Source organism: Phytomonospora sp. NPDC050363 (assembly GCF_040655735.1).
Classification (GTDB): Bacteria; Actinomycetota; Actinomycetes; order Mycobacteriales; family Micromonosporaceae; genus Phytomonospora.
Window position 1 is genome coordinate 110,888 of the sequence record NZ_JBFAKK010000004.1, and the last position, 56,090, is coordinate 166,977.

Genomic DNA, 56,090 nt, shown 5'->3' on the forward strand with positions numbered 1-56,090 from the left:
GCCACGGCCTCGGCGGCGCCCGGAGCGGGCACCGAGAGCACGCCCGCGGCGGGAGCGGCGACTCCGAGGGCCTTCGCCGCCTCGCCCGACCGGGCGGGGACCTCGGCGCGCAGGGCCTCGTCGGCTACGGCGATGTCGAGCGCGGCGTGCGCGCCGGCGGCCACGGCCGGTGGGAGAGCGGTGTCGAAGATGAAGGTGCGCCCGGTGTCGACGAGGTGCCGGCGCAGCGCCGCCGGCCCCACCACGACGCCCCCGGCGGCGCCCAGCGCCTTCGACAGGGTCGCGGTGACCGCCAGTCCCGGCGCGCCGGTCAGCCCGGCGGCGGCGACACCGCCCGCGCCGCCCGGCCCGATCACGCCCAGAGCGTGTGCCTCGTCGACGAGCAGGACCGCGCCGTGCGCGCTGGTCACCTCGTGCAGCGCGGCCAGCGGCGCGAGGTCGCCGTCGACGGAGTAGACCGACTCCACCAGCACCACCGCGTGCCGGCCGCAGGCCGCTCGCAGCATCGCGTCGAGGGTGTCCACGTCCGAATGCGGCAGCACCTCGGGCACCAGCCCGGCGAGGCCGCAACCATCCACAAGGGACGCGTGCGCGTGCTCGTCGCGGATCAGCGTCGTGCCCGTGCGGCACAGTGCCCGCACCGCCCCGAGATTGGCCAGATAGCCCGAGGAGTACACCAGACCACGCCCGCCGGGACCGCCCAGCAGCGCGCCCAGCCGCACCTCCAGGGCCTCGTGCGCCTCGGTGGAACCGCGGACCAGCCGCGAGCCCGTCGCCCCGAGCCCGTAGGCGTCGAGCGCCGCGCGAGCCGCGTCGAGCACCACCGGATGCCGCGAAAGGCCGAGATAGTCGTTGCCCGCCAGGTCCACGAGTCCGTCGGCGGGCGATCGCGGCACCAGCGTCCGAGTGAGCCCCGCCTTGGCGCGCAGGCCGGCCTTGCGGTCGAGGACGTCCCACCACGAACTCACGCGTAGACCTCGGCGATGGCCTCGTCGAGGGCGCCGACCAGCAGCTCGGCCTCCTCGTCGCGCAGTGCCAGCGGCGGCATCAGCACCACCGAGTTGCCCAGCGGCCGCAACCACACACCGCGCTTCTTCGCCGCGCGGCACACCGCGACACCGGCACGCTCGCCCTTGTCGGCGACGTCGACGGCGGCCATCACGCCGAGGCGGCGGATGTCGGTGACGGCCTCGCGCTCGGCCAGCGGCGCCAGCAGCACGCCGAGCCGGTCGCCGAGCTTCTCGGCGTGTTCGACGAGCGAGCGCTCCCTCATCAGCCGCAGGTTGGCCAGCGCGGCGGCCGCGCACAGCGGGTTGGCGGTGTAGGTGTGCCCGTGGAAGAAGGTGCGGGCCTCGGCGGGCGCGCCGAGGAAGGCCTCGTAGACCTCGTCGGTGGTCAGCACCGCCGAGAGGGGCAGGTAGCCGGCGGTGAGGCCCTTGGCGGCGATGAGCAGGTCGGGGACGATCCCGGCGTGCTCGCTGGCCCACATGCGCCCGGTGCGGCCGACGCCGACGGCGACCTCGTCGCAGATGAGCAGGGCGCCGTGCCGGTCGGCGATGCGGCGGGCCGCGGCGAGGTAGGCGGCGTCGTAGGTGAGGATGCCCGCGGCGGCCTGCACCATCGGTTCCAGGATGATCGCGCAGACCTCTTCGCCGTGCTCGGCCATGACCTTCTCCAGGCCCGCGGCCGCCTCGGCGGCGGCTTCGGCCTCGCCGGTGGCGCGACGGTCGAAGTCGGCGGGGGAGGGAGCCTCGACGGTCTTGAGCAGCAGCGGTTTGTAGGTGGCGTGGAACAGGTCGATGCCGCCGACGCTGACCGAGCCGAGCGTGTCGCCGTGATAGGCCTGGGCGAGGCGCACGAACAGGGGTTTGGCGCGGCCGGTCTGCACGGAGTACTGGTAGGCCATCTTGAGCGCGGCCTCGACCGCCGAGGAGCCGTCGCCGGCGTAGAAGACCTTGCCGAGGGCGCGGTCGCCGCGGGGCGCGGTGGCCAGCAGCTCCTCGGCGAGTTCGATGCCCGGGCGGTGCGTCGCGCCGAGGAAGGTGGCGTGGTCGAGGCGGCCGAGCTGGTCGCGGATCGCGGCGTCGATGGCCGGTTCGCGGTGGCCGAAGGTGGTGACCCACAGGGAGGAGACGCCGTCGAGGTACTTGTTGCCGTCGATGTCGTAGAGCCAGGGACCCTCGGCGCGTTCGACGACGGTGGGTTCGTCGTCGAGCCAGCGGCTGTGCTGGGTGAACGGGTGCCAGACGGCGGCGGCGTCGCGGGCGAGCCAGGCGCTGCTCTCGGTCTTCGGCACTTCGAGCCCTCCTTTTGTAGGTTTCATACGACCTTGTTTGGAGGGTACGACAGGCGGTGCGTCAGTCCACTCGCGGATGCCTGATGCCGGGGTGGTCCGGCGGCAGTGAGCGGCGCAGCACCCACCAGCTGACCGCCAGGCACGCCGCGATCAGGGGCCAGGTCATCACCACGCGGGCGGCGGTCAGCCAGGCGACCTGGCCGGCCCACCATAGGGGCAGGAAGACCGCCAGGCGCAGCACGTACTGGAAGACCCAGACGACACTGGCGCGGCTGTAGGCGCGCAGAAGGTCGGGGTCGCGACGCCAGCGGGTCTTCTGTCCCAGGGCCGCGCCGACGATCAGGCCGAGGAAGGGCCGGCGCACCACGATGGAGATGAGCCAGGCGAGGACGCTGGCGCCGTTGCTGAGGATCTGCAGGAGGAAGAAGTCCTCGGCGCGGCCGGTGTAGATCGCGATGAGTCCGGCGACGCACACGCCGAGTAGTCCGATGAGGACCGCGCGGGGGCGCGTGCCCCGTCGCCATCGCCATGCGGCGACAATGGCACCCACGACGAGTGCGGAGACGACCCCGATCCCGATCGAGTGGCCGGAGACGAGCCATCCCACTCCGAAGGCCGCAGGCGGTAGCGTGGCGTCAACCGCGCCGCGGCGCCCACCCAGTAGCGCGGTGAGAGAGTCCGGCCGTTCGAGGTCGTGGGCACTCACCCGCACACCGTCCAAGGTCGTCGAAGTGGCAGATCGCGTAGGTCGAAACGAGAATTGAGGTTAGGCAAGCCTAAAGGTTCACCCCGGTCGCGGCCAGTGTCCGGGGCCACTGTGAAGATCGACAAGAAGATGGCAGGATGCGCAGATGCTCGGTACCAAGCGCCTGACCGACCAGCAGCTGGACGATCTGATCGCCCGGCTCGGTCGTGTTGACTTCGGACGCTGGCGCGAGGGCGATCTGGTGCGGGCGATGGAGTTCCTCGGCTGGGAACTCCACCGAGGCCAGGCCGGGGAGGAGGGCCTCGGGGCGTTGCGCGCCGAGACCGGCTACACCACCGGCGCGGCCTTCGCGGACATGGTTCCGTCGTCGGCGAACATCAACACCGACGCGGAGTACTACGCGATCGAGCTGATGGTGCTGAAGTCCGCCGAGCGCGGCAAAGCCGGGGAAGAACACCGGATGATCGTATTCCGTGAGGTTCTGCGCCGGATCTTGAGAGTCCTCGGGCAGCCCGACATCCGCGGCGGCGACGGCGGCCCCTGGGTCCGCTGGCGCGACCCGGTCGCCACGCTCGAACTGCATCTGCGCCGCTTCTACGGCGGAGTGAGCCTGCGGATCCTGGCGACCGAGGCGATGGAGGCCCTCGAAGGGCGCAACATCGTGCACGGCGACACCTCCGGCTGGCGGGCCTACAGCCGCGACGACACCGAGCTTCCCGGCGAGCCGGTCGTCAAGGACATCGCCGAGTTCGCCGACCGCCTCACCGGCTGCATCAACGACATGGCCGGCGACATGCCGATCATGGACACCGCGGCGACGCTGATCCTGCGGACCAACGACTGGTCGGGCCGCTTCGTGCAGACCGTCGTGGACGGCTCCATCCGGGTCGAGGCCTCCGACGCGGTCCGCGACCCTTATCGCGGCGGGCTCGGACGTCTGGCCGACCTGGGCTTTCGGCCCCCCGGCGGCGGTGTGCCGACCTGGTCGAGGACCTTCGAGCACGGCAACCGCGCCGACTCGGCCGCCGCGGCGCACATGCTCGTCGAAGGCCTCAAGCTCTTCGGGATCGACGACCTCTTCGACATCCAGTACGACGGCTTCACCGCCGACGGCGAGCGCCTCTACCTGCCGGTGCTGGGCATCGCGGGGCGCTCGGCCTTCTAGTCGGGCGAGTGCGGGGTCGGCCGGTCTCAGGGCATCCGGCCGGCGGCCCACAGATCTCCGACGATTCCCACCGCGCCGATGCTAGCCGGGCATGGAGAACCGGGCGGCCCGAAGGCGCGCCCGGTTCGAGTCCACGGTGGACGGCGGGATCAGTAGTCGATGCCCTGCTCGTCGAACTTGTCCTTGCAGCCCTCGTTGTAGAAGACCTCGACCGTCTCGCCTGGTTTGAGCATCGTGCCCGCGGCGGGCTCCTGGGTGTAGGAGGTGCACTTGGTTCCGTCGCCGCCGTCGCCGAGCTTGACCTTGAATGCGAGGCCGCGCTTCTCGACCCAGGCGCGGGCGTCGGGCACGTTCATGTCGGAGCCGGGGGGAGAGACCGGGGGCACCTCGGCCGTCGCCTCGTCGTCGCCGCCCTCGTCGCCCCCGTCATCGGAGGGCTCGCCCCCGGAGTCGGGGTTGTCGCTGTGCTCAGGGTCGGTGCTCTCGTCGCCGGTGTTGTCGTCACCCTCGTTCGAGCCGTCGCCGGTGTTGTCGCCACCGCTGTTGTCGGTCTCGCTGGTGCCGGGGTCTCCGCCCAGGTTCCCGGAGGTGTCGCCGCCGGTCCCGTCATTGTCGCCGCCCAGGTTCGACAGCAGCACGGCACCCAGTACGACGACCACGACCGCGGCCGCGACCGCCAGGAAGATCGGCGTCTTGCTCTTGCCCGATCCGGAACCGGCGACGCGCGCCGGCGGGGGAGCGGCGGGCGGCGAAGCCGCGGCGGCCCGCAGCGCGGCCTTGGCCTCTTTCGGCGTGCGGACCGGAACGGCCGCGGCGCCGGCGATCTTGGTCGTCTTCGCGGCGGGCGCGGCGGTCTTGGGCATGACCCTGGTCAGCGGCGCGTCGGTCAGCGGCGTGATCGCCGCCATCGACGCGGTGGTCTCACCCTTGGGGATGAGGCCGTTGAGGGCCTTGGCGAAGGTGAGGCAGTCGGGGTAGCGGTCCTCGGGCTTCTTGCGCAGCGAGCGCAGTACCGCCGCCGCGAGCGCGGGCGGGGTGCTCTCGGGCAGGTCGGGCACCGGGTCGCGCAGCTGCTTGATGGCCACCGACATGGGCGTGGTGCCGTCGAAGGGCAGCTCGCCGACGATGCAGCGGTAGGTGACGATGCCGAGCGAGTACTGGTCGCTGGCCGGGACCGGCCGCTCGCCGGAGACCTGCTCGGGGGCCATGTAGTAGGCCGTGCCGATGACGGTGCCGTCGGCGGTGAGCGTCATCGACATGTCGGTGCGGGCGATGCCGAAGTCGGTGAGGACGACCGTGCCGTCCTCCTTGACGATCAGGTTGTCGGGTTTGATGTCGCGGTGCACGATCCCCCGTTTGTGCACCGCGTTGAGCGCCTGGGCGGCCTGGACGACGATGCCGGCGGTCCGCTCGACCGTCATCGTCTCCTTCTCGTCGCGCAGGATGTCCCCGAGCGAGCGGCCGGGCACGAACTCCATGACGAGGAAGGCGCTGCCCTCGCTCTGCCCGAAGTCGTAGATGTCGACGACGTTGGCGTGGTGGATCTGGGCGAGCGTGCGCGCCTCGGCCTCGAAGCGGGCCTGCTGTTCTGAGTTGTCGCGCAGATTGGCGTGCAGCATCTTCACGGCCACGGTGCGGTGCAGCGTCAGGTCTTCACCGCGCCACACCTCTCCCATGCCGCCGGCGCCGATGCGCTCATCGAGTCGGTAGCGGCCGTTGATGGTCTTCGTCATCGGCGTGTTTTCTCCCCCAAGCCGTCGGTCGTGAACTCGCCACACGATAGACGCTTGCGGTACGTGAAGGCGTTGTCTACCTTGCGGGGCAAACGGTCCCGGGTGGGGGGACCGTCAGGTCTGTCAGATACCCGTTGACGGCATCGGCGATGCACGGCGTCTTGGGATAGGCGGTGTGCCCTTCGCCTTCCCAGGTCAGCACCTCACCGGTGCCCAGCTGGGCGGCGAGTTTGGCGGTGTTGGCGTAAGGCGTCGCGGGGTCGCCTTTCGTACCAACCACGACGATTGTAGGCCCGCCGGTCGAGGCGCCCGTCGGATAGGGGTCGCGTGGCGCCTGCCACAGCGCGCAGGCCAGCAGAGTGGTGGCCAGCGGGGCGCCGAACATCGGGTATGAGGCCCGCCACGTGGTCTGCAGGCCCCGGACCGACTCGGCGGTCTCGACGGTGGCGTCGTCGGAGCAGTTGACCGCGTTGAAGGCGTCGGTGGAGTTGTCGTACTCCCCGCTGGGGGAGCGTCCGACGTAGCCGTCGGCGATCTGGAAGACCAGGGAGGGGTCGCCGGCGGCGGCTTCGGACAGGCCCGCCGAGAGATAGGGCCAGGCGCTCTCGTCGTAGAGGGCGGCGATGACCGCGGTCAGGATCCAGCCGGAGGTGGCCTGGCGGCCGTTGGACACCGCCGGGCTGGTCGTGGCCTTGGCTAGCAGGTCCATGACGTACTTGCGCGGGTTCGGGCCCAGCTCGCAGGTCGAGCCGCGCTCGGTGCACCAGGCGGCGAAGTTGTCGAAGGCCAACTCGAAGGCGGCGGCCTGGCCCTCGCTGGTGGCCACGTCGTCGAGGCCGGGGTCGACGGCGCCGTCGAGGACGGCCGCGCGGAGCTTGGCGCCGTTCTGCTGGGCGTAGATCGAGCCGAGCAGGGTGCCGTAGGAGTAGCCGAGGTATGTCAGCTTCTCGTCACCGACGGCGGCGCGGATCGCGTCGATGTCGTGGGCGGCCTGGACGCTGGCGTAGCGCGCGAGGCCGTCGCCGTAGGCGGTGTAGCAGTCGCTGACGGCCTGGTTCTGGAGCGCGACCAGCGCGTTGAAGTCGGCGTCGGACACCGGGTCGGGCGCGAAGCCGTTGATGGCGTCCTTGTCGGCGTCGGAGATGCAGTCGACGGGCGTGGAGCGCCCGACGCCGCGCGGGTCGAAGCCGACGATGTCGAAGCGGGAGAGGATCTCGGTCGGCAGCGTATCGGCGAGGTAGGCGGCGAAGTCGACGCCGGAGCCGCCGGGCCCGCCGGGGTTGATGACCAGTGAGCCGATCCGCTCGGTCTGGCGGTCGTTGCGGGCGCGCAGGAGCGCGATCTCCATCTTCTCGCCGTTGTCGGGGGCGTTCCAGTCGGCGGGAACCGTGATCATGGCGCATTCCAGCGTGGTGCCCCGTACGCGGTCGACGTCCTCGCACTCGCCCCAGTCGGCGCCGGCGGCCGGTGGCCGGAGTTCGGCGGTCTGCCCGGCGCAGGCGGTCGCCAGAAGGAGTACACCGATCGAGAGTGCCGTGATCCGGCGAACGCGTCCCCATTGCATCGCCCTACCCAACCACAGTGGAGTGAGCGTCGGCCCGGCGACTCGCGGCGGGGGAGTTGCACCGGAGATCATGGACATGTAATGTCTAGAACTATGAAGATGAACGAGGGCGTCGAGTGGGCGCTGCACAGCTGCGTCAATCTCACCTGGGTCGACCCCGACCGCGCGGTGACCGCCGCGCGGCTCGCCGCCTTCTACGACCTCCCCGCCGCCTACCTGAACAAGCAGCTCCAGGCACTCGCCCGGGCGGGGATCCTCACGTCGATCTCGGGGCCGCGCGGCGGCTTCCGGCTGGCCCGCCCGCCCGAGCGGATCAGCCTCATGGACGTCGTCACCGCGATCGAAGGTCCCGAGGACGCCTTCCGCTGCACGCAGATCCTGCGGAAAGGGCCCGGGGGAGACCCGGATGTGGACTACCGGTCCGTCTGTCTGGTCTCGCAGGCGATGGGACGCGCGGATCTGGCCTGGCGCCGGGAACTGGCCGGCCAGACCATCGCCGACGTGAAGGCCTCGGTCGAGGCCGCCTATCCCGACGCGCCCGAGCGCACCCGCAAGAGGCTCACCGAATAAGCGAAGGGCTGGAATCCGGCCCTTTCCCTCGCTTAGATTCTGGACATTCCAGATCCTGATTACACAGTTTGGAACAGACATGGCGACCATCACCCGCCCCATGGCGATCGCACCGGCGGCCGTCCGCCCACGCGCCGCCCGCGCCACCGTCCCCGCCGTCTGGCTCGTCGTCCTCTCGGCACCGCTCGCCCTGAGCGCCAACAGCCCCGCCATGATCCTGCCGACCCTCGCCGCCGACCTCTCCGTGTCCCTGTCCACCGTCTCCTGGCTCGTGTCGGCCTTCGGCTGGGCCATGGCCCTGGGCACCCCGCTCATGGGCGGCCTCGTCCGCCGTCGCGGCATCCGCGCGGTCCTGCTCACCGGCAGCGGTCTCACCGCCGCGGGCACCGTTCTGGCCGCACTCTCCCCGTGGCTCCCGCTCCTGCTCGCCGGACGCGCCCTCCAGGCCCTCGGCGGCTCGGCGCTGGTCGCCGTCGCCATGAACCTCGCTGGCGGCTCCCCGCGCCGAATGGGCCTCATCGCCGCGGGCTTCGGCGTCCTCGGCGCGACCGGCCCCCTCGTCGGCGCGACCCTCACCTCCGCGGCGTCCTGGCACGTCGCCTTCGCCGTCCAGGCCGTCACCCTCCTGGCCGTCCCCGCCGTCCTGCGCCGCGACCTCCCCTCGGTCGCCGACCCCGGCAGCCGTTTCGACGCCACCGGCGCGGCGCTGCTGGCCGTGCTGGTCACCGCCCTGGTCGCCGTCCCGCACTACCCCCTCGCCGGCGCCGTCGGCGTCCTGCTGGCCGCCGTCCCGCTCGAACTGCGCATCCGCGCCAACCCCGAGGGCTTCGTCCCGGCCGCGCTACTGCGCACCCCCGCGTTCCTCGTCAGCAGCGGCCTGACCCTGCTGCTGTCCACCTCCTACTTCGCGATGCTGTTCGCCGTCCCCAGGCTCCTCGGCGCCGCCACCACCTGGTCGACCGGCGCGATCGGCGCCGGCCAGATGGCCGCGATGATCACCGGCTCGGCACTCGTCTTCGGCTTCGCCGCGATCTCCCCGCGCCTGCCCCACCGGCTCATCGCGCCCCTCCTCGTCGGCATCGGCACCCTCGCCCTGGCCCTGGCCCTCGTCACGCCCTGGGCGCCACTGCTGCTGGCCGTCTCCACCCTGTCCCTGCTCGCCAGTTCCGGAGGACAGGCCGTCCTCGGCGTCCGCGCCATGCGAGCCGCCCCCGAGGGCCAGCGGCCCGTCGCGATCGGGCTGTTCAACCTCGCCTTCCAGCTCGGGGGAGCCTTCGGGCCCACCCTCGTCGTACTGCTCGCCGTCTGAACACATCGCAAAAGGAGAAGACCATGACCCGCCGCCTGCCCACCTTCGCCGAGCACGCCGCCAAGGGCTACCGCGCCATGCTCGACATCGGCGCCTACCTCGGCGCCAGCGAACTGCCGCACCGGATCCTCGAACTCGTCAAACTCCGCGTCAGCCAGATCAACGGCTGCGGCTTCTGCGTCGACATGCACAGCCACGAGGCTGCCGCCGCGGGTGAGACCGCCACCCGGCTCTACGCGGTCGCCGCCTGGCGCGACACGCCCTTCTTCACCGAGGACGAACGGGCCGCGCTCGCCTTCGCCGAGGCCGCGACCCGCATCGCCGACGGCGGCCACGTCGGCGACGAGGTGTGGGCCGAGGCCGAGAGGCACTTCGACGAGGGACAACTGGCCGCGCTCGTCATGTCCGTGTCGACCATCAACGCCTGGAACCGGATCAACGTGGCGCTGGCGAACCCCGCGCCCACCAGGTGAGTGGGAGGCGTCACGCGACCGACGCTTGACGCCTATATTCAGGACGCGTAATATCCAGGATAGAAGCTATCGAGAATTAGGAGCCCGCGATGACCGACATCACCCTCTCCCGCGCCACCGAGGCCGAGACCCTCACCAGCGACCCGGCCGCGATCATCACCCTGCTCGCCGACTCCGGCACCACCGGCGGCGCCATCACCGCCAACCGCTCGAAGTTCACCGAGGGATCCTTCGGCGCGCCGCCCCACTTCCACGCCCGCGCCACCGAGGCCTTCTTCGTCCTCGGCGGGCGGCTTCAGGTGCTCACCGGCGAGGAGATCGTCACCCTCTCCGCCGGCGACTTCCTGGTCGTGCCGCCCGAAACGCCGCACGCCTTCGCACCCGCCCCGGGACACGAGGCCGACGTCCTCGTCGTCTTCACCCCCGGCAACGACCGCTTCGACTACTACCGGCTTCTCGACCGCCTCGCCCGCAAGGAGGCCACCTACCAGGACCTCAGGGACTCCCAGGAGCGTTTCGACAACCACTACACCGAGAGCGCGGTCTGGAGCGGCCGCAAAGGCTGAGCCCGATCACCTCGCGCGAACGGAAAAAGGGCGGCACCGAAAGGTGCCGCCCTCCTTCATGCCCGAGGTAAACGAGCCGCCGCGCGCAGACCGCGCTGAAGCAGCCGCTGATCGCCCAGCAGCGCCCGCAGGCGCTTCTCCAGGCCGGCGATCGGCGTGAGGTTCTGCGGCGCCCTGGGATCCTTGTACGGCGTGGAGGCCAGCCGGGGCAGAACGCGCGAGGAGCTGTCGGCGAGCTTCGTCACCTGATCGAGGGTCAGGTCGACCGAGGCCTCCAGCCGGACCAGGCCGGCGGCCGGCACGTCGGCGCCCGGCAGTCGCAGATACCAGCTGTAGCGCTCCCACGACGTGTCCAGCGCGAACACCGGCGTGCGCTGCCCGGCGGCCAGCGAGTTGACCACCCGGATCAGCTCCGGCGCGAGGTACTGCACCCGGTGGGACTTGATGTAGCCGAGCGCGCGCGGCACGTGGGCCCGGCCGTGCAGCGGCCCGTCGACGATGAGCAGCTCGTCCTCACCGGCGCCGGCCTCGTCGGTCACCGAGATCTCCAGCCCCCGCAGGTGGGTCTGCACGGCGTTGACCAGGTCGCCGGTCTCCGCCTCTCCGACCCGGTGGGCGGTGTAGACGGCCGTGGGGTGAGCACGCAGCGAAGGCGCGTCCTTGGTGGACGTGAACAGCCCGTGCATCACCCTGCTGGCCACGACCTTCGCCCCGCCGGCCGGCGAGCAGCGCACGACCCCGGCGGCGTAGGACGCGCAGATGCCCGGCCTCGCCTCGCCGTTGTCGTCGGGTGTCAGCCACAGGTGCGCGTCGAGGCGGCGGACGCCGTCGACGAGCAGGACCGACGTGGGAACGGTCGTGTCGACCGGATCGCGCGGACCCCACTCGGCGAGCGGGACCTCGATCCCGGCGTCGACCTTGGCCTTCGACTGCTGGACGCCGTCGGGGGACACGTAGGCGGGATCCCACGCGTCGACCTGGATGTGCATAAGCCGCCCTCAAAGTCTCGTCGCACGACAACGGTGCCGCCGCGAGCCGGTGCGCGCACCCGCTACGTCACCACCTTCTCGACCCTCGCGCCCGCCGCGTCCTTGGTGACCTCGAAGCGAATCGGGATCCGGTCGGCGAGCGCGGGCACGTGCGTGACGACGCCGACCATCCGGTCGCCCTTGACGGCCAGCGCCTCAAGAGTCGTCGCCACAGTGTCCAATGTGGACGCGTCCAGGGTACCGAAGCCCTCGTCGAGCATGATCGACTCAAGGTGGGCCGTACCCGCCGACATCCCCGCGAGCTGCCGCGACAGCGCGAGCGCCAGCGCCAGCGAGGCAGCGAAGGTCTCCCCGCCCGACAGCGTGTACGCCGGCCGCTTCTGCCCGGCGTCATGGTGGTCGACCACGTAGAACTGGTCGCCCTCGTACTCCAGGTCGTACTGCCCGCCGCTGAGGTCGCGCAGGATCGCCGTGGCGTCCTCCAGGAGGATGTCCAGCGCCGCGCGCGTCAGCCAGGCGAGGAAGTTGCGCGCGTTGAGGTGCCGCGCCAGCTGCTCGGCGACCAGCGCCTCGCCCTGCTTCTCCTCCCGGTCCAGCCTCAGCTGCCCGGCCTGCTCGCGCTGCTTGACCAGCTGCTTGTAGTCGTGCTCGGCCTGCGACAGCGCCCGGGCGGCCTCGGTCAGGTAGTCCGAACCGTCCGCGCTCGACGGCACCGGCCGGTCGGCCTCGGCCAGCAGCGACAGCAACTCGTCATCGACGGCCGCCGCGTTCGCCCGGGCCTTCTCGACCTCCGCCCTGGCCTCGCCGTGCAGGCTCAGGGCCTCCGTCAGGCGCTCGCCGACCCAGCCCGCGAGGTCGTCCCAGGCGGCGCGCAGGTCGCGGCGGTCCGCCGGTGGTGGGCCGAGCCGGGCGAGCCGGTCGCGGGCGGTGTCGAAGGTCAGCCACTCCTTGGCGACCCGCTGCCGTACCGCGTCCAGGCGGGACTCGGCCTTGCGGTGCTGTTCGCGGGCGGCGGCGAGGGCGCGGCCCGCCTCGGTCAGCGCCAGGCGCTGCCGCTCGGCCTCCTCGATCGCGGCGATGGTCTCGGCGCGGCCGGGCACGCCTTCGAGGCGCTTGGCGGTGGCGGCATGCTCGGTGACCAGCTCTTCGAGCAGGGAGATCCCGTTCTGGAGCTGCGTCTCGGCCTTGGTGAGCAGGGTGGCCGCCGCGGTGTGCTCGTGTCGGGCGAGCTCGTGCGCCTTGCCCGCCAGCTCCAGGGCTTTCGCGGGCAGGGGCGCGGGCAGCTCGTCGACGCGCCGGTCGCAGACCGGGCACGGCTCGCCGGCCACGAGGTGCGGGCGCAGCGCGGCGGCGACGTCGGTGGTCCTGGCGGCCTCCAGCGCGGCCTCGGCGTGCTTCGCCGCGTCGGCCGCCGTCTCGGCGGCCTTCCTCGCGGCCCCGGCGGCGGTCTCCATCTCGGCGACCTTGCGGCGGCCCTTCTCGATCCGGGCGGTCTTGGCCTCGTGCTCGTCGTAGGCGTTCAGCAGGGCCTGGAAGCGCGCCGGATCGCTCTCGCCGAGCGTGGTCCGCAGCCGTCCCTCGGCGTCCTCGGCGGCGTCGCGGGCGGCGCCCGCCTCGGCCACCGCCGTCTCGGCCTCGGCGACGGCCTGCGTGGTGCTCTCCAGGTCCACCGGAGGGCTCACCGCGCGCAGCACGGCCAGGTGCTCCTCGACGTCGCCGAGGGTCTTTCGGGCGACCTCCACGGCCGCGCGGGCCTCGCGCAGTTCGGGGACGCGTTCCTTGAGCCGCGACTCCAGCCGCCGGGTGCGCTCGATCTGGTCGGAGGCGGCGGCGATCTCCTCCTCGCCGACGGCGCCGAGCTCGGCGAGCTGCCGGTCGAGCTGATCAAGGCCGCCCTTGGCGGCGCTGGCGCGGGTGTTGGCCTGCTGGCCGATCTTCTTGTACACGTCCAGGCCGAGCAGGTTCTCCAGGATCTTCTGGCGCTCGGCGTTCTTGGCGCGCAGGAACTCCGCGAAGGCGCCCTGCGGCAGGACGACGCACTTGGTGAACTGGTCGTAGGGCAGGCCGATGACCTGCTCGACGCGCGCGGCCATCTCCGATGGCGAACCGGCCAGGACCTGGCCGAGCTTGGCGGCGTCGACCTCGTCGATCTTCGAGACGTCGACGCCCTCGGGGATGCGTTCGAGGCCCGCGCTGAAGGTCGACACGTCCCCTTTGGAGTTGCGGCGGACGACACGGGTGGCCACATAGCGCTTGCCGCCGGCGGCGAAGATCAGCCGGACCCGGGCCTCACCGGTCGAGGGCGCCAGGGCGTCGCGCACGCCGGTGCCGTTCCAGCGCGGGACCTTGCCGTAGAGGGCGAAGCAGATCGCGTCGAGGACGGTCGACTTGCCCGCGCCGGTCGGGCCGACCAGGGCGAAGAAGTCGGTGTCGGTGAAGTCGAGGGTCGTCTGCTTGCGGAACGCGGCGAAGCCGATCACGTCGAGCCGAAGCGGCCTCATGAGCTGGCCTCGTCGTACAGCTTGTCGAACAACTCGGCCACCTTCTCGTCCTCGTACCCGTTGTCGGTCAGGTAGTCCCCGAACAGTTCGCGCGGGGACCGCCCGGCCCGTCTCGCCACGGACTTGCCCGCGCCCCCGTCGAGCATGCTCGGATCGATGCGGACCTCGACGGCGTTGGGGAACAGCTCCTGGACCTCCTCGCGCAGGCCCGCGCGCGGCTTCTCCTTGATGTAGACGCGCAGCAGTGCGTCGGCGTCGATGCGGCCGTCGGCCTTTTCCTTCTTGAGGCCTTCGAGTTCGCCCCGGTAGGTGCGCAGCTTGGCGGCGCTCTTCAGCGGCACGTGCCGCACCACCGCAGGGGTGGAGACGGTCACGTCGATCATGAGCACGCCCGGCACGGCGTCCTCCTCGCCGAAGTCGACGATGATCGGCCCGCCCGAGTAGCGGATCGGGCACGGCCCGTCGATGCGCTGTCGCTTGTGGATGTGCCCGAGAGCGACGTAGTGCGTCGTCGGCGGGAAGATCGTCGCCGGGATGTTGTAGGAGGCCACCGTGTGCGCCTCGCGCTCGGTGCGGCCCAGTTTCGACCCGTAGACGGTCAGGTGCCCGGTGACCAGGTTGACCGCGTTCTTGTCGAAACCGCCGGTGAGCGCGGCGAAGAGGCGGCGGACGTGGTCGGCATAACTCTGGTCGGCCTCGGCGGCGGTCAGCTCGAACATCTCCGTGGCGCGCACGGCGTAGCGCTGGGAGATGAAGGGCAGGGCGGCGCAACGCCAGGCCTCGCCCTCGCGGGTGGTGCCGCCGACCAGGTGGTCCTTGGCGGTGCCGATCTTGCCGCGCACGATGATCCCGGCGGCCTCGGCCCAGGTGCGCAGGGCGTCGATGGCCGGGCCGTTGTCGTGGTTGCCGGCGATGGCGATCACGTCGGCGCCGGTCCCGCGCAGTGCGCTGAGGCTGTCGTAGAGCAGGGCTTCGGCCTGGGCCGACGGCGCGGAGGTCTCGAAGAGGTCGCCGGCCACGATCACCAGGTCGGGCTTGTCCCGCTCGGCGATCTCGACCATCTCCCTCATCACGGCCCGCTGCTCGGGCAGTCGCGACTGTCCCTTGAGGACCTTGCCAAGATGCCAGTCCGAGGTGTGCAGAATGCGCACTTTAGGTAGACCTCACCGTCTCGATGCCGTTGTTCGCTTGGGTATTACCGCACTGTCCGCGCCGCTCGCACCGCCCCTGCTCCCAGCACTGTACGGGCTGTGACCGCGCAGGCGCGCGGGCCTCACGCGGGGGTGAACTCGACCCTTCTGCGCTCGGTGTCGGCGACCGTCAGCCGGACTCTCAGCCGCTCGCCGAGGGGCAGGCCCTCGCCGGCGCAGCGCGCGATCACGGCGGGCTCGGCGATCTGCACGCGACCGGCGGGCTTGCGGTCCTCGACGTCGATCACCACCGAGTCGAACTCCTCACCGATCCGGGGCGACAGCACGGTCGCCTCGACCAGGTCCACCGCGGCGCGCTCGACGCTCCCGGCCCGCCGTCCGGAGACCGCCATCTCCCGCGGCAGCGCCTCCAGCGCCTCGCGCACCCACGCGGGGACCTCCCGCCCGGCGCTCAGCGCAAGGCAGACCTCGGTGGTGTAGCGGTCGACGAGACGGCGCAGGGGTGCGGTGACGTGCGCGTACGGCGCGGCGACCGCCGAGTGCGTGCTCAGCTCCGGGCGCGTGCCGTCGAAGGCCTCGTAGCCCGAGCCGCGCAGCAGCATCATCGACTCCTGCAAGAAGGCGGCGTGCTTGGTCCGGGACGGGTCGAGACCGGCGACGACCTCGCCGTAGCGGGCGCCTTTCGGCCACGGCACGTCCAGGCCGAGCGCGACCCGGCGCACCTTCGCCAGGTCCTGTTCGGACGGCTGCGGCAGAACCCGCAGGACGCCGACGCCGCCGTCGAGCATCATCCGTGCCGCCGCGATACCGGTGAGCAGGGAGATCTGGGCGTTCCAGCCCTCGGCCGGCATCGGGAAGCGGAACTCCAGGCGAAAGCCGCCGTTCTCGCCGACGACCTCCTGCTCGGCGGTAGGGATGCTCACGCCGCCGCGGGCGCGTTCGAGCACCTGCCGCAGGGGGCCGACCTCGGACAGCAGCACGAAGGTGTCCTCGGCGGTGCCGGCGTCGAGGGCCTCCTGGACCGCGCGGTACTCGTGGCGTCCCCGGCTGCGGACCAGCGCGCGGGAGACTTCGGCGGAGGCGATCTCACCGGTGGCGTCGAGGTCGATCCGCCACAGCGCGGCCGGGCGGGTCTCGCCCGGCAGCAGGCTGGCCGCGCCCTCGGACAGCGCGCGCGGATGCAGCGGGACGTTGCCGTCGGGCAGGTAGACGCTCTCGCCGCGCAGGTGCACCTCGGCGTCGAGCGCACCGCCGGGAGTGACGAAGGAGCCGACGTCGGCGATGGCGTACCAGACCCGGAAGCCCTCGCCGGCCCGCTCGATGTGCATGGCCTGGTCGAGGTCCATGGACCCTGGCGGATCGACCGTCAGCAGCGGGATGTCGGTGCGGTCGGGATGGTCCGGGAGCGGCCGGGCCGCGGCCTGGCGGGCCTCGGTCTCGGCGGCCTCGGTGAACTCCACCGGAAGCCGCATTTCGGCGCGGATGCGGGCGAAGCCCTCGGTGAGGTCGGGCTGGACGGCATCGGCGACCTGGAGGATGCGGCGAGGCATACCGACGAGACTAGGCGCTGGGTATGACGGAAACGCGCAAGCGCGCGAAACGGCGGATCCGCGCGGTCACTTCCTTCGGCGCGGGCGCTTTTCGGCGGCTCGGCGAGCGGCCGGTGCGGCGGCCTCGGTCGCGGGCGTGTTCTCCTTGGCGCCCTTGCGATCCCGGGCCCGGCCGCGGAGCCTGACGGGGATGAGGACGGTGGCCAGGAGCACCGCGAAGATTGCGATCACGCTGAACGTGCGGGCCGACTGCACCGGGTGGCCCACGGGGTAGACGCGGCCGTACTTCTCGTCGGCCTTGCGGTCCTCATCGGTACGGCGCTCGACGGCGACCTCGCCCGACAGCGCGGACATGGAGTACACCGCCACGTCCTCCCGCCACGGTTCACCGGTGACCTTGTCGGTCCAGGTCACCTCGGCCCGGCACTCGTAGGGGGCGCCGAACCAGGACGGCGCGCAGTTCTCCACGCGCGCCGTCCCGGTCAGGATGGCCCAGCCGCTCGCCGAGCCGAGGCGTTCGAGGCCGGACAGCGCGACACCGCCCACGGCGAGTGCCGCCGCGGTCCAGACGACGAAGATCGCCGGGGACACCCACTTCTTCGCCGTCGTGCGTCCGGGTTCGGCCATGCCTACTCGTCCTTGCCGCCGTTGATGTTCTCCTCGCCTTCCTTGTACGCCTTCGCGCTCTCCTTGCCGGTCTTCTGCGCGTAGGAGTCGTTGAGGGCGCCCGGGGCGTCGCCGAACTTGCTGTTGAAGTCGCCGATCGGCTCGGTGAACTTCTTCAGCGAGGAGCTGTTCACCAGGTCCTGGATCCCCTTGATCTTCAGCCTCTGCGGGCTGGTCTTGACCGCGCGGTCGGCCCAGTTGTGCATGGCCTGCGAGCGGTCGCCGAGCGTCTTGGCGACCTTCTTGCCGGTCTCGCCGAGCTTCTCGAACTTCGCCACGAAGCGCTTGATGATCGTCAGCAGCTTCGCCATGCGCTTGGTCAGGTTGCTCGCGGTGATCGTGAGGTCGACGCCGAGGCTGGTGAAGAACGCCGCCATGGAACCGCCGAGGGTGGGCCCGGCGGCGGCCGCGGCGACGATCGCCTGGGTGATGATGCGGCTGACGAAGGAGGCGATCATGTCGAACACGATCGCGCGTTCGGTCGCCACGACCATCCCGGCGATGGCCACGCCCTGACCGACGTCGTCGGAGTGCGACGCCATGGCCCGCAGGCCGGCGATGTAGTCGCGCGCGTTGGACCGGTAGCCCTCGGCGGCCTCGCCGGCCCAGGTCGAGATCCCGCCGAGGGCGGTCTCGTAGTTCTGGGCGGTGGTGCTCATCTGCTTGGCGATGTTGCCCCAGGTCTGCGACACGGCGGTGATGGCGGCGGGGTCGCCGGTCAGCATTTCGAGGGGCTCGCGGATCCAGGCGATGTGCTCCATGAGCCAGCCGACGCCGGCCTTGACGATCTCGCCGAGGGGGTTGAGCGCCATGCCCAGCAGGTCGAGGCCGACCGACAGGCCGTCGACGGCGAGGGTGACCCAGTCGGTCTTGCCGTCCTGGCCGATGTCCTTCCAGGCGCTGTAGCCGCTGTCGAGCAGCCCGGCGCCGGCGGTTCCCGAGGGGCCCTTGTTCTCCGCGATCAGTGGGTTCGTCACTTGAAGATCCCCGCCCCGTTCACGTCGTCCCACATCTGCGTGATGGCCGTCTCGGTGGCCATGTAGCACTCGTTGTTGGCCTCGACGCTCTTGTGGAAGGCCGCGGCGAGCTCGGCGGCCTGCTTCATCATCTCGCCGGTGTCGCCGACGCACATCTCCAGGATGGGCGGGACCAGGCCTTGCAGGAACAGGCCGTAGGCCTCGAACCCGCCGAAGCCGACCTGCTCGGCGGCGTCCTTGCAGCGCTCGACCTCGGACTTGAGCGAGCTCAACGGCGTCAGGTGGGCGCTGAGCTCCTCGGGTGACACTTCGAAACTCATGACCGGTACCGTCCCTGTCCGTACGGGTCGTAGCCGTACCCTCCGGGGGAGCCGCGGCCGTCGTCCGGCTCGTCCTCCTCGATGTCGGGCATCGTGCTCTTGAGGAAGTTCATGGCGTCGGTGTCCTCACCGACCACGTTCGACATGATGTCGAGCATCTTCGCCGAGGCCTCGCGCGTCGCCGTCCGATAGGCCTCCATGAGCGCCGCCGTCAGCTGCGCGGGGGCTGCTCCCTGCGTGCGCGGCGAGAACCACGCGGACATGAGGACGCCGGAGGGGTTCACCGTCACGGTGACCAGCCCTGCCCGGTCGCTCGCCTCGACGTTGGCGCGCGCGAGTTCGGCCGTGGCCTCCTCGCTGCTGGCGCGAAGCGCGGCGATCCGCTGATCCTGCTGCCGGAGCCACTCGTCGGGGTCGAGCAGCTTGCGGTTGAGCCCCTCGATGGGGTCGGTCATCGTCTCTCCTCCCAGGTACTGCCAGCGGCACAGTAACCCCGGAGCGCAAACCCCGACGGTGCCCGCGAGGTCCGTGACGGACGCGCGGGCCCACCGGTCAGAACGGGATGTCGTCGTCCTCGTCGGTCAGGGCGAAGGGATCGACCTGACCGGTCGCCGAGCGCAGTGTCGAGGTCGGCGGCTCCCCGGCCTCCTGCGGACGGGTCGCCCAGGCGGGGAAGGGGAACTCGACGACGAGCGGGACCGGAAGTTCCGGCTGCGCGACGAACATCGTGCCGGGCTTGGCCATGAGCACGCGCTGACGCTGCGAACTGGGCAGGAAGCCGTACTCCGGCCGGCCGGCCTCGGCCGGGTCGAGGCGGCCCACGACGCGGATCGCGCTGTTGGCGGCGATGCGGCGCTCGACCTCGCTGGCGGTCTGCTGCGCGCCGACCAGGATGACGCCGAGGGAGCGGCCGCGCTCGGCGATGTCGAGGAGGATCTCCTTGATGGGGCTCGTACCGTCCCGGGGCGCGTACTTGTTGAGCTCGTCGAGGACGACGAACTGGAGCGGGCGGGCGCTGCCGGCCTTCTCCTTGCGCTCGAACTCCGTGCGCAGGACGACGCCGACGACGAAACGCTGCGCGCGGTCGGGAAGGTTGTGCAGGTCGACGACGGTGACCTGGGCGCCGTCCTCGGTGGACACGCCGTGCGCCCGGCGCGGCGGGAGATCCCCGCGGACGAGGCGGCCGATGTCGCGCTTGGAGTTGATCATCCGGCGGATGAAGGCGTTGACGGTGCCCATGCCCATCGCGCTACCGGCCCACTGGCCGCGCGTGTCCTCGTCGCCGAGGCGCTCGACGAGCAGGTCGACGAGGTCGCCGTAGGAGCGCAGGAGCACACCGTCGACCACGGCCGCGCCGTCGTCCTTCGGCTCCGCCTCGCGGGCCAGGCGGGCCGCGACCTGACCGACGACCATCGTGTACTGCTGGCGCTCGTCGTCGCCGTCGGCGAAGACGTAAGGGAGCAGCCGCTGCTGGCAGAACTCCGCGACCGTCCAGTAGAAGGACTCCACGCCCGTGGTGCGGCAGGCCACGTCCGGTGTGCCGTTGCGGTCGCCCTCGCGCGGGGGAGCGAAGACCGTCACCGAGGCGAACGGCCCGGCGGTGAGGCCGAGCCGCTGGTACTGGGTGCGCAGCTTGTCGTCGAGGTGCTTGTTGGGGTGGTCGAGCAGGAGAAGGTCCTCGCCCTTGACGTTGAAGATGAGGACCTTGGTGTTGACCGCCTCGGCGCCGAGGGCGTCGGAGTGCAGCAGCGAGTAGAGCAGCCAGGTCGCGAAGCTCGTCTTGGTGGCCACGCCGGAGATGCCCGAGATGGACACGTGCGCGCCGCGGCTGCCGTCGAGGAAGTCGGCGTTGAGGTAGACCGGTTCGCCGTCGCGGCCCAGGCCCAGCGGCACCATCCTGACCATGCGGTCGAAGTAGAGCGCCGCCGAGCGCGCCTCACCGGTGGCGCGGTAGACCGCGTCGCCGGGACGCGGCGGCACGAACACCTCCGGCTCGACACGGGTCACGGTGATCTCGGCGGCCTCCTGCACCTGCGCGGGCAGCATGCCCTCGCTGATCAGGAAGACGTCGGAGTCGAACTGGGCGCCCTCATGGCGGGCCCGCACCGAGGTGACCACCCCCGAGACGGTGACCGGGTCGCGGCCGGGCACCTCGCGCGAGGTCGTCACGACGTCATCGAGTTGCAGGTACTCGCCCTCGGTCACGGCCACCCAGAACGACAGGGGGGTCGCGTCCTCGGTGCCGAGCACCCGCCCGACGGGCCTCGCGTCCAGCTCAGTCACGGAGGTCATCCTCTCACCCGGCTGTGACAGCGCGCACGTAGCGCAGGATCAGGTTGCCGTCGGCGTGGAAAGCGTGGGCGAGACGCAGCGAGCGGACCGGGGAGGCCGGGCCCGCGGTGATGCGGCCGGCACCCGCTCCCGCCAGCAGCGGGGCGAGCGTGAGGCACAGTTCGTCGAGGGAATCGGCGGCGGTCAGCTCGCCGAGGATGTGCGGCCCGCCCTCGCACAGCATCTGGTTCAGGCCGCGCTCGGACAGTTCCCGCCTCATGGTGGCGAAGTCCACAGTCGACTCTCCGCAGTCGACGATCTCGGCCACCTCCGACAGGGCCCCGCGCCGCTCCGAGGGAGCGTTGGCGCTGGTGAAGACCAACGGCCGCACGGGCGCGCGGGTGAACAGGGGAGAGGCCGGGTCGAGGTCGAGGGCGGCGCTGACGACGGCCATCACCGGCTGCTCGGCCAGATCGTGATCGCGGCGCCACGCGACGCGCTTCTCGTCGAGGCGCAGGTCCTCGTACCCCTCCGCGCGGACCGTCCCGGCGCCGACGACGAGCACGTCGCAGAGCATGCGCAGGATCTTGAACACGCGCTTGTCGGCGCCGCTCGACAGGCCGGCCGACTCGCCCTCGACCGTCACCGCGCCGTCGGCGCTGGTGACGAAGTTGACCCGCAGGTGCGGCAGGTTCCGGTCGGGCTGCTCGTAGTGCGCGATGAGCTCTTCGTCGGACAGCTCGATGGGGGCGTCGGCGGGCCACAGGCGCGAGATCATGTCGACACCGTAGCCGGTGCGCTGATCGTCACGAGGCGGTCGCCGCGACGCAGCGGGCCGGACACGTCGCAGTGCAGGCGCTGCCCGTCGCGGACGACGACGACCACGAGGTCGGCCAGTTCGCGCGGTCCCTTGCCGACCTCGGTGGGGGCGACCACGCGCTCGGCGAGGTCGAGGCCGCGCCCCTGGGTCAGGAGGTCCTCGATGACCTCGCAGACGTCGGGGGTGACCGTCGAGAGGCCGAGCAGGCGCCCGGAGGCGTCGGAGGAGGTGATGACCGAGTCGGCGCCGCTCTGGCTGAGCAGGGGGGCGTTCTCCGACTCGCGGACGGCGGCCACGATCGTCGCGCGCGGATTGGCCTTGCGCGCGGTGAGGGTCACCAGCACCGAAGTGTCGTCGCGGTCGGCGGCGACGATGATCCGCCGCGCCTCGCCGACCTCGGCTCGCGCCAGGACCGAGGAGCGCGTCGCGTCGCCCTGTACGGCGACGTAGCCGTCGGAGGTCGCCTCCTCGACGTGTTCGTGGCTGCGGTCGACGATGACGATCTGCTCGGCGGGGATGTCGGAGGCGCGCAGTGTCGCCACGGCGCTGCGGCCCTTGGTGCCGTAGCCGATCACGACGGTGTGGTCTCGCAAAGCCCTGCTCCAGCGTTTCTCGCGCCACACGTCGCGCGTGCGGCGGGTCAGCACCTCGACGGTCGTGCCGACGAGGACGACGAGGAAGATCACGCGCAAGGGCGTGATCACGACGATGTTGAAGAACCGCGACCTGTCGTCGATCGGGACCACGTCGCCGTAGCCCGTGGTCGACAGCGTGACGGTCGCGTAGTAGATCGCGTCGAGGACGGAGACGGACCCGTCGGCGGAGTCGCGGTAACCTCCCCGGTCGATGATGACCAGGAAACAAGCGAGGGCGAGGCAGGCGACGGCGGCGGCGAGTCGCACCAGGATCGCCCTCGGCGCCGACAGCCGCGTTCTCGGGTGATGCACGGGGGAGCGGTGGTCGGAGGGCACGGGGGTAATTTAGCGCACCGGCCGCCTCGCCCCCGCCATCTCCACCCCCGCCCACCACCCCCTCCGTCCACTTCGGACCGCCGTTTCCCTCGCACCCCGCCCGGTCAGCCCCGCGGCTCCCCGTCCGCGCCCGGCCGCCGCGCCGTCTCCCCAGGAACGCCCACACCCGCAGAAAACAACCCCTTGCCAACCCGCAGCGCGTACGCGATCCTGTCCAGCGTGATCCTTACGCCGCAGCAGTTGTCGATTCAGCTGTACACGATGCGCTCGCTCGCCGAGAACGACCCGGCGGCCGTGCTCGCCAAGCTCTCCGAGCTGGGCTATCGCTCGGTCGAGATGGCCGGCACCTACGGGCGCACGGCCGGCGAGTTCCGCCGTCTCCTCGACGACGCGGGCCTGCAGGCCACGTCCAGTCACGTGAAGCTGGACGACGCCATCGTGGACACGATCAACGACGCGCTGACCCTCGGCCACTCCTTCATCGTGGTGCCGTGGGCGCAGTTCGACACCGCCGACGAGTGGCGCCGCTTCGCCGACGAGCTGACCGCCGCGGCGGTCCTGGCCCAGCAGGCGGGCATCAGCCTCGGCTACCACAACCACGCCCACGAGTTCACCCAGACGATCGACGGCGTGCGCCCCTACGAGCTGATCACGGCCAACACCGACCCGCACCTGGTCCACCTGGAGGTCGACCTCTACTGGGCGGTCCACGCCGGCGTCGACCCGCGCGACATCCTCGCCGCCAACCCCGGCCGGGTCCGCCAGGTGCACGTCAAGGACCGCACGATCGACGGCGCGATGGCCGACCCGGGCGAGGGCGTCATCGACTTCACCGACCTGATCCCGACCGCCGCCCGCTCGGGCGTCATCGAGTTCATCGTCGAGCGCGACGACGCCCACGACCCCTACGGCACCGCCGAGACGGGCCTGGCCTTCCTCCGCCGCTTCTGCTGAACAGCGCCCGAACCCGCCCCCCCGAACCCGCCTAAACCCGCCGCAACGCCACGCCGCCGCCGCGCTGCTCCCAGCGGCGGCCCTCGGCGAGGTGCTCGACGAGCGCGCGCTGGAGGCCGTTGTCGCGCGGCAGCGTCGCCAGGTCGACCTTCTCGGGCGAGGGCACGACGGTCTTGAACACGAAGCGCAGGATGTCGAGGGTGCCGTGCAGTCCGGCGTCCTTCTTGGCCGGCATCAGCTCGAAGCGCCGGCCGAAGGCCACGATGTTCGACGACGCGGGCAGGCGCTCGCCCAGCTGCGGGTCGAGCAGCCACGACAGGCACGTCGCGCGCGTCGCGGCGTGCTCGGGGAAGTGCTTCGGGTAGAACTCCGCCGCCCACGCGAAGGACGCGTCGCACGCCTCGGGGCTCATCGGCCCGCCCGTCTCCGGGATGTGCACGCCGAGCACCGGCGCGCCCTCTGAGAGGTGCATGTCGAACTGGAGCCTGCCGAGCCGGTAGATCGAGCCGCGGAAGTGCAGCGTGAACCAGAACGAGACGTCCAGGCCGGCCTCGCCGTAGATCTGCCGGTTGATGCGCAGTTTCTCCCCGACGTCGGCGAAGGTCGCCCAGGAGATCTCCTCCGGCACCCCGCGCTCGGCGTGCCACGCGAGGGTCGAGGGCAGGTGCGCGAGGAACGCGTAGAGATAGGTGAGGCGCGCGCGGGGGTCGCGCTGGTCGGCGAGCGACGGCCAGGAGAGCATGCCGTGCCCGCCCATGTCGGAGCGCAGGTGCTGAACACAGCGCTCCAGGACCCACCACATGGCCGGGTCGGCCTCGGGGTCGGGCCGGGCGGCGACGGCGTCGGCGACGTCGATCTCGTCGGCGCCCATCCGGTGCAGGATCCGGATCACCTCCGCCCGGTCGGGCAGCGTCACCTTCTCGGCGGGCGCCCCTAGCCCGTCCCAGGTGTCCAAGATCTCTCGCGCGGCGTCCGGCCACCCCAGGCGCTCGCGCACTTCCCGCACGTCAATCACCGCGCTATCTCACCCGACGGCGACCGGCTCCGTCAACTCTCAGGCGCGCGGCCTAGAATCCGCGTGTGTCCCGGTTCCTGACCCGCCGCTGGTTGCTCGTCCACGCCGCCCTCATCGTGGTGTGCGCGGCCTTCGCCTGGCTGGCGTGGTGGCAGATCGGGCGGGCCGCCGGAGGAAACGCCCTGAGCTGGGCCTACGCCTTCGAATGGCCGCTGTTCGGGCTGTGCGCGATCGCCCTGTGGATTCGCGAGATCCGCGAGGAGCTGCGCAAGAACGGACCGCTGGAAAGGGTCGGGGAGGCTCCCATGGAGGCCCCTGACTTCGCCGACGTGACGAAGACCGCTGCGGCGGCCACCGGCGAGCCCGACGACGAGCTGTCGGCGTACAACGACTATCTGGCCTGGATGAACCAGAACCCGGACAAACGAGCCAGCGAATACCCAGGGAGACAGACCACATGAAGGCCGCCCTCACCCGCTACCGCGTGATGTCCTACATCGTCGGCACCCTGCTGATCGCCTTGTTCTTCGTGGCGATGCCGCTGAAGTACATGGGCGCCAACGACTCGCTCGTCGCGATCATCGGGCCGGTCCACGGCTTCCTGTACGTCTTCTACCTGATCGCCGCCTTCGACGTGGCGCGCCGCGCGGGCTGGCCGCTGAAGCAGACGCTGCTGGTGCTCATCGCCGGCACGATCCCGGTCGTCTCCTTCGTCGCCGAGCGCTGGGTCCACCGCCAGGTGACCCCGAAACTCGCCGCCGAGACCGCCTGATCCGGCGCCCTCGCGACCAGCGGTGGTCGCGCTCCCATCGGGTGCGATTTAGCCCGAATCTCTTGTTTACTTGGCGGACAAGTCTCCGCTAGGCTGCCGACAATCACGGGTCTGTCCATTGTGGTTGGAGGCGCTCATGGCCGAGGTAGGCATCCGTAACGTGCACAATGCCGGGTCGTCGGGTGTACGCGCCGAGGGCGACGCCGACGACTTCAAGAGCGTCCGGCGCTCCTTCGACACCTTCTGCGACGAGGCCGGCAGCGCGGCCGCGGAAGGCCCGATGGTCCGCGGCATCCAGAGCTTCCAGGAGAAGAACGCCAAGTCCCTGGAGTCGATCGCCACGCACGGACGCTCGGTGGGCACCAACATCAGCGGCGGGGCGGGCAAGGTCACCCGGTACGACACCGACACCGCCGACGGCTACTTCCTGATCACGCCCGAGCTCGGCGACGCGCGCTACCACCAGCTTCGGAAAATCAACCGCTAGGAGGCCGCTGTGGCATGGGACGCCAGCCCCTGGGAGACCAAGGCCAAGGAAGACGTGATCCGGGCGCAGTCGGAGCAGTTCCACGGTCTCGCCGGCCGCATCACCGGCCGGGGTACGAACCTGAAGGGCACCATCGACAAGGGCGCGATGGAGTACAGCTCACTGGTCGCCGACCCGATCGAGTCGGTCAACGGCGACAACATGAAGGTCTGGCAGGAGGGGACGCAGGCCTCCTTCTTCGGTGGGACCGTGCTGGGCGCCTGGGCCACCGAGATCGGGACCCTCAAGGACGGCCTCGAAGCCCTGGAGAATCGCTACAAGAGCGAACTCAACAGGATCTACGCGATCGGCACGGGAAGCCCGACCGCCGGAGACGCCAACACCGGGCGCCTCGCGCAGCAGGAGGAACTCGAGCGCGAGCTGACCCGCGAGGCGACCCGCCTGAAGGCGACCTTCGACGCCGACACCGAGAAGCGCGGCGGCCAGATGGCCAACGGCGCCACGCCCGCCGTCCTCAAGGAGCTGGTCACCGAGGGTGACATGGGCTGGGCGGCGTGGAACCTGTGGGGCGCCAAGGCCCCGGTTCCGCTGGGCGCCAAGGACGGCGACGCCATCGCCAAGATGCTCGCCAAGCTCAAGAACGGTGAGAGGCTCACCAACGCCGACCGGGAGCTGCTCATCCAGCTCAACGCCCTCGTCGGGCACGCCGCGTGGCTCCAGAAGAACGGCGGCGATCTGACCAAGGGGGAGCTGGGCTACCTCAAGGCCCTCTACGGCGGTCTCGACGGCAAGCGCGAGTTCGTCGATCCGACGTCTCCGAGGAACGTCGCCACCGGTCTGCTGTTCAGCGTCGACGAGTTCCTCACCAAGGGGAACTACTCCGAGTCCGACGCCGACCTGATCCGCGGCGGCCTGGGCGGCGGCCTCCTCGCGCTCAGCGACGAGGGCATCGGCGGCGGGTTCGAGATGCTCCCGAAGGACATCCAGGACATCGTCAACAAGGAGATCGACAGCGACATCCAGGACAACCGCAACCACACTCCCACGGAGTGGGAGGAGACCTGGGGAAAGCTGGCGCCGTTGTTGGGCGCCGCTCCGCTGGCCGTCAAGGGCGGGATGGAGTTCTCGGCCAAGACGACCATCCGGATGGCCGAGTACACGCGCTACGTCGGCGGCGAGAAGATCGTCGGCCAGATGCAGGATCTGCTCAAGGTCAGCACCCGCAACTGGGAGGCAAACCGGCAGGTCCTCACCGGCGGCTACCAGAACGAGAAGTACGGCGCCGACACACCGGAGTTCGTGCTGCGCGAGTTGTTCGGCCGCGACGACTGGACCGACAAGGGCGAGGCCGCGGCGAGCCTCATCGACTGGATTCCCGAAGCCGCCAAGAGCGGCGACAGCTACGACCGGCATCTCGCGGGCTACTCGGCCGCGGCCCTCATCGACATCACGACCAACACCCAGAAGAGCGAGCACTGGGACGAGACGGCCTTCCAGTTCTTCACCGACGCGGGCGGTGAGATGGGCGATGACAAGCTCGCTCCCGTCGGCCAGCGCAACCCGCTGATCGCGCAGGCGATGGGCGACGTCGCGGGCACCTACCTCGACTCGTGGGGAGAGCTCGACCCCGGCAAGGAACTGACCACCGAATGGTCGCAAGGGCACCTGTCGGTCGACCACAGCGACCGCTCGCGCTTCTTCCAGCTCGTCGCCGGCGACCCCGTGGCGCGTGGCAAGCTCGGCGACGACATCCTCGCCCAGCTGGCGGTCAACGCCGAGGACATGGTGCGGGCGGGCGAGGGGGCCGAGGCCGACGGTCTGCGCGGGCAGCTTCGCGACGCCAACGGCATGCTCCTGGGCTACTACAACCACGCCGTCGAGAACAACATGTTCGACCAGGTCGCCGGTGTCGAGAAGGGCCAGCAGGACGAGTACGCGGAGAAGGCGGCGGCCCACGCCCGCAACGACGCGATCGCGGCGGGGCTCCTCGGTGGCGCCGGCACAGCGGTCAACAGCGGCATCGGTGTCTACAACGACTACCACCCCGCGCCCGGAACGCCCGCCGTCCGTACCCCGTGGGGATACGTGTGGCGCGTCGTCCCGAGCCTCGCGCAGACCGCGCTCGGGTTCCCGGTCTCCGAGATCAACCAGGCGCCGGACGCCTACGACCCCAACGACGTCGCCTACAAGAACGTCGAGTCGATCAACTACAAGCAGATGTCGATGCTGACCAACCAGGCCATGGTCAACGCGGCCCTGGACACCGGAAAGATCGACATGGCCGACCTGCCGGAGGGTCTGCGCAGTGAGGGCAACTCGGTGCGCTCCTTCGACCGCGACGACATGCTCAACGCCTCGGCCGTCAACGGCCAGCTCGAAGGCGTGCTGAAGAGGGCCGGCTACGACTGGGTCGGTGACGCGCACAGCAACACCTACCAGACCTACGACGACCTCTTCGACGACCGCGAGAGCTACGAGGACTACCTCCAGCACCGCAACGATCCCGAAGTCGGCAAGGACAAGGACTGACCCTTGCGTGCTCGGCGGCCCCGGACCCGTCGGTCCGGGGCCGCCTCGCGTTCCTGGCTACTCCAGTCCCCACGCCCTGATCGTCGTGGCGGTCACCGAGGCCCCGTTCGCGTCGGTCGCCGACACCCTCGTCGACACGAAGTCCGCCCCCGCCGGGTGGTTCAGCGACGCCGTGGCGTGGTCGCCGACCCTGCTGACCGTCACCGTCTTCCACGTCGCGCCGTCGTCGTAGGAGACCTCGAAGCGCAGCCTCGTCGCCGCCGTCGGCGCGGTCCCCGGCTGCCGGTACACGTCGAGTGTCAGGTCCTGCCGGTGTGCCCGTGACACGAAGCCGTCGCGCATGGTCGGCGAGTCGATCCGCACGGCGTTGAGGCCGACCGGCGTCCCGTCCATGCGGTGGTGCTCCATCACCGCGAACTTCCAGGTGGCCGTGGTCCTCGTGCCCAGAACCGACCAGGGCACGTCGCGCTCGGCGACACAGTCGAGCGTGTAGAGGCCGTGCGCCATCGTGTCGACGACCACGCCCCCGAGGCACGGCTGCTCGGTCGCCAGGACCTCCATCCCGTGCGGATCGAGGAGGCTGGTCGTCCCGGTCGCCATCGGCCCCTCGTAGTTCGAGCGCACCCGCTGATCGGAGCCGGTGAACATCGGCATCCAGATCGCCAGGTGGCCGCCGTGGTGCAGCCACGCCCCGCCGGAGTTCTCCCACCCGCCGACACCGGCGCCCAGCGGCGCCGCGTTCCAGTGCACGGTCTGCGGCGTCAGCGTCCGCTCGCCGGCCCAGAACAGCTGCTCGTACTGCTGCCCGTCGCCGACGAAGGCGAAGCCGCCCCAGGTCAGGCCCTCGCGGACGGTGAAGAACTCGATCCGCTCGGAGGGCCATGGCACCTCGGTGATCGAGGCGAAGCCGGCGAGGCCGTCGGGGGAGTCCTCGACCTGGTTGAGCCGTGATCCCTCGATGTTCGCGGTGCCCTGCGCGTGGAAGATCGCGCGTTCGCGTGAGAGCTCGCGGTCCTTGACCGTGTACGCGGGCGCTGAGGGGAGTTTTCCGGTGTGGGGGAAGTAGAGCGTGTACACGTGCTTCGCGACGCCGCCGGAGAGCACGTGCAGCACCGGTTGGTAGGAGTAGTAGAGCGAGGTGGCCGGTGCCGAACCGGTCGGGGCGACGTACACGACGCTGTCGGCGGCGGCGTTCATGCCGATCGAGGCCTCCCCGTGGCTCAAGGTCACGTTGGTCTCGCTGAGCACGGCCGCGCGGTCGAGCGTGATCTTCGGGCGGGTGCCCTTGGCGGTGTCCCACACGGTGTTCTTGTCGCCGCCGGCTACCGTGACACGGGTGTCGAACACGGTGACCCTGTTCTGCGGGCCGCTGGTCCGCACGACGCCGAAGACCTGGTAGCGGCCCGGCTTGACGCGCTGGATCCCGACGCTCGGGTCGGTCCAGTCGCTGAAGTAGCCCGTCTCCCCGGTGTCGAGGTTCGCCCAGGCCGCGTCGGCGCCGTCGACGGTGTCGCCCGGCCGGGCCTTCGAGATCACCTTGAGGGTGTAGAGCTCCGGTTCGAGGACCAGGCCGAGGGCGGTACGGGCGGTGCTGACGCCGTCGGTGGCGACGAGGGCGGCGCTGATGTTCCCCAGAACCTCGCGTACCGAGGGGTGGAGGGTGACCGTCACTGTTGCCGTCCCGTTCGCCGGGATCGTCACGGCGGTCTTGTCGAGCGTGAGGAGGCCGGCGGGAATCGTGGTGCCGGTGCCCGAGACGGAGAGGTTCACGGACAGGGCGGTGCCGGAGTCGTTGGCGTAGGTGATGGTCCGGGCCGGGTCGGGCCCGGTGTGCGTCCAGGGGAACAGCCCGAAGCTCACGCTGCCCTGCGAGACGCTCAGCGGCTGCGTGACGGCGCGCAGCGCGTCGAGCCGGCCGGTGCCCTGCTGGTAGACGCTCAGCCCTTCGACGGGGTGCGCGCTGCCCATGAGGCCGGCCTTGAGCTCGGCGGCGGTCCACGCGGGGTGCGCCTGTTTCAGCAGCGCGGCGGCCCCGGCGACGTGCGGCGCGGCCATGGAGGTGCCGCTCTCGGTGCTGTAGAAGTCGTCGACGGGCGTGCCCAGTGCGGTGCCCTCCGCGCGCGCCGCGGTGATGCCTCCGCCGGGCGCGGCGATGTCGGGTTTGACGGCGTGGTCGCCCCAGCGCGGGCCCTGGCTGGAGAAGTCGGAGAGCGTGTCCTGCTTGCTGACCGAGCCGACGGTGAGGGCGGCGTCGGCCGAGCCGGGAGTGCTGATCGAACCGGGGACTCCGTAGTTACCGGCGGAGACGACGATGAGCATGCCGGTCCGGCCGGTGATCTCGTTGACGGCCATGGCGAGCGGATCGGTGCCGTCGCTGGGGTAGCCGCCGACGCTGAGGTTGGCCGCGGCGGCGCCGTTGGCGGCGGCCCACTCCATGCCCTCGATGACGCGGCTGTCGTCGCAGGCGCCGAAGTCGTCGCAGACCTTGCCGATGAGCAGTTCGGCCTCGGGGGCGACGCCCTTGTACCCGCCCGACGAGGCGGAGCCGTCACCGGCGACGATCGACGCGACGTGCGTGCCGTGCCCGTGGCCGTCGACGGCCTCGGGGGAGGTGCCGGTGAAGTCGGCGACCTCGCTCACGCGCCCTGCGAGATCGGGGTGACCGGGGTCGTAGCCGGAGTCGAGAACGGCGACCGTGACGCCCGCACCGGTGTACCCGGCGTCCCAGGCCTGCGGCGCACCGACCTGCGGGACGCTCACGTCCAGGGTCACGCGCGCCTTGCCGTCGAGCCAGACGTGCTCGACACCCGCGCGCGAGCCGGACACCAGCGACGACCACCACCGGCCGCCCTCGGTGGAGACGGTGACCGCCTCCGCGCCGATCGAGCCGAGGGTCGCGGTGACCGTCTCGACTCCGGCGCGCCGGGCCGCGGATCCGTCCCCCGCGACGATGAGGGGCAGCGTCGTGTCACGGCCGAGGCCGTCGGCGGCCAGCCTGGTGACGTTGAAGAGGCGGCGGTCGAGCCATCCTTCGCGCAAGCCCGCGGCGGCGTCGGCGGGGATCACGAAGACCTCGCCGGACCCGTCGTCGGCGAACACGCGGCTGTACCCGACCTCTTCGCGGCCCTCACCCGCCCGGTAGCCCACCGAACCGTCGGGATAGAGGTGGACGGTGTCGCCGGTGACGAGATGGACCGGTACGCCCGGACCGGCCGAAGGCGCCGCGTCCGCTCGCGCGGACGAGGCGGGCGGTTCGGCCACGGCGGCCTCGGGACCGGCGCCGGCCAGGGCGAGAGCGGCCAGGAAGGCTAAAGCGGGACGTGTGCGCATGGGTCACCCTGTTCATCGCGGACGGACAAGACGCGCTTTTGCAGTGGAAACGCGCCGTACCGGGAAATGGTTGCAGTCCTAACGATTGAGTCCGGGCCCGCCGCGCCGAGCGCACCGGCGATCGGCGATCATGGTCGGCATGGTGCACCTCGGAGAAGTCGTCCTCGTCGTCCGCGATTACGACGAGGCCATCGCGTACTACGTGGACAGGCTCGGCTTCGAACTCGTCGAGGACACCGAGCTCGCCCCCGGCAAGCGCTGGGTGAAGGTCCGCCCCGCCGGTACGCCGGGCGCCGCGCTGCTGCTGGCCAAGGCCGTCGGCGAGCACCAGGAGTCCCGGATCGGCGACCAGACCGGCGGCCGGGTCGCGTTCTTCCTCTACACCGACGACTTCGCGCGCGACCACCGCCGCATGCTCGACGCCGGCGTCGCCTTCGAGGAGGAACCGCGCCACGAGCCTTTCGGCACCGTCGCCGTCTTCGCCGACCTGTACGGCAACCGCTGGGACTTCATCGAGCGCAAGACCGCCTGACGCGCCGCCGGGATCGCACCCGGCCGCCGGTAAGGTCCCATGGCGAAGCCCGCCCGTCCTTGGGAGCCGTCATGCCCGCCCCTCTCCCCGTCGTCTTCGAAGTGCCCGCAGGTCACCGCGTGAGGCGCTCGATCGCCGTGTGGATCTCCATCGTCCTGGCCGTCGCCTGGATCGCCGTGGCGGCGACCCTGGCCACCGGCGGTGTCGGACCCGACCCCCTCAGCCTGCTCCCGCCCGCCGGGCTGTTCCTGATCACCATCGGCGCCGCCCTCGCCCTGCCCCGGCTGATCCCGGCGCGCGCGTCGGCACTGCGCGTCGAACCGGCCCGCCTCGTCACCGAGGACCAGCGCGGCGGCACGCGCAAATTCCCCGCGCACAAGGTCACCGCCGTCCTCGGACGCGACGGCGGCGAGCTGATCCTGACCCTCGACGACGCCGAGCGCCGCCGCCCCGCCAACCCGGTCCGCGTCGTACTCGCCCCCTACGGGACCACCGACCCCGCGAAGGTCGCGAAACTCCTCGCCCTCGCCAGGGTTCTCTCCGGCGCACCCGACGCCGAGACCCGGCGCACCGTTTCGGCCCTCGGCGGAGAGGCCGACACGGTTACATTGGCCCGATGAACCGCGAAGGCGTTCTCCGCTACCGGTACTTCGCGCAGGGACTCGACCGTCCCGACGACACCGCCGGGGCGGTGATCGGCCTCGGCGTGCAGGACACCCCGCCGGGCTCGGCCGAGGTCGCGCTCGCCGCGCGCGGGGCGGCCACCGAGGGGACCACCGCCACGTGGACGGTTCGCGGCGCTCCGCACCTGCACCGGCGTGCGGATCTGCCCGCGCTGGCCGCCGCGCTGTGGCCGCACTCCTCGGCCGACGCGCTGGCCCGGATGGCCGGTGCCGCGCCCCAGCTGTCCGCGGCGGGCGTCGACGGACGTGAAGCCCTCGCCGCTGTCACCGCCGCCATGCGCGAGGCGGCCGGCGAGCCCCGCACGAAGGGCGAGCTCAGCGCGGCGGTGACCGCCGCCGTCGACGACTCCTACTCGCGCCTGTGCCCCGGCTGCGGGACCGTCCACGTCTACGAGTCGCTGTTCCGGCTCGGCGCGCTGCCCGCCGGCCTGGTCTTCGCCGAGGGCTCCGGCCCGCTGACCTTCGTCCGGCTCGACGACTGGCCCGGCGTGCCCTCCGAGCCCGCCGGGACCGACGCGCTGATCGGCCGCTTCCTCGAACTGACCGGGCCCTCGTCGCTCGCCGACGTCGCGGCCTTCCTCGGCACCGCTCCGGCCCGGCTGAAGGAGTTCTGGCCCGCCGGTCTCACCGCCGTCGAGGTCGAGGGGCGGCAATGCTGGTTCCCGGGCGATCCGGACAAGGCCGTCGCCGACGCCGAGCGGCCCGAGTCGGTGCGCCTGCTCCCGCGTTCGGACCCCTACCTCGGCGGCGATCGCGAACTGCTGGTCCCCGACAAGCGGTACCGCGCCGAGCTGTGGCGCAACCTCAGCCGCCGGGGCGCGCTCCTCGTCGACGGCGAGATCACCGGCTACTGGCAGATGAAGGCCGCCGGGAGCAGGCGCCTCGACCTGACCGTCACGGCTTTCGGCACGCTGGACAAGGCGACGCGCCGCCGCGTCGAGTCCGAGGCGGAACTCGTCGCGGCGGCGCGCGGCCGTACCGAGGCTCGCGTGTCGTTCTAGATCAGTTCGCGCTCCCGCGCCGGTTCCGCCTCGGCGGCGGCGGCGGTCTTCGCGCGGCTCTTGCCGACGGCGTGGACCGCGGTCATTCCGGCGGCGACGACCACCACGATGAGGCCGAGGGTGGCGAGGGTGCGGGCGTCGGGGTGGATCAGCGACTGGCCGCGCAGCGCCTGCCAGGTGACCAGTGCGGTGAGGCCGGCGTAGCCGACACCGGCGACGGCCACGACCGAGCGGCGGGTGCGCTCGTCGCGCAGCCAGGCGACGCGGGCGGCGAGCAGGCTCAGCAGGAGGCCGAGGAGGAGCAGGACCTGCATGCCGTGCATGCCGACGAAGTGCGGGATGCGCAGGTCGCCGCCGGTGCTGCTCCAGCCGGTGAAGGGCATGACGGCGGTGTCGTCGCGGATGCCGACGTTGTGGCTGATGGCCAGCTCGACCGCATTGCCGTTGCCGTCGGTGTAGACGCCGCCCATGGGTTCGGGGTTGAAGCTGATGAGCAGGCCCAGGCCCATGCCGGCCACGGAGGAGAAGGCGGCCAGGCGGATGGCCAGAGCGGTGGCCTTGTCGCCGATGCGCTGGACGATGAGGGTGATCGCGAGGATCAGGTTGGCCAGCATGAGCAGCGGGACGAAGATGCTGAAGATGGTCTGGGTCAGTTCCGCGCCCCAGTCGCCGGAGCTGTTGAAGTGGCTGAACATGCCGCGTGCGCCCTGGATGAGGACGACGCCGACGTCGAGGACGCCGCAGAGGGCCAGGACCGTGCCGAGCCACCAGGTGAACCGTTTCCCTTTGTGGGGGAGGGAGAGCATCCAGGCGAGGGTGAGTCCGTAGGCGACGAAGGCGATGCCGAACTTCATCGGCTTCTCCCACGGGGAGACGCCCATCTGCACGCGGTCGTCGAAGAGGACGCCGGCGAAGGACACCAGCGTCACCCCGGCCATCGCTACGACCATGATCATGAGCGGCCGGTGCCAGCCGATGGCCTGCCGGAGAATGCCGGCGGGGCGGGTGCCGGCGGGGGCGGATGCGGTGGCCATTTTTCCTCCGGAGGGCGCGATCGGTGCTTGCACCACGAATCCTGCGCCGCTTCGTGCCGATCCACATTGGCCTTGGCCCCACTTCACGAGGGGGGCTAGACCCACCAGGGCTCATCCGGTGGGTCACCACGACTCGCACCCACAAGACCCACGGGACAAGCCCTAACCTGATTCCTCCACGACCGCGTAGGGCCCGTCGTTCCACCACATCGCGTCGACCGTGTACACCTTGCCGTCGCGGTGGAAGCGCACGAGCAGGCGGCTCTTCTCCTCGTCGTCGACGATGACGGCGAAGCCGTCGCGCGGGGTCGCCGAGACGAGGGTGACCTTCCCCTTGGTCGCGCGGACGGTGACGCTGCCGCCGTCGGTGTGGAAGCCCTGCTCCCACACGCCGCCGCGGATCTCGTGCCAGCCGTCGAGGGTGCGCGGTTCGGCGCGGCTGGTGGCCGAGTCGCTGGGGGCGTAGGAGGGCGGGTCGTCGCGGACCTCGGAGATGGGTACCGGCAGCCCGTCGTCGGTGACGGCCGCGGCCATCACCGGGTGCATTCCCAGCCAGGCGGCGAAGGCTGCGACGGCGGTGGTGGCCAGCCAGACCAGGCAGGCCGCGACGGGTTTCGGCAGGCGTCGCACGGGCCACATCCTGCCACAGGACCGCGTCCATCCGGCGAGGCGAGAGCGTCTCACCGCCATATGAGGATGAATCCAGGCATGTCCGTTTGTCGATGCCCTCTCGTCTTTCCCCGTGGGAGCGCTAACGGTATGGTCTGGCGCCATGGCAACCGTCCTGCTCGTCGAAGACGACGCGAACGTGCGCGCGGCGCTCACCCGGGCGTTGTCCAACGCCGGGCACGCCGTCCGGCCGGTCGGCGCCGCCCTCGAAGCGCTTCGCCACATCGGCACGGCGGGCCCCGGAACCATCGACCTGGTGATCCTCGACCTCGGGCTGCCCGACCTCGACGGCGCCGACGCCCTGCGCATGCTTCGCGGCATCACCGACGTCCCCGTCATCGTCGCCACCGCCCGCAACGACGAGACCAGCATGATCCGGCTGCTCAACGCCGGCGCCGACGACTACGTCACCAAGCCCTTCTCCGCCGCCCACCTCCAGGCCCGCGTCGCCGCCGTCCTGCGGCGCGGCGGCCAGCGCGGCGAACAGCACACCGCGCAGGTGACCACCACCGGCTCGCTGCGCATCGACCAGTCCCGCCGGCACGCCGAACTCGACGGGACCGCCCTCGACCTGACCCGCCGCGAGTTCGACCTGCTCGCCTACCTCGCCGAGCACGCCGGGCGGGTGGTGACCCGGCGGGAACTCGTCGAACAGGTCTGGCGCCAGCCCTACCTCGGCGCCGAGGCGACCGTCGACGTGCACCTGTCGTGGCTGCGCCGCAAACTCGGCGAGACCGCGGCCAGCCCGAGACTCCTGCGCACCGTGCGCGGGGTAGGGGTCATGCTGGTGGACGAACGTCGGTGAGATGGGCCTTCGTCCGCGTCGCGCTGGCCACCACGTCGATGGTCGCGCTGGCACTGCTGATCCCGCTGGCGCTGATCGTCGGGCAGCTCGCCCACGACCGGGCGGTCACCGCCGCGCGTGACCAGAGCGCCGCGATGGTGACGGTCCTCGCCGTCACCGACGACTCGCAGGAGATCCTCCGCGCGATCCTGAGCACCCGCTCGGGCGCCAACGGCCACATGGCGGTGCACCTCCCCGGTCGCCAGGTGCTCGGCAGCGAGCACGCCAGTGCCGAGGACGTCATGCTCGCCGCCGGCGAGGGCCGCTCGCTGACCACACCCGTCGGCACCGGACTGGTGTACCTGCGGACGGTGGCCCTCCCGGCGGGCAAGGCCGTCATCGAGGTGTACATCCCCGACTCCGAACTGACCCGCAACGTCGCCGGGGCGCGGCTCGCCCTGATCGCGCTGGCGCTGGTCCTGGTCGTGATCTCGGTGGTCACCGCCGACCGCCTCGCGGCGCGCTTCGTGCGCGCCGCCCGCGGCCTGGCCGCCGTCGCGGGCCGCTTCGGGGGCGGCGACCTGGCCGCCCGCGCGGACCCGGACGCGCCGGCCGAACTCGCCGAGGCGGGCGTCGCCTTCAACGCGATGGCCGACCGCGTCGTGCGCCTCGTCGACGCCGAACGCGAGATCGCCGCCGACCTGTCCCACCGGCTGCGCACTCCACTGACCGCGTTGCGCCTCGACGTCGACACCCTCGACGCCGGCCCCGAGGCCGACCGGATCCGGGACGCCGTCGACGCCCTCCAGCGGCAGATCGACGAGATCATCCTCGGCGCACGCAAGTCCGTCGCCGAGCGCTCCACCGAGACCTGCGACGTCAACGAGGTCCTCACCGAGCGGCTGGCCTTCTGGTCGGTCCTGGCCGAGGACCACGGCCGCTCCTGGACCGTCGAGGGCAACAACCGTCCACTGTGGGTTCCGGTGCCCAAGGGCGAGCTCAGCGCGGCGATCGACGCGATGCTCGGCAACGTCTTCGCGCACACCCCCCAAGGCGCCCCCTTCCAGGCGGTCCTCGACGTGCGGCGCCGCATCCTCGCCGTCGAGGACGGCGGCCCGGGCATCGAGGATCCAGGGCAGGCGCTGACGCGCGGATCGTCGGGAGCGGGTTCCACCGGTCTCGGCCTCGACATCGTCCGGCGGGTCGCCGACACCACCGGCGGCAGCCTCCACATCGGACACAGCCGGCTCGGCGGGGCGCGGATCGCGCTGGTCTTCGGGCAGCCGGCGGGGGAGAAGAAGCCCCGGCGGCACTGGCGCAGCCGCCATCGCGCCGAAGAGACCGGCCGCAAGAACGCCAAGGAGATTTGAGCGCGCCGCTAGGCTGGAGCGCGTGACAGGACGTACCGCGCTGCTCGTAGGCGCCACCGGACTCGTCGGCGGGCACTGCCTCGGGCGGCTGCTGACCGAACCGGTCTACAGCAAGGTGACCGTGCTCGCCCGCCGCGACTCCGGGCACCGGGACGAGCGGCTCGACGAACGCGTCGTCGACTTCGGCGCACTGACCGCCGCCGACGTCCCCGCCGTCGACGACGTCTACTGCGCACTGGGCACCACCATGGCCAAGGCGGGGAGCAAGGAGGCGTTCCGCCGCGTCGACCACGACCACGTGCTCAAGGTCGCCGAACTCGCCCACGCCGCCGGCGCCACCAGGTTCGCCCTGGTCAGCTCCATCGGCGCCGACCCCGACTCCAGGACTTTCTACCTGCGCGTCAAGGGCGAGACCGAGCGCGACCTCGCAGCGGCCGGCTTCGAGTGCCTTGAGATCTTCCGCCCCAGCGGACTCGTCGGGGAGCGCGACGACCGCCGGCTCGCCGAGCGGGTGTCGATCCCGTTGCTGCAGGCCGTTTCCGGGCTCCTGGCGGGCTCGCTGCGGCCCTACCGGGCGGTGCGGGCGGTGACGGTCGCCAGGGCGATGGTGACGGCTCTGCTGGCGGGGGAGGCGGGCTCGCGGGTGAGGACCTACGCGGAGATCGAGGCGCTGGGGGCTTGAGGCGAGGGCTCGCTGCGCCGGGATATCGTGCCGCGGCGACTCAGCGACTCAGCGACTCAGCGACTCAGCGACTCAGCGACTCAGCGGGCCAGCGGGCCAGCGGGCCCGTGGTTCGAGGACTCTGCGGCAACGCCGACCCGTGCGGTGCGGTCAGCCCGGCGCGGCATCGCCTGTGGACTGACCGCCCCGGACGCTTTAGCTTCTCTGACGGCGTGGCACTCCTTCACGCCATGCGGTCGGCCCAGGCCGCCGCCGCAAGGTGTGCTCCGGCGACGTCCGTGACCAAGCCCTAGCCTTCACGCCCGACTCCGCGCCGCGAAAGCGGCGGAACCGGAAGCCTTCAGATGAGCGCCGCCAGGCCGTGGCCAATGCAGTCCGAGTCCGCACCCGGCTCGCCCCGCCCGTCCTGGCTCGCTCGCCCCGCCCTTGCCCTCGCGACGCTCTCTCGTCCACGGCTCGCGATCCCTCTGCCACCTCACCCCTCGGGCAGACTGCCAACCCGGACTCGCGCCGCGCTGTCGGCCACACGCGGCATCGTCCGTGCTTCAACCGTCCCCGCCGCGCTTCCCGAGCGGCGCCGCCGCGCTGCCCGGGCGGCCGCCGTACGAGCGGCATGCCGGGCCGAAGGTTTCCGGGTTGAGGGAAGTGGGGCCGGTGGCATTCGTCTACGCCTGCGAACCCTCGCCCCGCCGCGCTCCGGGAGCAGCGCCACCTACCCTCGCCCTGCTGAGGCCGCCTGCGAGCCCTCGCCCCGCTTCGCGCAGTCGCTTCGCGAGCAGCGCGCTCGGCAGCCGAGGTGACGCCGCATTGGGCGGCGCGGTGGCCCGGATCTGCGGGTTGAGGCCGGTGGCGCAGGTGGCAGTCGTCTCGCCGTCGAGCCCTCGCCCAGCCCGCTCCGCGTACAGCAGCGCAAACCCAACCCGCGCGATGTAGTCAAGCCCGCGTGGGTCTTCCGTGCTCCAACCGGCCCAACCGCCGCAGCCGCTCCGCGAGCGGCGCCGCCTCGCCTCTGAGGCGAGGCCCGCCGGGGGCATCCAGCGGTCCGCCTTCGCGAGCTAACAGCACCGGGTGTTCTGCCGTCGCCACTCCGCCCCAGCCCTCGCCGACCCCGCTCGCCCCCGCCCCGCGAGCCGCATCGCCAACCCCGCGCCCCACGCGGCGCCGGCAACAACCCAACCCCCGCCACGCGCTCGCCCCACCCCTCCCCGCAAGCCAGCCCCCCTACCCCCTCCACCCGGCCGCGCCCTCACCTCATCTTCCCCAGCCACTCCGCCAGCAGCGCCGTCTCCCCGTCCGTCAGTCCCCGCAGTGTCCCCGCCCGCACCCGCGCGCGCAGCTCCCCGACCGGGTCGGACCCCGCCCCGGACCCCACCCCCGCCGCCCCCCTGGTCGTCACCGCCGCCAGCACGGCGTCGCGGGTGCGGTCCGCCAGCGCCGGGTCGCGCTCGTCCTCCACGGTGTTCACCAGGGCGAACACCACCCCGACCCCGGCGGCGTGCACCATGTCGGCGGCCTGTGCCGCAGGGAGCCGGAGGAGCCCGGCGGCTTCGGCGCGGTCGAGGATCGACAGCAGGATGCGGTGTCCTTCGGCGGCGGCCGCGGGGCGGTTGCCGGGCCGGACTCCGCCGTACATGAGCTGGTAGAACGCGGGGTAGGCCAGCCCGAAGGCGATGTGGGCGTCCCAGCCTTCGCGCAGGTCGGCGATCGGGTCGGCACTGGGGGTGTTGGCGCGCTTGACGGCCAGGTAGCGCTCGAAGCCGTACTCGGCGGTGGTGTCGAGGAGCCCCTGCTTGTCACCGAAGTGGTGGTAGAGGGTCGGCGCGCCGACGCCGGCGGCCTCGCACACCGCCCGCGTGGAGAAGGCCGCACCGCCGTCGGCGAGGAGTTCGGCCGAGGCGTGCAGGATGCGCTCGCGCGTTCCCGGGACGGTGTCGTTCATGGCCCGATCTTACCCGGCGGCCTATAGGGCTGCTATACGGAAAGTGCCCATCCGACTGAACTTCGCTCTACGGCGATGTATCGTCGCTATAGTCAGGTTAGAACGTCGCTATACGGGAGTATCCATGCGCGCCGCAGTCATCACCGAACCCCACGCACCCCTCACCCTCGTCGACCGCGAGGTCCCCGAGCCCGGCCCCGGCGAGATCCTCGTCAAGGTCGTCGGCTCGGGCATGTGCTTCTCCGAGATCAACCAGCAGCGCGGCCACTACCCCGGCGCCGTCTACCCGGCCATCCCCGGCCACGAGATCAGCGGCGTCGTCGCCGAGCTCGGCCCGGGCGTGACCTGGCCCGCCGTCGGCACACCCGTGGGCGCCCAGTTCCTCTACGACTCCTGCGGACACTGCGACCAGTGCGCCCGCGGCGACCAGGTCGTCTGCCGACGGATGCGCATCACCGGCGTCGGCGTCGACGGCGGCTACGCCGAGTACTTCCTCGCCCGGGCCGGCTACCTCACACCACTCCCCGCGGACCTCGACCCCATAGCCGCCGCACCGCTCATGTGCGCCGGCATCACCGCCTTCAACGGCCTGCGCAAAGCCGGCACGCGACCCGGCGCGAAGGTCGCCGTCATCGGCATGGGCGGCGTCGGCGAGCTGACCGTGCGCTTCGCCCTGGCCATGGGCGCCCGCGTCGCCGTCCTCGGCCGCTCCCGCCGAGCCGAGCCGAAGGCGCGGGAACTCGGCGCCGAACTCTTCGTCGCCACCGCCGAGCAGGACCCCGCCGAGGCCCTGGCCGCCTGGGACGGCGGCGCCGACATCGTCGTCAACGCCGCCCCCGACTCCAGGACCGCCGCCGCCTCCATCGGCGGACTCGACACCGACGGCACGCTTCTCCTGGCCGGCTCCAGCGCCGACCCGCTGCCCCTGCCGGTCCCGCAGATGCTCTTCCGGCGCCTGAGCGTCATCGCCAACCCCTCCGGCTCACCGGCCGACCTGCGCGACACCCTCGCCTTCGCCGTCGCCGCCCGGATCGTCCCCGACGTGGTCCCGGTCTCCCTCGACGAGGCCCCCGACGTCCTCGCCCGCATGGGGGAGGGCACCTGGAGCGGCCGCGCCGTCATCGACCTGCGCCGCTAAACCCAGCCCAGCACCGGCTTAAAGCTTTCTAAAGACCCGCCCGGGCACACCCCGGGCGGGTTCTCCTTGAGCGGTCCGATCCCCTCGGCGTCGAAAGGGAGGAGAGTCCCGTGCGACTGAGCAGACGACTCCTCCCGCCCCTGCTCGCCGGTACGGCCGTGGCGCTCTTCGGCGGCCTGGTGACCGGCATCGCCATGGCCGCCGACACCGACGGGCTCACCGCGACCTACCGGACCACTCTCCTGTGGGACGGCGGCCAGGCGGGCGTCTACCGCCTCGTCAACGCCGGCGACTCCGCCGTCGACGGCTGGAAACTGACCTTCACGCTCCCCGGCGAGGCCGTGGTCATCGGCGTCTGGAACGGCGAACTCGACCCGGCCGGCGAGGCCTACACCGTCACTCCCCGGCCCGGCGACGCCGTCCTTGAGCCCGGCGCGGTCACCGAGATCGGTTTCACCGCGACGGCCCCCGCCGAGGTCATCCCCGGCGACTGCCGTGTCAACGAGCACGAATGCGCCGGAGGCGCCGACCCCGGCCCCGCGGCCCCGCCGACCACCGGCGCGGCCGCCCACACGCCACCTCCCTCCCCGCACAAAGGGCGGGCGTCACCCTGGAGATGGTGACGCCCGCCCGCAAAAAGTGCTCGGTCAGACGGTCGGCGGGGGCAGCGCGCTGCCCTTGACGAACTCTTCCCAGCTCATGTTCCAGCAGGTCCAGCCGTTCCCTTCGGTCACCGGCTCCTCGGTGCCCTTGACCACGATCGGGTCGCCGACCTCGGTCCAGTTGTACATCCACTCGGCGTTGTCGCGGGCGACGTTGATGCAGCCGTGCGACACGTTGCGCTCGCCCTGGTCGGCGACCGACCACGGCGCGGAGTGGATGAACTGGCCGTCCCAGGTCATGCGCTCGGCGAACTCGATGTCGGTGCGGTAGCCGTCGGGAGAGTCGACCGGCACGCCGTAGGTGGAGGAGTCGAAGACCGTCTTGCGGAGCTTCTCCATGATCACCATGGTGCCGTAGAAGGACGGCTTCGAAGGCTTGCCGAGGCTGACCGGCATGGTCTTCTTGGTCTTGCCGTCCTGCTTGGCGACCATGTTCTTCTTCTTGTTGTCGACGATGATCTCGCGCTTGGTGTCGCTGATCGCGAAGTCGCCGGTGATGTCGGTCTCGCCGAAGTCGCCGTCGCCGAGCGGGTGCCCCCCGATGCCGACGCGGACCTTGAGCTTGGTCCCCGGCTCCCAGTACTCCTTGGGCCGGTACTCCAGCACCGAACCGGTCACCCAGCGCCAGGCGCCGGGCTGGTGCGGTTCGGACTCGACGAACAGGCGCTTCTCGACGCCCGCCCGGTTCTTCTTGTCGATGGCGTAGCCGTCCTTGAACTGGATCAGGACGGGCATGCCGACGCCGTACACGGCGCCGTCGGCGTTCCAAAGGTAGGCGCCGGCGCGCTGCTTCGGAGAGGCCATGGTGGTGAAGGTCGTCGTACCCGTCGACTCGACACCGTCGGCGCCCTTGGCGGTCACCGTCGCGGTGTAGGTCGTCTTGTACTTCAACGGGTCGGTGGGCACCCAGCTCGACTTGTCGAGCCGGAACTTGCCCTTCACACTGTCGCCCTTGTCGTTGACGAGCGTGACGGCGGTGACCTCACCGCCTTCGGCCGAAGCGGCGATCTCCGTGGAGACCGCGAGGCCCGTGCTGTCGGTGGGGGGTTCGATCGCCAGGGTCGGCCCGACGGGGGCCGAACTGGCCGTGTCCCCGGGAGACTTGGAGGCACCGTCGTCGCTGCAGGCGGCAAGGCCGGCGAGCGTGAAAGCCCCGGCGGTCGCGCCGAGGACAGCGCGACGCGAGGTCGTGGGTCGTTCCATAACGAACAAAGGTACAGCCCGAGGTCGAGCCGCCACCGCCCCACGACCCCTCACCGGGGTCATATGTGCGCGTGATGTGCGCGCGTTTTGTCCCTATCTGACGGAAAGGTGCACGTGGTTGGTGTGATCGGAGTTGGGTTCGCCACCCGCTCCGTCATAGGTCGTCCAGCCCTGACCGGGCATCCAGATTTTTCGGTACCAGATCACATAGAGGACACCGAGCGCGTCGGCGTGCTCCACGTACCATCCGGCGAGGTTGTCGCCGTATGCCTTCGCCTCCCCGTACGCCTCGCCGCCGAACCCGCCCGGAGTGACGGAGAAGTCACAGGCGCGGCCCTGCGGGTGCTCACCGAAACTGCCTCCCCGGTAGCAGGCGACGAAGCGGCTCCACCCGGCGATCTCGGTCTCCTCCAGGTTGTGGAGGGTCCGCGGGGTCAGGCAGCCGCTGGGGTTGGTCGGGTCCTGCTTGCTGCATCCCTCGCCGGGGAGGGAGCCGTTGGGATCGCGGTCGACCGGTCGCGGCGCGGGGGCGTCGGAGGTGGTCGGGCCGGTCGTGGCGTCGCCGCCGAAGGCCGCGATGGCCTGGGCCGCCTTCGACCGCTCCTTCTCCATCTTCTCGACGTTCTCCTTCTGCTCGGCGATCTCGTCGTCGAGCAGGGCGACCTTCGCCTCCAGGTCCTCGCGGGCGCCGGTCAGCTCCTTGATCTTCTTGGCGCTCTCCTCGCCGAGGTAGGAGACCAGGACCATGCCGTCGAGAGTGTCGTCGGGGGTCGAACTGGCCAGGAAGGCCTTCGCCGAACTCATGCCGCCGTTCTCGTACATGGCGCCGGCGATGTCGGCGACCTGTGCGGTGAGGACCTTGACGTCCTCCTCGCCCTCGACGACCTGCTTTTCGAGCTTGTCCTGCCGTTCCTTGGAGCCTTTGAGCGCGTCGCGGGCGTCGTTGTAGTTCCCGATCGCCTCGTCGAGCTGCTCGCGCATCTCTTTCGTGCCGCCCTCGTCGTCAGGGTCGGCGATCGCCGCGGGGGAGTTCACCAGCACGGCCAGCACGGTCACCAGAACGGCGACGAGCATGGCCGGCGCTGTGTCACGCCGATGGATCTTCGGCACGCATTCGCCTCTCTTGCCGACCGCCTACCGAGTTAGCTGACGGGCTCGGGCCAAGAGACGCCCTACCGCGCGAGGGTGCACGCGGATTCGCCCCGGGATTCGGTGGGTCCCCGGTTCGCCCCGAAGGGCGATTCGGCGGTGAACCGTCGCCGACGCTCAGCCGGAATGAACGCCTTAGGGGAGCAACGGTCCGGCGCCAGGCTACCGGACGCCGCAGCCCAGGTCAGGGCCCCACCATGCCGTCGCCGCGTGTGGGAACGGGGCGACACAGGGTGATCGGGGCGAGGGGGGCACAACGGGCATCCCGGTTGACGGCCGGCGCGATCATGCGGCAGAATCGACACATCTCGTCCCCGACCCGGGAGTCCGCCCAAGTGGAGAACTGACCGCCGGCGCTGAAAGTCCCTTGTGGTCCCCGCGACCCCTCTTCAGTGCCAACAGAAGCCGTGTCGAGCCGACGCTCCGCAGCCTCTGCCGGTCGTTCCCGCGCATCCCCTGTCCGCAGGGGTACGCCTCCGGTCGCCGACGCTGTCGCGCGCTCATCGCGGTATCGCCCGTCCCATCCGCGACGATCCCGGGAGCCCTCTTGCTACTTCGCACCACCGCAGTTTCCAAGGACTTCGGCCTGGAGCCCCTCTTCGCCCAAGTGAACCTCCTCGTCAACCCCGGCGACCGGATCGGCCTGGTCGGGCCGAACGGCGCCGGCAAGACCACCCTGCTCAAGATCCTCACCGGTGAGGAGCCCCCCACGGCCGGCCGCGTCGAACGCGGACCGCGCGTGCGGGTCGGCTATCTCGCCCAGCAGGTTCCCGACGCCGGGCAGACCGTCGGCGAGTTCCTTCGCGGCGGCGACCCGGAACTGCGCGACCTCACCCGGCGGATGGCCGAGCTGGAGAAGGCGCTCGCCGAGGGCGGTGACGTGCTCGACGAGTACGGCGCGGTCCAGGAGCGCTGGGTGGCGCGTTCGGGCTGGACCTTCGAGTCGCGGCTGGCCGAGGTGCGCGAGCGTCTCGACATCACCGCGCTGCCGGAGGATCTGGCGGTCACCGAGGTGAGCGGCGGTGAGCAGTCCAGGCTGATGCTGGCGCGCCTGCTGCTGTCGGCGCCCGACGTGCTGCTCCTCGACGAGCCGACGAACCATCTCGACGCCGAGGGCAGTGCCTGGCTGGGGGAGTGGCTGCGCGGTTTCGGCGGCGGGGTGGTCATCGCCAGCCATGACCGGGCGCTGCTCGACCGGGCGGTGACGCGCGTCGTCGAGATCGACGGCATCAACGAGGAACCGCAGCTCTACGAGGGCGGCTATACCGCCTACCGGGTGGAGAAGCAGCGCCGGTGGGAGCGGCGGCTGCTGGACTTCGAGGCGCAGGAGAAGGACCGGGTGCGCTGGGAGGCCGACATCGAGCGGACCAAGGGCCACGCTCTCGGGGTCGAGCTGACCACGCACAACGACCGGATGCGCCGCTACGCCAAGAAGGTGGCGAAGAAGGCCAAGGCGCGCGAGCGGCGGTTGCAGCGGCAGATGCAGTCGGTGCGCTGGATCGCCGAACCGCGGACCCGGCCGAGGCTGGTGCTGGCCTTCCCGCCGGCCGAGGCGGGTGAGGGGCCGCCGCTGGTCGCCGAGGGTCTGACCGTCCACCGTGGAGGGAGGGCGATCCTCGACGGCGTCGACCTGACCGTCGGGGCGGGCGACCGGATCGTGGTCACCGGCCGCAACGGCGCCGGCAAGTCGACGCTCCTGCGGGCGCTGGCGGGCGAGTTCGACTCCGGCGAGGTGCGTGCGGCGGTGGCGCCCAGCGTGCTGCCGCAGTCGCACGACGGCCTGCGCGCGGGCCGCACGGGCCGGATGAGCGTGCTCGACTTCTTCCGCTCGCGGGTGCCCGTCTACATCGACGAGGCCGAGGAGTTGCTCGGCGGTTACCTATTCGGGGAGGACGAGCGCACGGCGACCCTGTCCACTTTGTCCGGAGGTGAGCTCCAGCGGCTACTCCTGGCGGTCCTGGTGAACAGCGCCACACCCGTGCTGCTTCTCGACGAACCGACCAACCATCTCGACTTCGACTCGCTCGATGTGATCGAGGAGGCCATGCGGGCCTACCAGGGAACTCTCGTGCTGGTGACCCATGATGCGTACTTCGCCGAACGGGCCGGTGTCCGTCGACAGTGGACGGTCGCTGACGGAAAGGTGACCGAACTGTTGTCATTGGACACTTGCGCTGAGTAGCGAACATCGGTGAACATAGATATGTCACTGGGTCGTAACCGAACGAAATGCCCAACCCGGTGGACTACTCGGTGACACTGGCGACGTACGAGTGGGCGGGGAGCGCATCGTGTGGGGCAGGCATCCTGTGATGGCGGCCGACGTGGCCGCCGCGCAAAGTGACATCGTCGGATTCGTCGGGGGCGTACTGGCCCTCGCCTTGGTGACCACCGCGATCCTGATCGCGTTTCGCCACCGCCGCAGAACCGCTGACGCGGACGGCGACCCGGGCGTGCCCGGAAGTCGCCGGACTCCGGTTCCCGACGGCGGCGAGGCCCTGCCTCCGCCGCCGTTTCCGGAGACCGGCATGACCGCGCCGATCACGGCGCCCGGCCGTCTGCAGAGCCCGAAGGTCGACCCTCCCGCCACACCGCGGGTGATGGGCCTCGACTGAGGACGCGGCGGGCGGGACCGCCCGCCGCGCACGGCTCGGCCGACGGGCGACGGCGTACACGGTCACGCGCCCGAAAACGACGGGGTCGGCGGGCCCGCGGCGCTGACGTGCGAGAATCCGGCGTGACCCAGGATCGACCGATCGGCACGACCGCCGCCGAGCGGCACGCGAGCTGGCTGGAACTCTTCTTCGACCTCGTCGTGGTCGCGGCCGTCGCCCAGCTCGCGCACCGCATGCACGACTCGCCGAGTCTCGCGGCCGTCGGATCCTTCGTGCTCCTCTACTACGCGATCTGGTCGGTCTGGACGTCCTTCACCCTCTACGCCAACGTCGCCGGCGAGCGCACCCGCACGCGAGCCATGCTCGTCGCGATGCTCGGCATCGCGGTGCTCGCCGCGGCGATCCCGGCGACGATCCCCGAGGTGCTGCACAACGAAGGCGACGTCGACCGCAGCGTCGTGTTCGCCGTCGCCTACTTCGTGTGCCGCATGTCGGCCGCCTCGACCTGGCAGCGGACCGGCACGGTCCTCACCTCCTGGCCCGCGGCGCAGGCCGGGATGGGCATGATCCCGTGGCTGGTGTCGGTCTGGGTCCCCGCCCCCGCGCGCTACTGGCTGTGGGTCCTCGGCGCGGCCCTCGACATCACCTTCTCCATCCTCGCCAGCCGCCGCCCCGAACAGATGCTGGCCCGGGCCGAAGGAGACACCCGGCGCCGCCGCTCACGCTACGAGAAGGCCGTCGCCCGGCGCGGCGAACCGCCCGCCAACCGCCGCAAACCCAGATTCGAGTCGCCGAAGCCGGCCATGCTGGACCTGTCCCACCTCGGGGAGCGGCTCGGCCTGTTCGTCATCATCGTCCTCGGCGAAGGCGTCCTCCAGGTCGTCACCGCCGCCGGGAACCCGCTGGTGCACTGGGATCGCGATCTCGGACTCACCGCACTCGCCGGGTTCGTGGTCCTGGTCGGCATCTGGTGGCTGACCCTGCGCTACGGCGTCAACGGCGTCCCCCACTTCGCCTCCGAGGGCCCCGCGCCGCGCGTCACCCTCCCCGGCCACTTCGTCGCCACGGCCAGCATCACCGCCATCGCCGCCGGTTTCGGCGCCGCCACCGCGCACGCCCACGACGACCTCCCCGGCGGCATGCGCTGGCTGCTGTGCGGCGGCCTCGCCGTCCACTTCGCCGCCACCGGCGTGCTGGCGCTGATCAACAAGGCGCCCCTGGCCTGGCTGCTCGGCTGGGGCCTGCCGTGCGTCGCGGCGCCCGTCGCCATCGGCGTCTGGGGCGCGAGCCTCGACGCGTGGACCATCGCCGTGCTGCTCGCCGCGGTCGTCGGCTGGCAGACCCTCTACGGGGTGTTCGGTGCCCGCAGAGCGCGCCTGGCCGTCGGCGACTGAGGAGCGGCTAAGGCCGCGCCGAGATTGCGGTGGACCGTCGCCGCGCCCTCGGCGTCACCGATCCGATCGAAGAGATCGAGGGCCCGCCGCAACGGCTCGGCGGCGGCCTCGACGGCACCGACGCGCAACTGGAGCTCCCCGAGCCGCTGCCACACGTGCGCCTCACGGTGGTCGTCGCCGACCGCGCGCGCGAGCTGCAGCGAGTGCCGCAACTGCTCGCGCGCCTGCGTGTAGTGCTCCCGGGCCATCAGCGTCCCCGCCAGCGCCCAGCGGATGTAGGCCTCACGGTGACGGTCGCCCTGCGCCACGAAGACCGTCAGCGCCTGGCGAAACAGCGACTCGGCCTCCTCGGCCCGGTCGGTGAAACGCGCGACGGCGGCCATCCCGGCCGTGGAAAGGGCCGCGCCGCTCTCGTCGCCCAGCGCCAGGCACAGTCGGCGCGCGGCCGTGAAGGCCTCGATCGCGGCCGGGAACTGGTCGGTGTAGACGTAGAGCTGGCCGAGGCCGCGCAGCATCGTCGTCTCACCATTGGTGTCACCGCAACGGCGGGCCGCCGACAGGGCGATGTGGACGCAGCGCCGCCACGCCAGCAGATGCCCGCCCAGGTCGAAGTACGGCACCAGCGCCGCCGCCAGACGCCAGGCCGGGCGGGCCAGACCCGCCGTGGCCGCGCGGGCGATCAGCGACACCAAGGCCTCGCGATGGGCGTCGAGCCAGGCGATCGGATCGGCGGTCACCCGCGCCAGGACACTCTCGGGGACCTTCGCCGACGAACGCTCACCCGTCGCGAAGATGCTGGCGTGCAAGCGATCCACCGCCGTCTGCACCAACGCCAGCCGACGGTCGCACACACGGTGCAGAGCGGCGGTGCGCACATCGGTGGGCGCGTCGGTCGACTGCGGACTGTCGAGCAACCGCCGATGCACGTCGGTCAACTCCGGACCCGGCTCCACACCCAGCTCGGTGGCCAGCAGCCGGCGCACCGTCCCGAAAGCCGCCAGCGCCTCGGCATGGCGCCCCGCCCCGTCGAGAGCCCGCACGAGCAGACACCACAAGCTCTCCTGCAGCGGATACTCCATCGTCGCCGCGCGCAACTCGGCGACCGCGTCGGCCGCCCGGCCCAGCATGAGCTGAAGCTCCGCGCGCTCACTGATCGCCGTCAACCGCGTCTCCGTCAACCGCGAGACCACCGGCGTCCACAACGGACACTCCAGATCCGACAACGGCGCACCCCGCCACAGCGACAACGCCCGGTCATAGCAGTCCAAAGCCCGCTCCGGCGCACTCGCGTGACGCCTCGCCGCCGTCAGCAGCGCGGTGAACTCGTCCGCGTCCAACTCCCCAGGCCACAACTCGATCACGTAGCCGTTGTCCCGATACCGGATCCGCGGCCCCAGCACCGCCCGCAAGGTACTGATGTACGTGCGCAGATTCGCCAAAGCCGAACGCGGCGCCCGCTCCGGCCACAGCACATCGATCAACTTGTCCGCCGAAACCGGCTCACCCGCCGCGAGCAGCAGACTCGCCAGCAGCCGACGCGGCTTGTCGCCACCCAACGCGACAGCCACCCCGCCGGCGCGCACATGCAGCGGGCCGAGAACGGCGAACTCGCAGCGCATGGCGTCCCCTTCGGCACCGGAACAGTTGACCTTGAAGTTGTATCAATTTTGTAGCCGGTCGTGGATAGCTGGTCACGGTACCCGCCAAGGGAAACCACGGCGGATCGGATATGGAGGAACAGCGATGCCCAGAACCAGACGGCTGCTCACCGCTTTAGCCATGATCGGCACCCTCGCCGCGAGCGCGCTCACCGCCGCCGCAGCCCCCGCAGCAGCCGCCGTCACCGACGTCGGCATCCAGGCACAACCCGCCATGCAACTGCCCTTCCCCTGCGGACAGACCTGGAACGGCAACGGCAGCAACTCCAGCGCCCACGTTGGATGGGAACTCGACTTCAACCGAGGCGGCTCCGCCACCGCCGACCTCGGCGACACCGTACTCGCCGCCGCGGCCGGCACCATCGCCATCGCCTCGTACCAGACCGGCAACCGGTACGGCAACCTCGTCAAAATCGACCACGGCGGCAGCTACACCACCTACTACGCCCACCTGAGCACCATGGCCGTCAAAGTCGGCGAATACGTCGACCGAGGCCAGGTCATCGGCTCACTCGGCAACACCAGCGCCCCCGGCAACAACATCTCCCCCCACCTCCACTTCGAACTGCGCTACGGCACCAACTACCCGAACAACACCGTCAAAGCCATCTTCAACGGCTCCACCTTCGGGTACCCCAGCGCCAACGTCACCTCGAACAACTGCGCCACCTCCTACGACCCCGCCGAAGTCTGCGGCAGCGGATTCAAAGTCAACGACTCCGCCCGCCTCGGCGGCAAAGGCAACGTCGTACTCCTCTGGAACGCCTCCACCAGCTCCAACTGCGTCGTGACGCTCAAATTCACCAGCAAAGGCACCGCCACCGCCACCTCCGCCTACCTGGAACCCGCCGGGAGCAACAGAACAACCGACTCCGGCAACTACGGCTACTACGCCGGACCCGTCAAACGCACCGCACCCAACTGCATCAAATGGGGCGGCGCGACCGGCGGAGTCGCCTACAACAGCCCCTCCGAGCATTGCTAGCTGGTCGGAGGCTAACGAAACCTCTTGCCAGGTAGGGGATCGGGCTGCGGCACCTCCTCCGGTGCCGGGTCCCCGGTGTTTTGTTACGCCTGAACTGGCGGGTGCCCGGCGCGGAGCTGCCGGCCCAGCGTTCGGTGACGCCTGAACTGACGGGTACCCGGTGTGGTCTGCCGGGTACCCGGTTCTTGTTCGCGCCTGAGCTGGCTGTGCCCGGGCCGCCCGGCGCCTTCACCCCCTCCTCGTCGCGTCGCCGTCCTTTCCCGGCTCTTCGCGTTCCTTCATGTCCTTGCCGGTCGGGTACGATCGCCGCTACGTCAAGGCCGCCCCCGAGACGTTCCACATCGACGTCTCTTCGAACGGGAACGCTCATGCCACGCCCTCGCGTGCACGGTTTCACCGCGGCCATTGCCTTCACCGCCACCTTCGCTCTCACCGCTCTCACGGCTCTCACCGCTTGCTCCGGCGGTGGGCCGGCCGCCGACGGAGCCACCACCCCGCCGCCCGCCGCGCCCGTCAACGCGCCCGGCCTCACCTGCGTCGAGGACTTCCCCGACGCCCAAGCCGTCCGCTTCGGCCCCGGCGAGACCATCGGCGGCCTCTCCTTCGGGGAGGGCCCCCGGGCCCTCGTCCTTCTCCATCAGTCCAACGGGGACCTCTGCCAGTGGGCCCCCTACGCCGCCGAACTCGGCGAGGCCGGGTATCGGGCCCTCGCGATCGACGCGCCCCGCGTCGGCTCCTCCCGCGACGCGGCGAAGGGCAACCACCTCGCCGTCCTCGAAGCCCTCACCTACCTGCGTGCCGAAGGCGCCACCGCCGTGACGCTCGTCGGCGCGTCCATGGGCGGCACCGCGGTCCTCGCCGCCGCCCCGCAGGCCGCACCGCCGGTCGACGGCGTGATCGCCCTGTCCGCCCCGACCTTCTACGACGGCACCGACGCCCTGGAAGCCGTTCCCGCCCTCACCGCCCCCGTCCTCTACGCCGCCGCCGAGGGCGACGCGCAGTTCGGCGACAACGCCGTGAAATTCGAGGCGGCGACCCCCGCGGCGACCGACAAGACCCTCGTCCTGGTCGACGGATCCCACCACGGTGTGGACTTCCTCGAACCCGACGCAGGCCCCGAAGACGTGAAAGTCCGCAAGGCCGTCGAGGACTTCCTCGCCGCGCACATGCCCCTCTGACCTCGACTGTTACGCTGCCGGGCGTGATCGCGCCCACCCGAAACGAGCCGACGCTCGCCGAGTCGTACGCGCACTGCCGCCGCCTCCACCGCCGGCACGGCCGCACCTACTACCTGGCGACCAGGCTCCTGCCGGGCGCGATCCGCCCGCACGTCCACGCCCTCTATGGTTTCGCGCGCTACGCCGACGACATCGTCGACACGCGCCCCGGCGACACCGCCGACGAACGGGCCCGGGCACTGCGCGAATGGTCGGCGGGCTTCATGGCCGGCCTGCGCGGCGCCGACCCCTGCGGCGACCCGGTCCTCCCGGCGATCATCGACACCGTCGGCCGCTTCGGTCTCCCGGTCGGTGAGTTCGAGGCCTTCCTGGCCAGCATGGCCGCCGACCTCACCGTCACCCGCTACGCCACCTACGCCGACCTGCGCGGCTACATGGCCGGCTCGGCCGCCGCGATCGGCAGCCTCATGGTCCCCATTCTCGGCAGCGGTGACGCGGCCGCCGCCGACGGCCCGGCGCGCGAACTCGGCTACGCATTCCAGCTGACGAACTTCATCCGCGACGTCGGCGAGGACCTCGACCGCGGCCGGGTCTACCTGCCGCTGGCCGACCTCGACGCCTTCGGTGTCACCGTCGCCGACCTCGGCACCCGCCAGGCGACGCCGGCGTTCCGGGAGCTCCTCGAACACCAGATGGCCCGCGCAGAAGCCCACTACCGGGCGGCCGAACCGGGCATCGCGCTCCTCGACCAGTCCTCGCGGCCCTGCGTCCGGGCCGCGCACACCCTCTACCGCGACATCCTCGCCGCCGTCCGCCGCGACGGCCACCGCGTCCTGGAGCGCCGCGCCCGTGTACCGAAACGTCGCCGCCTCTCCGTGGCCCTCCGTGAGATCGGCCGGGCATGCGCGGGGCGCTGACCGGTCGCACCGGCCGGATCGTCATCGTCGGCGCGGGCCTCGCCGGGCTGGCCTGCGCGATGCACCTGGCCGGCGCCGGCCGCGAGGTCACGATCCTGGAGCGCGGTGAGCGGCCGGGCGGCCTCGCGGGGGAGCGCGTCGTCGGAGGATGGCGCTTCGACACCGGCCCGACCGTCCTGACCGCGCCCGACATCCTCGAACGCGCCTTCGCCGCCGTCGGCGAGCGCGCCTGCGACCGGCTCACGCTGCGCCGGCTCGATCCGGCCTACCGGGGCTTCTTCCCCGACGTCGGGCCGCTCGACGTGCGCGCCGATCCCGAGGACATGGCCGAGTACGTCGCCGCCGAGTGCGGCCCGCGCGACGCCGACGGCTACCGGCGCTACGCCGAGCACGTGGGTGAGCTGTACCGGCTGCAGATCGACGACTTCATCGACCGCAACCTCGACTCGCCGCGCGATCTGGTGACGGCGAGGTTGTTCGGTCTGGTCGCGCGCGGTGGTTTCGGGAGGCTGGCGCCCTTGGTGGAACGCCACTTCGCCGACGAGCGGCTGCGGCGGCTGTTCTCCTTCCAGTCTCTCTACATCGGACTCGCGCCGCGCCGGGCGCTGGCGTTGTACGCGGTGATCTCCTACCTCGACGCGATCGCCGGGGTCTGGTATCCCGAGGGCGGGATCCACCGCGTGCCCGAGGCGATGGCGGCGGCCGCGTCCGCCGCGGGCGTGACCATCCACTACGGAGCCGAGGCCTCGGCCGTCGAGCTGCGCGGCGGCCGCGCGGTCGCCGTGACGACCGCCGACGGTGTCCGACACCCGGCCGACGCGGTCGTGCTCGGCACCGACGAGGGGACCGCCCTGCGCCTGCTCGGCAGGGCCGGGACCGCGCGCCGTCACCGGCACTCGCCGTCCTGTGTCGTGGTGCAGCTCGGCGGTCTCGACGTGCCGCGGTCCCTCGCGCACCACAACATCGTCTTCGGGCGGGCCTGGGAGCGGACCTTCGACGACATCATCGGCGGCGGCCGGGTCATGCGCGACCCTTCGCTGCTGGTCACCAACCCCGGCGGCGGGGACGCACGGACCGCCTACATCCTCGCGCCGGCACCGCATCTGGGCGCCGGCGCGATCGACTGGCGCTCGCGCGGCGGGGCCTACGCCGACGAGCTGGTGACCCTCCTCGACCGTCGCGGACTGCGTTTCGGTGAGGCCGAGGTCCGGCTGGTCACCACCCCCGCCGACTGGGCCGAGGCGGGCTACGACGCCGGGACGCCGTTCTCGCTGGCGCACACCTTCGGCCAGACCGGCCCCTTCCGGCCGGGCACCGCGGTCGCCGGACTGGACAACGTGCTGCGCTGCGGGGCCGGGGTGCAACCCGGGGTCGGCGTGCCGATGGTCCTGCTGTCGGGCGGCCTGGCGGCGCGGCGGATCCTCGGTGGAACCTAGGGCGCGACCAGCGCCGAACGCCCTGCCTTGACGACCCGTGCGGCCTCGGCGACGCGCGCGCCGAGCGCGACGCCGGTCTCCAGGTCGCCGCTGTTCATGCCCTCGGCGGCGACGTCGTTGAAGGTCTGTGCGCCCACCCCGATGTAGAAGCCGAGGCGGTTGCGGTCGTTCTCGGTCGCGTAGGTCATGTTCCAGCCGGGTTCGAGGCCGAGGTTGATCCAGTTCATGCCGTGCTGCGCGGCGAACACGGCCAGGTACTGGAGGGTGTTGAGCTTGTCGCCGCTCATGCCCCCCGAGGCGGTGAAGCCGGCGGCGAGCTTGTCCTGCCAGCCGCGCACGGCCCAGACCTTGCTCGCCTCCTCGGCGAAGGCGTGGAAGACGGCGCTCGCCGAGCCCATGTAGGTCGGGGAGCCGAAGATGATGGCGTCGGCGGCCCCGAGGGTGTCCCACAGCCGGTCGTCGAGCTCGGCGACGGAGACCAGCTCGACGGCGGCACCGGGTACGGTGAGCGCGCCGTCCCGGATGTGCTCGGCCAGACGCAGGGTGTGGCCGAAGCCGGAGTGGTAGGCGATGACGATTCGGACGTCGGACATAGGGGTAACCTTCACTTCGTTAGTTCGAATCTGAACGATCGGAACGCTAGTGCTTAGTTCGAATTCGAACAACCGGAAGTGACGGAGGACACGATGAGCGTCGAGGAACGCTGGCTGAGCGAGACCCAGGCGCGCGCCTGGTCCCAGTTCATCCGCACCAGCCAGCGGCTGGAGCAGCGGCTCGACCGCGAGCTCAAGGCCCGCCACGACCTCTCGCACACCCAGTACGAGATCCTCGTCCGCCTCGCCGAACCCCGCACCGAGTCGGGCAACGTGCGCATGACCGACCTCGCCGCCGACCTGGTCACCGCCAAGAGCGCGGCGACCTACCAGATCGGCCAGCTCGTCGACCGCGGTCTCGTCGCGCGCGTCAAGTGCCCCGAGGACGGCCGCAGCACCTTCGTCTGCCTCACCGAAGCCGGCCGGGCGCTCCTGGAGCGCGCCGCCCCCGACCACCTCGCGCGCGTCCGCGAGCTGTTCCTCGACACCATGTCCCCGGCCGAGCTGACCGGGATGACCGCGGCCCTTGAACGCACCTGCGATCGGATCATCGAGGCCCGCGAGCGCTCCTAACCTCCGATCCCGGTCACCGTCACCATCAGCGGCAGCCCGACCAGGAGCAGCAGTCCGCCGAGCAGGTCGAAGCTGGCACCCGAGCGGATCATCGTCGTGATCGACACGCAGCCCGAGCCGTAGGCGATCGCGTTCTGCGGCGTCGAGACCGGCAGCATGAACCCGAACGAGGCCGCGAAGGTCGCCGCCAGCGCGGGCACGAAGGGGTCG

At 71.3% G+C, this 56,090-nt stretch carries 52 protein-coding genes and 1 riboswitch (2 of these 53 running past the window's edge); of the genes, 26 read left to right on the forward strand and 26 right to left on the reverse strand.

Going from position 1 to position 56,090, the window contains the following annotated elements:
- From AB0I28_RS11640 to AB0I28_RS11650, 3 genes are all read right to left on the reverse strand, one after another.
- Window positions 1–968, reverse strand: partial view of an aminotransferase class I/II-fold pyridoxal phosphate-dependent enzyme gene (locus tag AB0I28_RS11640; RefSeq protein WP_357492190.1) — the 5' portion only. 160 nt of this gene lie to the left of the window's left edge; 968 of the gene's 1,128 nt are visible here — the first part of the coding sequence; it begins with the start codon at window positions 966–968; the stop codon falls past the left edge of the window.
- Window positions 965–2,296, reverse strand: coding sequence for an adenosylmethionine--8-amino-7-oxononanoate transaminase (gene bioA / locus AB0I28_RS11645; RefSeq protein WP_357492192.1), 1,332 nt, complete (start codon window positions 2,294–2,296; stop codon window positions 965–967). The genes AB0I28_RS11640 and bioA overlap by 4 nt, the downstream gene beginning before the upstream one ends.
- 61 nt (window positions 2,297–2,357) lie before the next feature.
- Window positions 2,358–3,002, reverse strand: coding sequence for a DUF3159 domain-containing protein (locus AB0I28_RS11650; RefSeq protein ID WP_357492194.1), 645 nt, complete (start codon window positions 3,000–3,002; stop codon window positions 2,358–2,360).
- Between the two features lie 145 nt (window positions 3,003–3,147).
- Here AB0I28_RS11650 and AB0I28_RS11655 point away from each other — a divergent pair, with 145 nt between their 5' ends.
- Entirely contained in the window at window positions 3,148–4,167 is a 1,020-nt protein-coding gene (locus AB0I28_RS11655; protein WP_357492196.1) for a hypothetical protein, read from the forward strand.
- Between the two features lie 149 nt (window positions 4,168–4,316).
- On the opposite strand, the gene AB0I28_RS11660 is transcribed toward AB0I28_RS11655, so the two are convergent.
- Window positions 4,317–5,900, reverse strand: coding sequence for a serine/threonine protein kinase (locus tag AB0I28_RS11660; protein WP_357492198.1), 1,584 nt, complete (start codon window positions 5,898–5,900; stop codon window positions 4,317–4,319).
- A 76-nt stretch (window positions 5,901–5,976) separates the two neighbouring features.
- Entirely contained in the window at window positions 5,977–7,464 is a 1,488-nt protein-coding gene (locus AB0I28_RS11665; protein WP_357492200.1) for an alpha/beta hydrolase, read from the reverse strand.
- Between the two features lie 93 nt (window positions 7,465–7,557).
- On the opposite strand from AB0I28_RS11665, the gene AB0I28_RS11670 reads away from it, so the two are divergent.
- The 4 genes from AB0I28_RS11670 (at window position 7,558) to AB0I28_RS11685 (ending at window position 10,382) form a co-directional block, all read left to right on the forward strand.
- The gene (locus tag AB0I28_RS11670) at window positions 7,558–8,034 is read left to right on the forward strand and encodes an Rrf2 family transcriptional regulator (RefSeq protein WP_357492202.1); all 477 of its coding nucleotides are present in this window, start codon (window positions 7,558–7,560) and stop codon (window positions 8,032–8,034) included.
- Window positions 8,035–8,113: 79 nt separating this feature from the next.
- Window positions 8,114–9,343, forward strand: coding sequence for an MFS transporter (locus tag AB0I28_RS11675; protein ID WP_357492204.1), 1,230 nt, complete (start codon window positions 8,114–8,116; stop codon window positions 9,341–9,343).
- 23 nt (window positions 9,344–9,366) lie between these two features.
- Window positions 9,367–9,816 (forward strand): carboxymuconolactone decarboxylase family protein, encoded by a 450-nt coding sequence (locus AB0I28_RS11680; protein WP_357492206.1) that lies wholly within the window; start codon window positions 9,367–9,369, stop codon window positions 9,814–9,816.
- A gap of 89 nt (window positions 9,817–9,905) precedes the next feature.
- Window positions 9,906–10,382, forward strand: a complete 477-nt coding sequence (locus AB0I28_RS11685) for a cupin domain-containing protein (RefSeq protein ID WP_357492208.1) — start codon at window positions 9,906–9,908, stop codon at window positions 10,380–10,382.
- Between the two features lie 56 nt (window positions 10,383–10,438).
- Here the strand turns inward: AB0I28_RS11685 and AB0I28_RS11690 are convergent, their stop codons facing one another.
- From AB0I28_RS11690 to AB0I28_RS11740, 11 genes are all read right to left on the reverse strand, one after another.
- Complete coding sequence (locus AB0I28_RS11690) at window positions 10,439–11,371, reverse strand: hypothetical protein (RefSeq protein WP_357492210.1); 933 nt, start codon at window positions 11,369–11,371, stop codon at window positions 10,439–10,441.
- Between the two features lie 62 nt (window positions 11,372–11,433).
- Entirely contained in the window at window positions 11,434–13,872 is a 2,439-nt protein-coding gene (locus AB0I28_RS11695) for an SMC family ATPase (RefSeq protein ID WP_357492212.1), read from the reverse strand.
- Window positions 13,869–15,023: an exonuclease subunit SbcD gene (sbcD, locus tag AB0I28_RS11700; protein WP_357492214.1), complete on the reverse strand. Its 1,155-nt coding sequence runs from the start codon at window positions 15,021–15,023 to the stop codon at window positions 13,869–13,871. The genes AB0I28_RS11695 and sbcD overlap by 4 nt, the downstream gene beginning before the upstream one ends.
- Before the next feature lie 122 nt (window positions 15,024–15,145).
- Window positions 15,146–16,573: an RNB domain-containing ribonuclease gene (locus AB0I28_RS11705; RefSeq protein ID WP_357492216.1), complete on the reverse strand. Its 1,428-nt coding sequence runs from the start codon at window positions 16,571–16,573 to the stop codon at window positions 15,146–15,148.
- A 66-nt stretch (window positions 16,574–16,639) separates the two neighbouring features.
- On the reverse strand, window positions 16,640–17,200 hold the full coding sequence (locus tag AB0I28_RS11710) for a hypothetical protein (protein ID WP_357492218.1): 561 nt from the start codon (window positions 17,198–17,200) through the stop codon (window positions 16,640–16,642).
- Between the two features lie 2 nt (window positions 17,201–17,202).
- Entirely contained in the window at window positions 17,203–18,216 is a 1,014-nt protein-coding gene (locus tag AB0I28_RS11715) for a hypothetical protein (RefSeq protein WP_357492220.1), read from the reverse strand.
- Window positions 18,213–18,536 (reverse strand): hypothetical protein, encoded by a 324-nt coding sequence (locus AB0I28_RS11720; RefSeq protein ID WP_357492222.1) that lies wholly within the window; start codon window positions 18,534–18,536, stop codon window positions 18,213–18,215. The genes AB0I28_RS11715 and AB0I28_RS11720 overlap by 4 nt, the downstream gene beginning before the upstream one ends.
- The gene (locus AB0I28_RS11725) at window positions 18,533–18,991 is read right to left on the reverse strand and encodes a YbaB/EbfC family nucleoid-associated protein (protein ID WP_357492223.1); all 459 of its coding nucleotides are present in this window, start codon (window positions 18,989–18,991) and stop codon (window positions 18,533–18,535) included. Before AB0I28_RS11725 ends, AB0I28_RS11720 begins: the two co-directional genes overlap by 4 nt.
- 97 nt (window positions 18,992–19,088) lie before the next feature.
- Window positions 19,089–20,828, reverse strand: coding sequence for an ATP-binding protein (locus AB0I28_RS11730; protein ID WP_357492225.1), 1,740 nt, complete (start codon window positions 20,826–20,828; stop codon window positions 19,089–19,091).
- A gap of 4 nt (window positions 20,829–20,832) precedes the next feature.
- Window positions 20,833–21,585 (reverse strand): pyrimidine reductase family protein, encoded by a 753-nt coding sequence (locus tag AB0I28_RS11735; protein WP_357492227.1) that lies wholly within the window; start codon window positions 21,583–21,585, stop codon window positions 20,833–20,835.
- Complete coding sequence (locus tag AB0I28_RS11740; RefSeq protein ID WP_357492229.1) at window positions 21,582–22,598, reverse strand: potassium channel family protein; 1,017 nt, start codon at window positions 22,596–22,598, stop codon at window positions 21,582–21,584. The genes AB0I28_RS11735 and AB0I28_RS11740 overlap by 4 nt, the downstream gene beginning before the upstream one ends.
- 219 nt (window positions 22,599–22,817) lie before the next feature.
- Here AB0I28_RS11740 and AB0I28_RS11745 point away from each other — a divergent pair, with 219 nt between their 5' ends.
- Window positions 22,818–23,552, forward strand: coding sequence for a sugar phosphate isomerase/epimerase (locus AB0I28_RS11745; RefSeq protein WP_357492231.1), 735 nt, complete (start codon window positions 22,818–22,820; stop codon window positions 23,550–23,552).
- Between the two features lie 31 nt (window positions 23,553–23,583).
- Here AB0I28_RS11745 and AB0I28_RS11750 read toward each other — a convergent pair whose 3' ends face one another.
- A complete protein-coding gene (locus AB0I28_RS11750; RefSeq protein WP_357492233.1) occupies window positions 23,584–24,558 on the reverse strand; it encodes an acyltransferase domain-containing protein in 975 nt (324 codons plus the stop codon).
- A 74-nt stretch (window positions 24,559–24,632) separates the two neighbouring features.
- Here AB0I28_RS11750 and AB0I28_RS11755 point away from each other — a divergent pair, with 74 nt between their 5' ends.
- The 4 genes from AB0I28_RS11755 to AB0I28_RS11770 all read left to right on the forward strand — a co-directional run bounded on the left by AB0I28_RS11755 (window position 24,633) and on the right by AB0I28_RS11770 (window position 28,355).
- Complete coding sequence (locus AB0I28_RS11755; protein ID WP_357492235.1) at window positions 24,633–25,028, forward strand: hypothetical protein; 396 nt, start codon at window positions 24,633–24,635, stop codon at window positions 25,026–25,028.
- Window positions 25,025–25,339, forward strand: a complete 315-nt coding sequence (locus tag AB0I28_RS11760; protein ID WP_357492237.1) for a DUF3817 domain-containing protein — start codon at window positions 25,025–25,027, stop codon at window positions 25,337–25,339. The genes AB0I28_RS11755 and AB0I28_RS11760 overlap by 4 nt, the downstream gene beginning before the upstream one ends.
- Before the next feature lie 136 nt (window positions 25,340–25,475).
- On the forward strand, window positions 25,476–25,826 hold the full coding sequence (locus tag AB0I28_RS11765) for a hypothetical protein (RefSeq protein WP_357492239.1): 351 nt from the start codon (window positions 25,476–25,478) through the stop codon (window positions 25,824–25,826).
- Between the two features lie 9 nt (window positions 25,827–25,835).
- Window positions 25,836–28,355, forward strand: a complete 2,520-nt coding sequence (locus AB0I28_RS11770) for a hypothetical protein (protein WP_357492241.1) — start codon at window positions 25,836–25,838, stop codon at window positions 28,353–28,355.
- Between the two features lie 57 nt (window positions 28,356–28,412).
- Here the strand turns inward: AB0I28_RS11770 and AB0I28_RS11775 are convergent, their stop codons facing one another.
- Window positions 28,413–31,685 carry a S8 family serine peptidase gene (locus tag AB0I28_RS11775; protein ID WP_357492243.1) on the reverse strand — a complete coding sequence of 1,091 codons (3,273 nt, stop codon included), beginning with the start codon at window positions 31,683–31,685 and terminating at the stop codon, window positions 28,413–28,415.
- A 139-nt stretch (window positions 31,686–31,824) separates the two neighbouring features.
- Between AB0I28_RS11775 and AB0I28_RS11780 the strand changes: the two genes are divergently transcribed.
- From AB0I28_RS11780 to AB0I28_RS11790, 3 genes are all read left to right on the forward strand, one after another.
- Window positions 31,825–32,217 carry a VOC family protein gene (locus AB0I28_RS11780; protein WP_357492245.1) on the forward strand — a complete coding sequence of 131 codons (393 nt, stop codon included), beginning with the start codon at window positions 31,825–31,827 and terminating at the stop codon, window positions 32,215–32,217.
- A 71-nt stretch (window positions 32,218–32,288) separates the two neighbouring features.
- Window positions 32,289–32,837 carry a hypothetical protein gene (locus tag AB0I28_RS11785; RefSeq protein WP_357492247.1) on the forward strand — a complete coding sequence of 183 codons (549 nt, stop codon included), beginning with the start codon at window positions 32,289–32,291 and terminating at the stop codon, window positions 32,835–32,837.
- Window positions 32,834–33,901, forward strand: coding sequence for a crosslink repair DNA glycosylase YcaQ family protein (locus AB0I28_RS11790; RefSeq protein ID WP_357492249.1), 1,068 nt, complete (start codon window positions 32,834–32,836; stop codon window positions 33,899–33,901). Before AB0I28_RS11785 ends, AB0I28_RS11790 begins: the two co-directional genes overlap by 4 nt.
- On the opposite strand, the gene AB0I28_RS11795 is transcribed toward AB0I28_RS11790, so the two are convergent.
- Window positions 33,898–34,935, reverse strand: coding sequence for a hypothetical protein (locus AB0I28_RS11795; RefSeq protein WP_357492251.1), 1,038 nt, complete (start codon window positions 34,933–34,935; stop codon window positions 33,898–33,900). The genes AB0I28_RS11790 and AB0I28_RS11795 overlap by 4 nt on opposite strands.
- A gap of 162 nt (window positions 34,936–35,097) precedes the next feature.
- On the reverse strand, window positions 35,098–35,565 hold the full coding sequence (locus tag AB0I28_RS11800; protein WP_357492253.1) for a hypothetical protein: 468 nt from the start codon (window positions 35,563–35,565) through the stop codon (window positions 35,098–35,100).
- 142 nt (window positions 35,566–35,707) lie between these two features.
- Between AB0I28_RS11800 and AB0I28_RS11805 the strand changes: the two genes are divergently transcribed.
- The 3 genes from AB0I28_RS11805 to AB0I28_RS11815 are packed head-to-tail and all read left to right on the forward strand — an operon-like array spanning window position 35,708 to window position 38,440.
- Window positions 35,708–36,409: a response regulator transcription factor gene (locus AB0I28_RS11805; RefSeq protein ID WP_357492255.1), complete on the forward strand. Its 702-nt coding sequence runs from the start codon at window positions 35,708–35,710 to the stop codon at window positions 36,407–36,409.
- Window positions 36,406–37,758: a HAMP domain-containing sensor histidine kinase gene (locus AB0I28_RS11810; RefSeq protein WP_357492257.1), complete on the forward strand. Its 1,353-nt coding sequence runs from the start codon at window positions 36,406–36,408 to the stop codon at window positions 37,756–37,758. The genes AB0I28_RS11805 and AB0I28_RS11810 overlap by 4 nt, the downstream gene beginning before the upstream one ends.
- A 22-nt stretch (window positions 37,759–37,780) precedes the next feature.
- Complete coding sequence (locus tag AB0I28_RS11815; RefSeq protein ID WP_357492259.1) at window positions 37,781–38,440, forward strand: oxidoreductase; 660 nt, start codon at window positions 37,781–37,783, stop codon at window positions 38,438–38,440.
- Between the two features lie 1,246 nt (window positions 38,441–39,686).
- Here the strand turns inward: AB0I28_RS11815 and AB0I28_RS11820 are convergent.
- Entirely contained in the window at window positions 39,687–40,379 is a 693-nt protein-coding gene (locus AB0I28_RS11820; RefSeq protein ID WP_357492261.1) for a TetR/AcrR family transcriptional regulator, read from the reverse strand.
- A gap of 124 nt (window positions 40,380–40,503) precedes the next feature.
- Between AB0I28_RS11820 and AB0I28_RS11825 the strand changes: the two genes are divergently transcribed.
- Together AB0I28_RS11825 and AB0I28_RS11830 are read left to right on the forward strand one after the other, a co-directional pair.
- Window positions 40,504–41,517, forward strand: coding sequence for an alcohol dehydrogenase catalytic domain-containing protein (locus tag AB0I28_RS11825; protein WP_357492263.1), 1,014 nt, complete (start codon window positions 40,504–40,506; stop codon window positions 41,515–41,517).
- Between the two features lie 110 nt (window positions 41,518–41,627).
- On the forward strand, window positions 41,628–42,140 hold the full coding sequence (locus AB0I28_RS11830) for a cellulose binding domain-containing protein (RefSeq protein WP_357492265.1): 513 nt from the start codon (window positions 41,628–41,630) through the stop codon (window positions 42,138–42,140).
- A 24-nt stretch (window positions 42,141–42,164) separates the two neighbouring features.
- On the opposite strand, the gene AB0I28_RS11835 is transcribed toward AB0I28_RS11830, so the two are convergent.
- Window positions 42,165–43,382, reverse strand: a complete 1,218-nt coding sequence (locus AB0I28_RS11835) for an Ig-like domain-containing protein (RefSeq protein ID WP_357492267.1) — start codon at window positions 43,380–43,382, stop codon at window positions 42,165–42,167.
- A 93-nt stretch (window positions 43,383–43,475) separates the two neighbouring features.
- Window positions 43,476–44,492 (reverse strand): hypothetical protein, encoded by a 1,017-nt coding sequence (locus AB0I28_RS11840; protein WP_357492269.1) that lies wholly within the window; start codon window positions 44,490–44,492, stop codon window positions 43,476–43,478.
- A gap of 3 nt (window positions 44,493–44,495) precedes the next feature.
- Window positions 44,496–44,640: riboswitch (cyclic di-AMP (ydaO/yuaA leader) on the reverse strand.
- A gap of 438 nt (window positions 44,641–45,078) precedes the next feature.
- Between AB0I28_RS11840 and AB0I28_RS11845 the strand changes: the two genes are divergently transcribed.
- The 3 genes from AB0I28_RS11845 (at window position 45,079) to AB0I28_RS11855 (ending at window position 48,540) form a co-directional block, all read left to right on the forward strand.
- On the forward strand, window positions 45,079–46,713 hold the full coding sequence (locus AB0I28_RS11845; protein WP_357492271.1) for an ABC-F family ATP-binding cassette domain-containing protein: 1,635 nt from the start codon (window positions 45,079–45,081) through the stop codon (window positions 46,711–46,713).
- A gap of 130 nt (window positions 46,714–46,843) precedes the next feature.
- Window positions 46,844–47,146 (forward strand): hypothetical protein, encoded by a 303-nt coding sequence (locus tag AB0I28_RS11850; RefSeq protein WP_357492273.1) that lies wholly within the window; start codon window positions 46,844–46,846, stop codon window positions 47,144–47,146.
- A 122-nt stretch (window positions 47,147–47,268) separates the two neighbouring features.
- Window positions 47,269–48,540 carry a low temperature requirement protein A gene (locus AB0I28_RS11855; RefSeq protein WP_357492275.1) on the forward strand — a complete coding sequence of 424 codons (1,272 nt, stop codon included), beginning with the start codon at window positions 47,269–47,271 and terminating at the stop codon, window positions 48,538–48,540.
- On the opposite strand, the gene AB0I28_RS11860 is transcribed toward AB0I28_RS11855, so the two are convergent.
- Complete coding sequence (locus AB0I28_RS11860) at window positions 48,492–50,159, reverse strand: BTAD domain-containing putative transcriptional regulator (protein ID WP_357492277.1); 1,668 nt, start codon at window positions 50,157–50,159, stop codon at window positions 48,492–48,494. The genes AB0I28_RS11855 and AB0I28_RS11860 overlap by 49 nt on opposite strands.
- Before the next feature lie 124 nt (window positions 50,160–50,283).
- On the opposite strand from AB0I28_RS11860, the gene AB0I28_RS11865 reads away from it, so the two are divergent.
- The 4 genes from AB0I28_RS11865 (at window position 50,284) to crtI (ending at window position 54,714) form a co-directional block, all read left to right on the forward strand.
- The gene (locus tag AB0I28_RS11865) at window positions 50,284–51,183 is read left to right on the forward strand and encodes a M23 family metallopeptidase (protein ID WP_357492279.1); all 900 of its coding nucleotides are present in this window, start codon (window positions 50,284–50,286) and stop codon (window positions 51,181–51,183) included.
- Between the two features lie 368 nt (window positions 51,184–51,551).
- Window positions 51,552–52,361, forward strand: a complete 810-nt coding sequence (locus AB0I28_RS11870) for an alpha/beta hydrolase (protein WP_357492281.1) — start codon at window positions 51,552–51,554, stop codon at window positions 52,359–52,361.
- A gap of 23 nt (window positions 52,362–52,384) precedes the next feature.
- Complete coding sequence (locus AB0I28_RS11875) at window positions 52,385–53,278, forward strand: phytoene/squalene synthase family protein (protein ID WP_357492283.1); 894 nt, start codon at window positions 52,385–52,387, stop codon at window positions 53,276–53,278.
- A complete protein-coding gene (crtI, locus tag AB0I28_RS11880) occupies window positions 53,263–54,714 on the forward strand; it encodes a phytoene desaturase family protein (protein WP_357492285.1) in 1,452 nt (483 codons plus the stop codon). Before AB0I28_RS11875 ends, crtI begins: the two co-directional genes overlap by 16 nt.
- On the opposite strand, the gene AB0I28_RS11885 is transcribed toward crtI, so the two are convergent.
- On the reverse strand, window positions 54,711–55,307 hold the full coding sequence (locus tag AB0I28_RS11885) for a flavodoxin family protein (RefSeq protein WP_357492287.1): 597 nt from the start codon (window positions 55,305–55,307) through the stop codon (window positions 54,711–54,713). The two genes, crtI and AB0I28_RS11885, sit on opposite strands and share 4 nt — an antisense overlap.
- 93 nt (window positions 55,308–55,400) lie before the next feature.
- Between AB0I28_RS11885 and AB0I28_RS11890 the strand changes: the two genes are divergently transcribed.
- Window positions 55,401–55,880: a MarR family transcriptional regulator gene (locus AB0I28_RS11890; protein ID WP_357492289.1), complete on the forward strand. Its 480-nt coding sequence runs from the start codon at window positions 55,401–55,403 to the stop codon at window positions 55,878–55,880.
- Here the strand turns inward: AB0I28_RS11890 and AB0I28_RS11895 are convergent.
- Window positions 55,877–56,090 carry the 3' end of a DASS family sodium-coupled anion symporter gene (locus AB0I28_RS11895; RefSeq protein WP_357492291.1) on the reverse strand. 1,385 nt of this gene lie beyond the right edge of the window, so only the last 214 of its 1,599 coding nucleotides appear in the window; its start codon lies off the right edge, out of view; the stop codon is at window positions 55,877–55,879. The two genes, AB0I28_RS11890 and AB0I28_RS11895, sit on opposite strands and share 4 nt — an antisense overlap.

Coding starts and splice junctions, on each gene's coding strand:
- AB0I28_RS11655 (WP_357492196.1), top strand. CDS start 3,148: ATGCTCGGTACCAAGCGCCTGACCGACCAGCAGCTGGACGATCTGATC.
- AB0I28_RS11660 (WP_357492198.1), bottom strand. CDS start 5,900: ATGACGAAGACCATCAACGGCCGCTACCGACTCGATGAGCGCATCGGC.
- AB0I28_RS11665 (WP_357492200.1), bottom strand. CDS start 7,464: ATGCAATGGGGACGCGTTCGCCGGATCACGGCACTCTCGATCGGTGTA.
- AB0I28_RS11670 (WP_357492202.1), top strand. CDS start 7,558: ATGAAGATGAACGAGGGCGTCGAGTGGGCGCTGCACAGCTGCGTCAAT.
- AB0I28_RS11675 (WP_357492204.1), top strand. CDS start 8,114: ATGGCGACCATCACCCGCCCCATGGCGATCGCACCGGCGGCCGTCCGC.
- AB0I28_RS11680 (WP_357492206.1), top strand. CDS start 9,367: ATGACCCGCCGCCTGCCCACCTTCGCCGAGCACGCCGCCAAGGGCTAC.
- AB0I28_RS11685 (WP_357492208.1), top strand. CDS start 9,906: ATGACCGACATCACCCTCTCCCGCGCCACCGAGGCCGAGACCCTCACC.
- AB0I28_RS11690 (WP_357492210.1), bottom strand. CDS start 11,371: ATGCACATCCAGGTCGACGCGTGGGATCCCGCCTACGTGTCCCCCGAC.
- AB0I28_RS11695 (WP_357492212.1), bottom strand. CDS start 13,872: ATGAGGCCGCTTCGGCTCGACGTGATCGGCTTCGCCGCGTTCCGCAAG.
- AB0I28_RS11705 (WP_357492216.1), bottom strand. CDS start 16,573: ATGCCTCGCCGCATCCTCCAGGTCGCCGATGCCGTCCAGCCCGACCTC.
- AB0I28_RS11710 (WP_357492218.1), bottom strand. CDS start 17,200: ATGGCCGAACCCGGACGCACGACGGCGAAGAAGTGGGTGTCCCCGGCG.
- AB0I28_RS11720 (WP_357492222.1), bottom strand. CDS start 18,536: ATGAGTTTCGAAGTGTCACCCGAGGAGCTCAGCGCCCACCTGACGCCG.
- AB0I28_RS11725 (WP_357492223.1), bottom strand. CDS start 18,991: ATGACCGACCCCATCGAGGGGCTCAACCGCAAGCTGCTCGACCCCGAC.
- AB0I28_RS11730 (WP_357492225.1), bottom strand. CDS start 20,828: ATGACCTCCGTGACTGAGCTGGACGCGAGGCCCGTCGGGCGGGTGCTC.
- AB0I28_RS11735 (WP_357492227.1), bottom strand. CDS start 21,585: ATGATCTCGCGCCTGTGGCCCGCCGACGCCCCCATCGAGCTGTCCGAC.
- AB0I28_RS11760 (WP_357492237.1), top strand. CDS start 25,025: ATGAAGGCCGCCCTCACCCGCTACCGCGTGATGTCCTACATCGTCGGC.
- AB0I28_RS11765 (WP_357492239.1), top strand. CDS start 25,476: ATGGCCGAGGTAGGCATCCGTAACGTGCACAATGCCGGGTCGTCGGGT.
- AB0I28_RS11775 (WP_357492243.1), bottom strand. CDS start 31,685: ATGCGCACACGTCCCGCTTTAGCCTTCCTGGCCGCTCTCGCCCTGGCC.
- AB0I28_RS11780 (WP_357492245.1), top strand. CDS start 31,825: ATGGTGCACCTCGGAGAAGTCGTCCTCGTCGTCCGCGATTACGACGAG.
- AB0I28_RS11785 (WP_357492247.1), top strand. CDS start 32,289: ATGCCCGCCCCTCTCCCCGTCGTCTTCGAAGTGCCCGCAGGTCACCGC.
- AB0I28_RS11790 (WP_357492249.1), top strand. CDS start 32,834: ATGAACCGCGAAGGCGTTCTCCGCTACCGGTACTTCGCGCAGGGACTC.
- AB0I28_RS11795 (WP_357492251.1), bottom strand. CDS start 34,935: ATGGCCACCGCATCCGCCCCCGCCGGCACCCGCCCCGCCGGCATTCTC.
- AB0I28_RS11805 (WP_357492255.1), top strand. CDS start 35,708: ATGGCAACCGTCCTGCTCGTCGAAGACGACGCGAACGTGCGCGCGGCG.
- AB0I28_RS11820 (WP_357492261.1), bottom strand. CDS start 40,379: ATGAACGACACCGTCCCGGGAACGCGCGAGCGCATCCTGCACGCCTCG.
- AB0I28_RS11825 (WP_357492263.1), top strand. CDS start 40,504: ATGCGCGCCGCAGTCATCACCGAACCCCACGCACCCCTCACCCTCGTC.
- AB0I28_RS11835 (WP_357492267.1), bottom strand. CDS start 43,382: ATGGAACGACCCACGACCTCGCGTCGCGCTGTCCTCGGCGCGACCGCC.
- AB0I28_RS11850 (WP_357492273.1), top strand. CDS start 46,844: ATGGCGGCCGACGTGGCCGCCGCGCAAAGTGACATCGTCGGATTCGTC.
- AB0I28_RS11860 (WP_357492277.1), bottom strand. CDS start 50,159: ATGCGCTGCGAGTTCGCCGTTCTCGGCCCGCTGCATGTGCGCGCCGGC.
- AB0I28_RS11865 (WP_357492279.1), top strand. CDS start 50,284: ATGCCCAGAACCAGACGGCTGCTCACCGCTTTAGCCATGATCGGCACC.
- AB0I28_RS11870 (WP_357492281.1), top strand. CDS start 51,552: ATGCCACGCCCTCGCGTGCACGGTTTCACCGCGGCCATTGCCTTCACC.
- crtI (WP_357492285.1), top strand. CDS start 53,263: ATGCGCGGGGCGCTGACCGGTCGCACCGGCCGGATCGTCATCGTCGGC.
- AB0I28_RS11885 (WP_357492287.1), bottom strand. CDS start 55,307: ATGTCCGACGTCCGAATCGTCATCGCCTACCACTCCGGCTTCGGCCAC.
- AB0I28_RS11890 (WP_357492289.1), top strand. CDS start 55,401: ATGAGCGTCGAGGAACGCTGGCTGAGCGAGACCCAGGCGCGCGCCTGG.